The organism is Perlabentimonas gracilis (genome assembly GCF_011174675.1).
GTDB classification, from domain to species: domain Bacteria; phylum Bacteroidota; class Bacteroidia; order Bacteroidales; family Tenuifilaceae; genus Perlabentimonas; species Perlabentimonas gracilis.
Genome location: NZ_JAANIG010000020.1, coordinates 1 through 57,671, shown reverse-complemented (window position 1 = coordinate 57,671; position 57,671 = coordinate 1). Strand labels below are relative to the sequence as shown.

Here is a 57,671-nt window from a genome sequence, read left to right as displayed (position 1 = left end):
GGAATTAGTTGGAACTCGCTTAATGTATCGGGGGTGAACCTTAGTTACTCTCTCGACAACGGCAGCACATGGAGTTCCATAGCTAATGGCATTGCTTCGCAAAATGGTTACAACTACTTTAACTTCGAGGTACCTGTTAGCATTAGTGGACATTTCGAGCAGAGTATGATACGGGTTGAGGATGCCGAGAATAGTTCGGTAGTGTCCTATTCAGAAAAGTTCACCATATCAAGCACTCCTCTAATCTCGTTTATCGAACCCAATGCTCTAAGCCATATTGAAGTGATGGGAGAAATGGACATTACCATCGTCAATCAATACTCTTCCTGGATAGATTTTCACCTAATTGACAATGAAGAATGGTTTATAATTAATCAAAACAATTTTAACCAAGGTCAATCAACCTTCACCTATAATACCTATAATCTTGAGGTGGGTAAAACCTATCGCTTGTATGCATACCACTATAACAATGGTTACGGAGCTTACAGCGAATATTTCACCCTTAGCAAAGCAACCCCAACCATTACCGAATGGCCAACGGCCAGTGGTATAACCTATGGTGAAGCTCTTTCAGCCTCTTCTTTAACCGAAGGCTATGCCGGTCACAATAGCACAGAGGTTGAAGGAACCTTTTCCTTCGATTCGCCAAGCTACGTGCCAGCTGCTGGATCATACCTAGCCAACGTTACCTTTACACCAACCAACAGCGAAACGTATAGCACAGTTAGCGGAACGGTTGAGGTTGGTGTAGCAAAAGCCGATCCGGAAATAAGCGTTTGGCCTGTTGCTAGCGCAATAACTTACGGCGAAGCCATCTCGCAATCCACAATCTCTGGTGGAACTGTAGATGTTGCTGGTACATTCTCTTTCGATAGTCCGGCTACCAAGCCTAATGCTGGCACCTACGCTGCCGATGTTACGTTTACACCTACCGATAATGCAAATTACAACACCGTTATGGGAAGTGTTGATATTACTGTAAACACGGCACCACTTACAATTATTGCAAACAGCTTCTCGAAACAGGCAGGAACAGATTATGTTTTTGCAGGCGATGAGTTTACAACCGATCCTCTTGAATTAATAGGAAGCGATGAAGTAACAAGCGTTACTATATCAAGCGATGGATCAGCATCGACTGCAGCTGAAGGTGATTATCCTACTGTGCCATCTTCTGCTATGGGAAGTGGTCTTGGTAATTATAGTATTACTTATCAGAACGGAACGCTATCTGTGGTTAACAAAACCATCTTAACTATCGAAGGCTTAACCATTGTAGAAAAAGAATATGATGGTACAAGGAACGCTGCTGTTTTAAGTTGGGGTAACCTCACAGGTTTTGAAGAAACCTTTGAAGATGTTCAGCTCGATATTACAAACGCTGTGATCCATTTCGATAACAAGAATGCAGGAAACAACAAAACAGTTATTGTTTCAGGTCTTGCTCTAACAGGAGAGATTGAATGGATGTATTCCATTAACGATCAAATTGTTTCTGGAAATATTCTCCAAAAACCTTTAACCATAACTGCCCCGAATTGCAACAAAACTTATGGTGAAACAGACCCTGAGGTTACCGTTTCATACAATGGTTTTATTGCTGGCGAAAACGAATCGATACTTGAAGGTACTTTGGCCATTACACGTGAACCCGGCGAGGATGTTGATACATATACCATTACTCCTGCAGGCTTAAGTAGCAATAATTATAGCATTACATTCCAAACAGGATTGCTCACAATTAATGCTAAGGAGCTTTTTGTAACTGCTAACGATGCCGAAAAAATCTACGGCTCTAACGATCCCGCTCTTAATGTTTCATATACTGGTTTTGAGTTTACTGACGATGAGACCGTATTTTTTGGAGAACTTGCTATCAGCCGCGAAACAGGAGAAGATGTAAATACTTATTTAATTACCCCTTCGGGTTTATCGGCAAGCAACTACAGCCTAAGTTACGTGAACGGTACGTTTACAATTACCCCTAAAACCTTAACTATTACAGCCGAAAACAAAACCAAGGTTTATGGTAGCGACGATCCTGCATTTAGCATCGAGTATAGCGGCTTTGCTGCAGCAGATGATCTATCGTCCCTAAGTGGTACTCTAGAATTTAGCCGTGATGCTGGCGAGAATGTGGGAACATATGCAATTGTACCTAGCGGATACTCATCAACAAACTACACCATTGGCTATACACCTGGAGCACTATCAATTACTCCTAAACTATTAACCATAAGTGCGAACAATGCAAGTAAAGTGTATGGTACATCCGACCCTGCTTTTACAGTTAGCTATACTGGATTTATTGCCGGAGAAGATAAGACCGTGCTTAATGGTACACTTGGCACAAATCGGGAAAGTGGAGAAACAGTGGCCAATTATGTAATTACACCATCTGGATTATCCTCTACCAATTACACAATAAGTTATGCAACAGGCTTATTAAGTATTACTGCCAAAGAATTAACCGTTGGCGGTTCATTTACCACATCAAACCGCGAATACGACGGTACTAATGCTGCAACAATCAGCGCGAATTCACTTACATTGCAAGGCGTTATTACTTCTGATGAGGTTACGTTAAATCCTGCTGTTGCCTTTGACAATAAGAATACAGGTACATCAAAAGTTGTTAGCCTAGTAAGTGCCACTACTCTAGCTGGAATAGATGCTGGAAACTACGCATTAACATTAACCGGCGCACCAACAGCAACTGCTAATATCACTGCAAAAGAGTTAACGGTAACAGGAGCAATCGCAGCTAGTAAGGTGTACGATGGAACTACCAATGCAATTATTTCGGGAGCAACTCTATCTGGTGTAATTGGCAGCGATGTAGTAAATCTGGGAAATGCTACAACAGGAACATTTGCTCAAAAATTTGTGGGGGCTGATGTTGCTGTTACCACAGCAATAACAATCAGCGGAACCGATGCGGGTAACTACACTGTTAGTCAGCCATCTGACCTGCAAGCCAATATTACTACCAAAGAACTCACTATTGAAGGATCGTTTACTGTCCACGATAAAGAGTACGACGGTAATACAACGGCAACTATCAACGAGAATAACCTCACACTAGCAGGTTCTATCTCTGGTGATGAGATTTCGCTCACAGATATTACGATAGCTTTTGCCAATGCGGATATTGGAGACGACAAGACGGTTAGCATAACTACAGCCACTCTCGGTGGCGCAGAAAAAAATAACTATACACTTTCCCTTGAAGATTCTCCAACAACTACTGCAAGTATTACTGTATCAACTACTACCTATACAGTAACATACAGCGTGGTAGGCGGAAACGGCTCGCTAGCAGCAACCGTAGATGATAGCCCAATTAATTCGGGAGACGAAATTTTGGCAACTAAGGCCGTTGAATTTACTGCAACCCCATTGGAAGGCTACAGGGTTAAACGCTGGACAAACAATGGAACCACCGTTGCTGGAAATACAACGAACAGCTACACCGTTTCGGGCATTCTGCAGAATACCTCTGTAACTGTTGAGTTTGAAGAGATTCCTCCAGTAGTTTATACACTTACCCTAGTGGTTAGCCCCGCAAACGCTGGTACAGTAACTGGAGAGGGAGAATACGAAGCCGCTGAACAAGTAACAATTAAGGCTTCGCCTGCCGAAGGGTTTGTGTTTACTGGTTGGACTGGCAATGTAGCAGAACCTCTGGACGCCACTACCACGTTTACTATGCCTGCCGAGGACGCAACCGTTACGGCTAATTTTGAACCAGAACAACCCGAAACATTTACCGTAACATTCACAGTTAAATCGAATACGCAAGAGCCTATTGAAGATGCCGAAATTAGTGTTGACAGCGAAGTTATTACCACCAACTCCAACGGGGAGGCTAGCACTAGTTTGGCTAACGGTAGTTACACCTATAGCGTTACAGCCACAGGCTATGAGGAGCACAGCGGAAACTTTAGCGTTAGCGGTGCAAATAAGAGTATCGCCATTACGCTGGTTGCTGTTGGCTATAATGTTGAATTGCTCTCAGATGTTGAGATCTATCCAAACCCCTTTGACCAAAAAATTGTGATTAAGGGAATAGAAGGTGTTCAGCGTATTGCAATTACCAATGTTGCGGGGCAGCTCATTAAAAATATCAAAATATCTAACGAAACAGAGATTACAATAGGTGCAGGTAATATTAGCGCAGGCACATACATAGTAACACTATACTTTACCAATGGTGATATACAAAACAGAAAAATTGTTAAGGTAAACTAACCAACATTTGAATGTAGCAAAAAGGGCGAGAGGTTTTCTCGCCCTTTTTGTGTTTCTATACTTACACGCAACTTGCCACCAACAAAGCGAATAACGGTGGTTGAGCCTGTCGAAATCACCAACACACAACTTGCTACCAGCAAAGCGAACAACGGTGGTTGAGCCTGTCGAAACCACCAATAACTTTCACTTAGTGTGGTTAAAAAATACAGACCTAATTCTTACAGGTTAATGCTTCAACGCCCACTCCACGGCCTTCTCGGCATGAATTTGTGTTGTATTAAAGGTGGGGATATTCACATCGGCATCGGAAATCAGTAGAGGAATTTCAGTACAACCCAGTATAACGCCCTGCGCATCCTGCGCTTCGAGCTTGGCAATTATATCTACATACTTTTGTCGCGAATCAGGTTTTATCTGGCCCTGCACCAGCTCGCCATAAATAATATTATGCACCGTGTTTCTATCCTCATCATTGGGAATAAGCACTTTTATACCAAACTTATCGTTCAGGTAACCTTTGTAAAAATCGCGCTCCATAGTAAACTTTGTACCCAGAAGAGCAATGGTATCTATTCCTCTTTTAGCAATTTCCTGACCAGTTGCCTCGGCTATATGAAGGAATGGAATTGAAATACTACTCATTATGGCCTTCTCGCAAAGGTGCATAGTATTGGTGCATAGCACAATAATATCCGCTCCGGCACGCTCTAGCCGAACTGCCGCTTGAGCCATCATCGTATCAAGTTCAGCCCATCTATCCTCATGCTGTAACTTTTGTATGGGGTCGAAATCTACCGTGTACATTATGCTTTGGCACGAGTGAAATCCGCCTAGCATTTGGCGAACCTTACGGTTGGCCAATTCGTAGTACACAACCGACGACTCCCAGCTCATACCGCCAATAAATCCAATGGTTTTCATAGTTCTGCTGATAATATATAGTTGAGATTAAGCATCATAAAAACATCTACCCATGATATGGTTTCTGTTTTTAAATATCCTTTCTGGCTTAAATAAAATCAAAGGTATTAAAAAAGAACGTATGACTAGGCTTTAAATGTTATCACAAATCATGCTATACTGCTGAAAGCACATAGTTAACCCCTAATTAGCATAAACGTTTAATTTCTAATATCTTTGCCAGATGAAGAACCTTTTCCGCATTATACTGGCTGTATATTCAATACTAATCATTGCTGTTTCGGTTTCACCCTCGATGGGAGTTGGAAGTGTAGAAATAAATAGCATAGAGTTCCGCAGCGACTATATACTTCACGCTCTAGCATTTGTAGTGGTACCAATATTTGCTTTTGTCGCTTCGGGCTTTAGCTGTACATCGAAACAATGGTTCTTCTACCTAACCATAGCAACTTTGCTTGCCCTAGGAGCGGAATTTATTCAGATACTAACACCCTCGAGAACATTTAACCCCATCGATATTCTCTCCAACCTGTTTGGCCTATCACTGGGCATACTAATATCCCGTCTTTGGTGCCGTTCTCGCCTGCAACGTGCTAGTCGAAAACACGAAAACTTAACCGACCCCTGGAAATAATTCTAAACAATTTATTTTCACTAAATTTGCGTCTATTTTCAATTCACATAACGGTATGGACAAAAGTTTCATTAAGCTCATTGAGCAAAGCGTAAAGCAAAACTGGGATCACCCTGCCTTTACCGACTTTAAAGGAGTTACGCTCAAGTATAGCGATGTTGCCCGAAAGATTGACAAGATACACACCATATTTGAGAAAACGGGAATTGCAAAAGGCGATAAAATTGCCCTAATTGGGCGTAACTCCTCAAATTGGGCAGTAGCCTTTTTAGCATCGGTTACCTATGGTGCCGTTATTGTTCCAATACTCCCCGATTTTAAGGCCGATAATGTTCACCATATAGTTAACCATTCCGATTCGGTAGTTCTGTTTATAGGTGATCCTATTTGGGAAAACCTTGACGAATCGCAAATGCGACATGTGAAGTGCATTATCTCCCTATCAAAATTCGATGTACTGCACGAAAATACTCCCTTTTCGGTTAAAGAGATAAGGGAGCAGGTTGATCACTTTTTTGAAGAGAAATACCCCGATGGCTTTACCCCCGAAAAAGTTTGCTATTTTCAGGATACCGCGCCTAACGATGTGTGCATAATTAACTACACCAGCGGTACTACAGGCTTTTCAAAAGGGGTAATGCTGCCCTACCGGAGCCTATGGAGCAATATGCTTTTTGCCAGCGAGGTTATCCCTCTTAACGCTGGCGATAATGTGGTGTCAATCCTACCCTTAGCCCACACCTATGGAGCCGCTTTCGAATTCCTATTCGAGGTTACCAGGGGTTGCCATGTCCATTTCTTAACTCGGAACCCCTCGCCAAAAATCATCCTTGAAGCCTTTGATGCCATCAAGCCTAAGGTTGTGCTGGCTGTTCCTTTAATTATTGAAAAAATTTATAAGAAGAATATTCTTGAGGCCCTTAAGCGACCATCTCTTAAGCTACTGCTAAAGGTTCCTGTAATTGACAGGCGTATTAAGCAAATTATCTGTAAGAAAATCTCGTCAATTTTTGGAGGCAACTTCATTGAGGTTATTATAGGGGGGGCTGCCTTTAACCCCGAGGTTGAAGCATTCCTTAAGGATATTGGGTTTAGATTCACCGTAGGTTATGGTATGACCGAGTGTGGGCCTATAATAACCTACGATTCATGGAAAACTACACGTCTATTCTCCTCGGGCAAGGCAGTGGTGAATATGGAGGTTAAAATCGATTCTTCCGATCCGCTAAACGAAGTGGGTGAAATACTGGTAAAGGGTGAAAACGTGATGCTAGGATACTACAAAAACCCAGAGGCAACAGAGCAAACGTTTACCAAGGATGGTTGGCTAAAGACCGGTGATCTAGGTTTGATTGATGAAGATGGGTATCTTTACATCAAAGGAAGAAGCAAAAATATGTTGCTGGGGCCTAGCGGGCAAAATATCTATCCCGAAGAGATTGAAGCAATAATAAATAACCTGCCTTACGTGCAGGAGTCGTTAGTAGTTGAACAAAACGGCAAGCTAACAGCACTTATCTTTCCCGATTTTGACGCGACCGATAAGGATGGTTATGCAAATGTAGATCTAGAAAGAATAATGGAAGATAACAAGACCTTGGCAAACAAGTCGCTACCAGGGTATAGCCAAATAGCTAAGGTACAGCTTTATCCCGAGGAGTTTGAGAAAACTCCCAAGCGTAGCATTAAGCGATTCCTTTATCAATCAGTAAATCAAGCATAGAGATGGGTGCAGAAAACGTGTACTGTGTAATTATGGCAGGAGGTATTGGAAGCAGGTTTTGGCCTCTAAGCCGTTCAAACAAACCGAAGCAGTTCCTCGATATCCTGGGAACAGGAAAGTCCCTAATTCAACAAACCTACCAACGAGTAACATGTTTCTGTAATCCAGAAAATATCGTGGTAGTAACAGGTGCTGAATATCGTAATCTTGTGCTTGAGCATCTTCCGGAGCTAGACTCAAGTCAAGTTTTGGTTGAACCAATGCGCCGTAACACGGCACCTTGCATTGCCTATGCAAATCAGGTAATTTACAGGCGCAATCCAAACGCTGTAGTTATTGTAGCGCCAAGTGACCATCTTATCCTGGAGCAGGATAAGTTTGTGGATACGATTAGAAGTGCTGTCGAATTTGCCTCGCGTGAGAATGCTCTCCTTACCATTGGAATAAAACCAAACCGACCAGAAACGGGCTACGGCTACATTCAAATTTGCAAAAAGGCTGATAAAAGCATACCTAACCTTTTCAAGGTTAAAACCTTTACCGAAAAGCCCAACCTTGAACTTGCAAAAGTTTTTTTAGATAGCGGAGAGTTTTTCTGGAATGCCGGAATTTTTATCTGGTCAATCAAGTCCATTAGCAAGGCCTTTGAGCAACACCTTCCTGAGATTCATAATCTTTTTAGTGAGGTAGGGCTTAAACTCGATACCCCAGATCAAGAGTTAGCCGTACAGAATATATATGCAGAGTGCAAAAACATTTCAATTGACTATGGCGTTCTAGAAAAGGCAGAGAATGTTTATGTAATATGCTCTGAGTTTGGTTGGTCCGATCTCGGCACTTGGGGTTCAATGCATCAGAACTTTAGCAAGGATTCAAATAATAATGCAAAGCATGGGGCAAACATAATGACATACGATGTAACTGGCTCCATTATAAATGTCCCATCAAATAAGCTTGTGGTTGTCCAAGGTTTAAAGGATTACATTATTGCCGAGGCTGATAATGTTTTACTCATTTGCCAAAGGGATCATGAGCAGGAGATTAAACGCTACCAAAACGATGTGCTGCTTGATAAAGGAGATGAATATATTTAACTAATACAAAGAGGGGGGGTGCTATGGCACCCCCCTCTTTATTTGCTATATGTATATTGGGTCTAATACTCCCAAACATCATGCTCCCAGCTAAAAATTTCTTCCTTAATCCTTTCGGATTCCTGCATATTGGGTAGCCCTCCAAAAACATACTCGTTAACTCGCCTGTTGTTATGAACATTTGACTCAGCAACAATATATGAGCTGAAACGTCTTTTGAAAAACAAATCGTCGAATGAATTGCGTTGGGCATCATTTTGGCTATTGAAAGCAGCGGTATTCGCTAGAATAGAACGGGCGTGGGGGTAGTAAACCCAAAACAACCTGGACCGAAGGGTTTCGCCTTGCATTTCAAAATCATCGTCGCTAGCACCCTGAGCAATACGGGTATAAACCCTTATGGGACATATCCCAATAATTCGCACGTGCATAGTGGAGTATTGCCTATCGAAATACCACTCCTCCTTAATTTCAAGCTGCTTGATCTCAGCCCAGTTAATTGAGCCAGGAATAACAATAATAGTATCCCTACCTGTTATTGGGCTAACGTCTGCACGTTCACGGTCTCTTGCATCAAGCTTTGTAAGTATTTGATCATACGATATAAGTGCAGAGAACTCATCGTCAACATCTGCATCATATGCATTAATCTCATTGTACTTAATGGCGTCCATAAGCCTCTGCACAAGGCTGGAACGGTCGTGCATACGGGTGGTGGGGAAGTAAAGTGGGTGGTTCATTCTTTGACGTAAGTCCACTATTCTCCAAACCCTTTTGGTCCACATCATATCTGCCTCACGAAGGTGTGGATAAGGAACAGGGATTCGCTGTTTAATTGTTTCTCTCTCGTATATTCCATCATTCACTAAGGGCTCCTTAATGTCCTGTGCACTTGAACAAATTGCAAGTGAAACCAAGGCTACGCTAAACGCGAGAAAAATTGCTGCTCTTTTCATAATCTAAAAAATTATCGTATTCTGTACACTATGTCGTTCAATTCGCGAACTCTTCCGTCGGGCCCCACTGCCTTTACATCGATGATATTAACAGTTTGTCCGCTGCGAAGACTCTCAAAGATTCGGCGTTGTTCATCGTTAATCAACTGGCTGTTAGATATTGCTGTTCTGGTAAATCCACCAACCGTAGCCATTACTGTAAAACTGGTAATATTAAACGAGAGGTCAAAATCAAATCCCATGGGCATTCGTGCCTCAACAGCAAGTGACGCTGCAAGCTCATTCTTATCAACTATTCTTGCTGTTATGTTACGGACTGCTGCGGTTGGGTCAGGTACATCGCGAACACGAAATTGTCTTGTACCCATATTGCGACGTTGTCCTTCAATTTCGGCAAAAACTGTAACATTACAAACATTTCCCCTCCCAGGAATTACTTCGAACCCATCTCTAATCTTACGAATGGTACCTCCTCCATCAACATTAACAGACAACCTGTCCATTGAAATACCGGGGATACTGATTTCAACAGGGTTTTCTACACCCCTGTAAAACACGTTCATCTTGCTAGGCGACACCACTACGTTGGGCTGTGCAACTTCAAACTCATGGTTAAAAGGTCTCCTAAGTTTCGATCCGTCAGGAGCAGTAACCTCGAGTAAACCAGACCAACGATTAATACCTATCCTATTTGATCGTTGATTAAAGATCCCTCTACCACCAACTATTGGAATCTCCTCGTACGAACCAACCATTCTGTACTCTTCAACTCCTTGTTCGTTTGTATACGATTCGTAATTTCCAATAAAAATACGAGGCACTTGAGTTGTATCGGAGGCTGCAAGGAAGATCTCTGCCTGAAACTCATTACCCTGAAAGATATAACTCGATTTGGGTATAACAACGGCATCCAACTTGTTCACTTTAAAGTCACCTGCATCAACCTGTTGAAGAAGATAACCTACAACTTCAGCTTCAACGTTAAGTATATCTAGTTGAATCTTTGTCAGCTGCGGAAATATGGCAACCAAGGGGATATGATCGAACCGCGTAGATTCCCAGGTATGAGGTGTTCCGTCTGGTGATGGTGGTGGATCGTCGGTATTAAGAATATTGTTAATTGACAGGATAAGTTGCTCAGCTGCCGTCTCATCTACCAATCCTTTCATAAACTCACGGTACTCTGCAATTTTCTTCTTCAGATCGGTTGCTTTTCCACCGCCTTCTGATCCAAGAAATATCCGTCCACTGGTGTTGGTATCGCTTTTCCCACTAATCTTGCCAGCATCTACCTGGTTGTCTTCCAATAATGCGGGAGAGTCCTCTTTTTCTGCTGTTACAACGGTTAATACTTTAAGATCCTGTAGGTAATCAATCATCTCCTTTGTCTTCTCCCTGATCTCGTCTGTAGACAGTTTCCAGGGCTCAACCTTGGTGGGGTTCACCGCATAGGCGCTCTCCATCTGGTTATAGAGACGTTCGTTCTTGATTGTAAAGCTCTTGGTGGTTTGAGACAAACCAGAATCTACTAAGACAAAGGCGTCAAGTACTGTAGCCGATACGTTCAATGCAAGCATCGCCGTAAGCACCAGGTACATCATACCTATCATCTTTTGTCTCGGGGTTTCTTTGCCGCCTGCCATAGTGTTTGGTTAATCTAAGAAATTAGGCGTTATTCGACATAACATTCATAGCAGATAGCATATTGCCATATACCGTATTTAGCGAAGCTATGTTCTGGTTAAGCTTAGCTACAGAATCTGCATATTTTTCGGTCTCTTCAATGGAGCTATTTAACTTCTTCATCATTGACTCCACACCAGCATATACTTGCTGCGAATCCTTAAGTTTTTCTGAAGTGCCCTGCAGATGAAGCTCATGGGCTGCGTTTAGGGCGCCCATATTCTTATTTAGGCGGTCGAGCTGAGTGTGGTACTCCGAACTGCTGCTCGAAATTATTTCGCCGTTAGCCTTCATTGCCTCGGCAAGCTGCGTGTAGATTGTGGTAAGACCATTGGCTGACGCCCCCATTTGGCTTGCCACCTCGCTGCCCGATTGTACTAGGCGGTCATGCACTTCTTTGCCAGCATTGGTTAGCTGACTCTCTAGACTTCCCACGGATCTCTCTACGCCGCCTTTGAAATTCTGTCCGCTTTCGGAAATAGTACCTGCCACCTTTTGGAAACTTTCGGAAAGGATGTTCACTGATTCATTCAGTACCTGCCCACTTCCCTGATAACTCTCAACAAACCCCTCAATGGATTGGCTGGCTCTTTTCAAGTTTTCAGTATAGGATGATGTGGCCGAAGCCGCTTCAGTAATATCAGAGAGTTTGGTTGTGGTGTCGCTAAGCTTATTAAGTCCTTTACTTATCTTTTCGAAAAGTTCGGGGCCAATTTCAGCTTTTTCGAGCATATCATTAAATTTCTCAGAAAACACTAATCCACCTGAGCCTGAGGAAACATAAACTGGTGCACCCTTTGCTTCTGCTCCAGAAGTGATTGGCTGTGCTGCAACACCTCCACCTGTTGCTGCCATAACACTGGTTATAATCTCTTTCAAATCCTCGGCATTAACCCCCTCGAGTCCTGAGCCTTTTCTGTACTTTCGAAGTTCTTCTTCGTCGGACATACCTGCAAGTTCAGGGTAAACCAAAGTCCAATCGGGCTCGTCATGAAGGGGCTCAAATCCTGAAAAGAAGAAGATTACAACCTCCGTAGTCATTCCAATGGTAAGCATCGTACCTGCACCTGGCCAATACATAAGCTTAAACAGGGCTCCAAGTAGAACAAGTGCTGCACCCCATGCGTAAAGGTACTTCATGAAGTTTCTCCATTTTTCCCCTTGAACTATTTCTGATATATTAAATCCCATTGTGATGAAGTTGGTTAATTTTTGCTAGTGCGCAAATTCAATTATGCCTTACCTAGATCCGGTGTATGTCCTTACACATCTAAAACCGACATTGGTCTTAGCGCTATCTTGATATTCATATGTACGAACACCCACTTGGAGAAAGTAACCAATGTCTTTCCAGCTTCCACCTCGTACAACTTTCCGTTTCAGCGCAGGAGGATCATTTGGCTTTGCATTATACTTATAGTCTGGGTTCATATCGTGCATAAAGATGTATGCGCTTTCGTCGTAAGCATTTGCTGTCCATTCGGCAACGTTTCCAGCCATATCGTACAATCCGTAGTCATTGGGCTCGTAACTGCCAACAGGTAATGTGTTAAACCCACCATCATCAACATAATTTCCTCGTAATGGTTTAAAGTTAGCCAAGAAACAACCCTCAGAGTTTCGTGTGTAAGGGCCACCCCAGGGGAACATGCTATGATCGAGTCCACCCCTGGCTGCGTATTCCCACTCAGCCTCATTCGGTAGCCTAAACTCGGGAACTGGAGGTAAACCTCGCCGTGCGTAATGCTTGTTAAGGTACTGAGTACGCCAGATTGTAAATGCGTAGGCCTGTCTCCAACTTACACCTACAACAGGGTAGTTGTCGAACGATGGGTGCCAAAAATAATTAGCTGTGTATGGTTCGTTATATGAGTAGCTAAAATCGCTAATCCAAGCCAAAGTATCGGGGTAAACATTAACCTTATCCCTTATGATAAATGAGGAACGGCTAGTTACCCTAACGGGCACGCCCATTTGATTAATAATCTCTGCGTTCTCTTCGTAAGAACCTGTTTCGAAGTTCCACCTGTTCTTTTTCTGAGCTGCCTGCTGAAGATCTATCCAGAAGAACTCATAATTCAACTTTCTGGTGTCAATCTCTTTGCGGTTGTAGAAACGTTCGTCTTCGGAGTAATACATCTCGTTGAGAATCTCTTGCTGCTCTTCATCCCTAAGGTCGATAGGTATGTCCCAAACCAGAACTGGAGGATTAATAGGGTTGCCAAACTCATCCTCTTCGATAGCAAAATCTTCAATTTGCTGGCTCAAAAGCCTGCGAGCAATAGAGTCGCGAACGTAATACACAAACTGGCGATACTGATTGTTCGTTATTTCTGTCTGATCCATCCAAAATGCATCAATAGAAACGGTTCTTGCTGGTGCATTAACGGCCCAGGTAATATCCTCATCGTCACTTCCCATCCTGAATGATCCCATAGGTACGAAAACCATACCATAGGGTGTTGGGTCTTGGTAACCCCTTCGACCAGATACGCCAGTTAGTTCTCCGTTCTGGCCAGGACCACAGCTGCTAAATAATGCAGCAAGAACAACAATAAATACAAGAAGATTTCTCATAACACTCCGATTATTAATTGCAAATAACGTAAAAATATTTTAAAATTCTTTCTCGTCTATAAAAATCTAATGCTTTTGTACTGTTCAGGAGCACGCTCCTTTTTAAGTGAAAAGCAGTATCCTAACAATAATTCGTGTGAACCGCTATTGAAACCACTTATTTCTGTGGTTGAAAAATCGTAGGCATACCCTATCCTCAATCCGGAGAACAGCTCCAAACCTATCATTCCAGTAACCGATTCGCCTACACGATAAGAAACGCCACCCCAAAACTTTTTATTGTATATAAAGTTCATTCCAGCAGTTAAATGATTAATCACCAAATCCGTACTTATTATAACTGAGGGGTTTATCTTCCAAGCTTGGTTGGGCAGTTGAAGGTAATAGCCTCCGGTTAAGTAGAAATGCCTCCTGTAGTGACTCAGGTACTCCTTGAAAAACTGGGGCTGATTTATGTGGGTGGCTGAAACGCCAAAGAACATCTCGTTGTTATGAAAGTAAATTCCAGCTCCAAAATCAAAATTCATATCGCTTTGTGACCCCACCGGAACTAGATTGTTGTCGGGGCCTTGCGTGTCGGGGAAGTTCCATTCGGGTTCGAGAGTATTATTGACAAACCCTCCATTTACACCGAATGCTAAATTACCCACCCCTTGGATATTAAATCGAACGGCATAGGAAAGATCTACGGCAATATCCTGATTAAATCCAAACTGATCCTGTACAACATTTAATCCTATACCACTTGAAATACCAAAGGGATTAATGGCTGCATCGAGGTTAACCACGCTAGTTATGGGAGTTCCCTCGCCAAAGTTCATCCACTGCTGGCGGTGAATGGCTGTAGCACATATCATCCCGCTACTTCCAGTGTAGGCAGGGTTAATTGACATCTGGTTAAATACATTGTGGCTTAGCAGAGGATCTTGCTGAGCCATCAATTTTAAAGCAGAGAACAACGATAAGGTTATTAAAAGTTTTCTCATCAACTATAGCCTTATTCCAAATTTATTGTTGCTTTGTACCAATAGGTAAAGTAAATAAAAAAAATATTTACTAACAAACTTTATTAACAATTATATGTTGATAAGCTAAAAAAGTGTGCTTTGGGCTTATACTTCGAAATTATTGATAATGTTTCTTTCTTAGTATAATTTTTGTGTAAAAATATTAATGTTGCTCGTTTTCAGAAAGATATACTACCTAATTCTATTCCAAATCCTCATCCACCTATCGGAAACATCTCCTTTACTTGCTTTTTCATAATCGGCCCGCGAACAGGCTACCACAATAGATTTTCCATTTGTTTTTGCCGTTTGTGGTAGTTCAAACCACCAAGCATCGGTTATTGTATTCTGCAAAAAAACAAGCTCGACGTTAGGTATTGGACTTTTAATGTAAAACCGTTTAATACTTGGGGCGCTTGAGGAATACGAGGGGTACTTGTGGCGAGCATTATACCCGTCGATAAAGTGCCAAACAATATGAGCCGCAAGGCTAGAGCTAAGACCATGCGGGTCGCTTAGAGTATTAAGCTCGAACAGGCCAAAAACTTTTGCGTTTGAGCTAACCCCAGAGTATCGCGCTAGCTGACAAATCTCCTCGGAGTAGAAACCATTAGGCGATGGATACACAACTCCAGGAGAGTCGCTTTGCTTAATACAGCCCATATCGAGGCTAATGATATGTGAGTCGCGAAGCAGAGGTTCAACTTCGGACATAGCCCCTCTTACGTAGCCCAATCGCATTAGGTCGAAGTTTCTGGCCGAAAGTGTATCGATATGATGATTATCTACAAGGTAACCTTGGTATCCAAGCACATTGAGCGAAAAAAGTTGGTCTTTACCGTCCGCCAATATCCTATCAATGTAGCAACTCGATGAGAAATCGCCATCGTTGTTGCCCATATCGATTGTGTAATCAATAATTGAAACGTTAGGCTGCTGAACATTTTGTGTCACAGCAAGGTAAAGCGGCCAGGTTATTTCCTGTGTACCACCTATTACAACACAGGTTGCGCCTTTACCCATAAGATACTCTAACACATCGCGTGTAGCCATATAGGTATCTGCTGGACTGCCTGTTTGCTTTAGGTTGCCCAAATCAACAAGTGGTTGTTTTACTGTTGAACCGGATAGTCCGTAAAGGAAACTTCGAACAGCATCGGCGCTTTGTGCTGCACCCGGATTATTTGAGTTGCGAGTTTCGGTTACTCCAAAAATAACTAGGGATGTTTCGTCTATAGTTACTTTACTGCTTATGCCTAAAATCTGAACCCTTCCGTAAACCGAAGCGTTTTTTCCTAGCCCCATGGGGTTGGGGAGTGCTTCTGAAGGATCAAAGTAATCCGATAGGTTCATTATTTCGATTTTTTTCTGGTGCTCGTCTTCCCTTTTTTCCCATTGGTTGCTGGTTGGCTTTCAATAATCTTAATACAATCCTCGTGGGTTAACTCATGGGCATTGGTTCCCTTCGGAATTTTATAGTTATTGCCTTTGTGCTTAATAAAAGGGCCCCAACGACCATTTAGCACTTGGGTATCGGGGTCGTTTTCGAATACTTTTATGTACTTATCGCGCTCCTTCTGCCGGCCTTCCTCTATAAGCTCAACGGCTCTTTCCAGGGTTATGGTTATGGGATCGTCGGTTTTTTTAAGTGAAACAAACTTTGAGTTATGTCTTACGTAAGGGCCAAACCGCCCTACACCAATTACCACCTCTTTCTCTTCATACTCGCCAATAGTTCGGGGTAACTTGAAAAGTTCAAGTGCTTCATCTAGGGTTATCGATTCAATAAGTTGCCCCTTAAGAAGGCTTGCAAACTTGGGTTTCTCACCATCCTTTTCCTCCGACTCGCCTATTTGGGCAATAGGCCCAAAGCGGCCAATACGAACCAGAACCGGTTTGCCCGACTTAGGATCATTTCCCAGAATTCGTTCTCCTTTAGTATAATCCGACTCTTTTAGGGTTTTCTCCACATCTTTATGGAATGGCTTGTAAAACCTATCTATCATCGTTGTCCACTCCATATTGCCAATGGCTATGTCGTCGAACTCTTTTTCAACTAGAGCCGTAAAGTTGAAGTTCACAATTTTTGGGAAATGTTCAACCAAAAAGTCGTTAACAATCATTCCAATATCGCTTGGAAACAGCTTAGCCTTTTCGGTGCCATGAACTTCAACCTTTTGGTTCTCGGTAATTTGCCCCTTCTTAAGGTGAATCACCTGATATTTACGATCAACACCATCGCGGTCGTCTTTAACTACATATCCGCGGGCCAAAATGGTTGATATGGTTGGTGCATAGGTTGATGGCCGTCCGATGCCCAACTCCTCGAGCTTCTTCACCAGGCTAGCCTCGGTGTATCGAGGAGGACGTTGTGTGAACCTTTCCGTTGCGGTAATCTCTATAGCATCCAATTTGTCGCCTGCTTTTAGCGGTGGCAGAAGATCCTTTGCTGTTTCTTCTCCCTCATCGTCGGATGATTCAAAGTATACCCTCAAAAATCCCTCGAAAAGCAGCACCTCTCCCGATGCAATAAACTTACTTTTCGATTTTGATATATCTATGGTAGCCGTTGTTTTCTCCAGCGAGGCATCACTCATTTGCGATGCAACGGTTCGCTTCCAGATAAGCTCGTAAAGCCTTTGCTCTCCTGAATTGCCCGAGATTTTCTGCTTGTTTAGGTAGGTGGGCCTAATGGCCTCGTGGGCTTCCTGTGCTCCCTTGGCCTTGGTTTTATAGGTTCTTGCCTTGTGATACTTCTCGCCAAACTCTTTAGTTATTACCTCCTTGGCCGAGTCTACAGCCGTTGCCGAAAGGTTAACTGAGTCTGTTCTCATGTAGGTTATGTGCCCGGCCTCGTACAAACGCTGAGCAATGGTCATGGTTTGACCCACCGAGAAGCTAAGCTTTCTGCTAGCCTCCTGCTGAAGCGTAGATGTTGTAAAGGGTGGAGCAGGACTCTTTTTGGCTGGTTTCTTGGTTACATCAGCAACCGTAAATTCAGACTCCTTGCACTCCTCAAGTAGTTTTAGTGCCTCTTCACGGTTTCCAATCCGAGAGTTTAGCTCCGCTTTAAGCTTTGCTTCACCCTGAAACAACCCTGCAACCTTATAGAAGTTATCGGACTTAAAGGAAATAATTTCCCTTTCGCGCTCAACAATTAGTCGAACGGCAACGGATTGAACTCTACCTGCCGATAGCGATGGTTTCACCTTTTTCCAAAGGATGGGAGAAACCTCGAAACCCACTAGCCTGTCGAGAACGCGACGAGCCTGTTGTGCATTTACCAGATTGCTGTTAATGCTTCTGGGATTGTTTATGGCTGCCTCAATGGCTGGCTTGGTTATCTCGTGAAAAACAATACGTTTGGTTTTTTTTGCGTCAAGCTTTAATACCTCCGACAGATGCCATGCAATGGCCTCCCCCTCACGGTCTTCATCGGAAGCTAGCCAAATGGTCTCAGCACCTTTCGATAGCTTTTTTAACTCATCAACCACTTTACCCTTATCGCTACTTACCACGTACTCTGGCCTGTAGTTTTTCTCCAGATCAATCCCCAGCTTCTTTTTCGACAGATCCCGAATGTGGCCAAAACTCGATTTTACGGTAAAATCTTTTCCCAAAAATTTCTCAATGGTTTTAGCTTTGGCAGGTGACTCAACTATGACTAGATTCTTTAGCATTTGGCGTGTTTAATGTTGGTATAAAAATTGGCACAAAGTAAAGCATTTAGGAATCGAACTACAAAATTTTTAAAAAAATATGCCTCACTGCCTACACCTTATTATCCTTGCATAGGGCATAATATAAAAGGTGTGCAAGTGATAACGAAAAACTAAAGACAATGTTTTGGTAAGCAAGTTCAACCGTTCAATTTAATTCTTTTTTCCTCATATTGGGGATAAAACATCACAATAAGCTAGTTGCTTTAGTAAAAAGCAGCTTAAAACTAGCAAACAATAAGGTATGATTATTTTCAACTATATACAAAAACGGTGGGCTCTGGCTTATCAATATTTATTAACATTAGGGTATACATTTTTATTTTTAACTTTACACCCACAACAAACACTTGTTAAGCATGGCAGACAATAGCAATTTCGGAAAAAAGTTTCAAATCTGGTTTTGGGGAGTTTTTTCATTTGTTTGGGTACTTGTAATCAGCCTTTTTGTGCTCATTGGGCTTGAGTTTTTTGGCCCACTCCCCTCTTTCGAGGAGCTTGAAAATCCTAAGAGCAATTTGGCTTCGGAGGTATACTCAGAGGATCACGTTGTGCTCGGTTCCTATTACATTCAATTTAGAACGTTTGTTGACTACGACGACCTTTCACCAAACCTAGTTAACGCCTTACTGGCAACGGAAGATATTCGATTCCACAGCCATTCTGGGATTGATGCCCGAAGTATTGCCCGTGTATTCGTTAAAACATTAGTGCTTCAACAATCGCGAAGTGGTGGTGGAAGCACTATTACTCAGCAACTTGCAAAGAATCTTTTCCCACGAGACACAACGATTTACAAATCGTCATTGGCTCGTAAATCAAGCCTGGCCATCACCAAATTTAAGGAATGGATTACCGCCGTTAAGCTTGAACGAAACTACACAAAGGAAGAGATAATTGCTATGTATCTCAATACCGTTGCCTTCGGAAGTAATGCCTATGGAATTCGTGCAGCCTCAAAAACATTCTTCAACACAACCCCAGATTCCCTAAACGTTGAGCAATCGGCCCTGCTAGTTGGTGTTGTTAATGCCCCCACCCGATACAGCCCGGTCCGTAATCCGAACCAGTCGCTATCGCGTCGAAATTTTGTGATTTCACAAATGGCCAAGTATGGCTTTGTAACCGACGCAGAACGCGATTCCATTTCGGCAATTCCAATCGAACTCAACTTTAGGGTGCAAGACCACAACGTTGGTCTGGCCACCTACTTTAGGGGATCATTACAAATTCTGCTAACCCGATCGAAACCCAACCCTCGCGCTTACTTCTCATATGCTCAGTACAAGGAGGACTCAATACAGTGGGAAACAAACCCCCTTTACGGCTGGTGCAACAAAAATCTAAAGCCCGATGGGACTCCATATAACCTATATCGCGATGGCCTTAAAATATACACAACCATCAACAGCCGTATGCAAAAGTATGCTGAACAGGCGGTTGAGGAGCATTTGGGAGGGTATTTGCAAGGTGAATTTGATGCTGAGCAAAAGGCTAGACGTTACAGGTTGTTTCATGACGATCTGTCTGACGAGCAAATTGATGGCATTATTCTGCAGGCAATGCGCCAAACAGAACGTTATAGGGTGATGCGAAACAAAGGTGTTTCAATGGATAGCATAAACGCTAACTTCAACACCAAGGTGCCCATGTCCATATTCACATGGAAGGGGGAGAGGGATACCCTGCTTTCACCAATGGACTCAATCAAACACTACAAGCGCATACTGCGGACTGGCTTTATGGCTATGGATCCTCGGACTGGCCATGTAAAGGCCTGGGTAGGTGGCCCCAACTACAAGCATTTTAAGTACGACCATGTTAGGCAAGGCAAAAGACAAGTGGGCTCTACCATTAAACCCTTCTTGTACACACTCGCTATGCAAGAAGGGTACTCGCCATGCCATATGGTTCCCAATGTTCCTCAAACCTTTCAGATGGCAGACACGGTTTGGACCCCCCGAAACTCTGGTCGTTCTGAATACGATGGTAGAATGGTTACCCTAAAGTGGGGATTGGCCAACTCAGTAAACAATATATCTGGCTGGTTGATGAAGCAATTTAACCCAAGAGCGCTGGTTGAAATTTGCCAACGTATGGGTATTAATAGCAGAATAGATCCTGTTGTTTCAGCATTCCTGGGCACATCGGAGTTAAGCGTATTCGAGATGGTTGGTGCTTATGGTACTTACGCTAACAAAGGTGTTCATGTTGAGCCGCTTATGGTAACCCGTATTGAGGATAAGAATGGAAATATTCTGGCCACCTTCCATCCCCAGCGAAGTGAAGCCATTAGCGAGCAAACTGCCTACCTGATGATAAACCTGCTTGAGGGTGTTGTAAATCAAGGTACTGGAGGACGATTGAGGTTTCGATATAACCTCGGAGGCCCAATTGCTGGTAAAACAGGAACTACCAATAACCACTCCGATGGGTGGTTCATGGGTATGGTGCCAAATCTTGTTGGAGGTGTTTGGGTTGGCGCAGAAGATCGATCAGTTGGCTTTCAAACCATTAGCCTTGGGCAAGGGGCAAATATGGCGTTGCCTATATTTGGGCTTTTCTTGCAGAAGGTGTTTAATGATGGTGGCCTAGGAGTAAACCCAACCGATGAATGGGATAAGCCTCTTAGGCTGATGGACGTTAACCTCGATTGCGAAGAGGTTAACTCACAGAAGAATGTTGAGGTTTTTGAGGATGACTTTTTCTAACCTATAGCTTGGGGACAGAACCAATCAATCGCTTGGTGTAGTCCGACTGAGGTGCATTATAAACCGAATCGGCAGGGCCCAACTCCACGGCTCTGCCGTTTTGCATTACCAGTATTCGATTGCTCATATATTTCACCACGGATAAATCGTGGGAGATAAACAGATATGTTAACCCCAAATCGTACTTTAACCTGTTGAGCAGGTTTAGTATCTGTGCCTGAATTGACACATCTAACGCCGAGACCATCTCGTCGCAAACCAATACCTTGGGGTTAACCGATAGTGCCCTTGCTATGGCAATCCGCTGCCTTTGACCACCCGAAAACTCATGCGGGTAGCGGTAGAAGCTGTTCGAGGAAAGCGAGACGTACTCCAGTAATTCCTTCGCTCTACTTTTAAGCTGACTCCAGCCGATGCTTGAATCGTAAAATGCAATGGGCTCCATTAGTGCCTCTCCTACGGTATGCCTGGGGTTTAGCGACGAATAGGGATCCTGAAAAACGAGCTGAACATCTTGCCTAAAAGCTGCCATCTCGACTTTAGTAAATAGTTTTATGTCTTTGCCATTATAGCAAATGGTTCCGTTTTGATAATGAGCCAACCCAAGGATCGCTCTACCCAGCGTGGTCTTTCCACAACCCGACTCACCAACCAACCCAAGGGTTTCGCCGGGGTAAAGATCTAGTGATAAGCTATCCACCGCCCTAAACGCTTCAACCGGTTTTCCAAAGAGATTACGCTTAAGCACATAATCGACCGATAAGCCTTTTATCTCGAGCAAAGGATCCTTTATGTAAAGGGTTTCGCTTTCGGCCCGAAGATCTCGCTCGCCCTCGTCGACTATCGCACTTTGATCTTCAAGCTGGCCTACAGTTGGTAGCTGCTTGGGTCGCTTATCGATGGGTGGCCGGCAGGCAATTAACCCCTTAGTGTAAGGATGTGTAGGCGAAGATAAAACTTTGGCTGTTGGCCCCTCCTCTACTATACAGCCATCTTTTAGCACCATGAGCCTGCTAGTAATCTGCGATACAACCCCCAGATCATGACTTATGAAGATTAGGCTCATTCTACGCTTGGCGATAATCCCTTTCAGCAAATTTAAAATCTCTTTCTGAACCGTAACGTCAAGAGCTGTAGTGGGCTCATCGGCAATTAATACAGAAGGATTACCTGCAAGCGCAATGGCAATCATAACCCGTTGCTTTTGACCTCCACTAAGCTCATGAGGATAGCTACGATAGGCTTTCTCGGGGCTAGGTAGCTGCATCTCCCTTAAAAGCGAAAGGCACTTGGCTTTCACCTTTTCTGCCGATAGCTCATTGTGTAGCGAAATGGCCTCCTCTACCTGCCGTCCACAGCGCATTGATGGATTGAGCGAGGTCATTGGCTCTTGAAAAATCATTGAAATAAGGCTCCCTCGCACCTCCTCAAACTTTGTGGCGGTTCCTAGTAAATTAATCTTTGAACTTTCATGAGTAAACAAACTGGCTGAACCGCTGGCTACCTCAGCTCCAGGTGGCAAAAGCCCCATAAGGCTTAATGCTGATATGGACTTTCCAGATCCAGACTCGCCCACTAGTCCCAAAGCTTCGCCAGGTGCGAGAGCAAGCGCAAAATTGCTAAGCACCTGGTTTTGCCCAAACCATACGTTTAGCCCCTTAACATCGAGAATGGGATTTGTGTTTTGATTTTCAGCCATCTGGATATTGTTGTGGTGTTGAAAGAGCACCCCTGCATACCTAATGGTTGCCTGTTTGCTCCTGCGCAAAGATACGCTGCGTAATATAACGGACAGGGAAGCGAGCAGCAAAGTAGCCTATGGCAAAAACTACCACAAGTACACCAAGAATATCCAGTGGTTGTATTTCAACAGGATAAGCATCTATGATAAACTCTCCAGTGCCTTCGAGTCGAACCAACTTAAATGTTATTTGCATCCAGCAAATAATCAGCCCTAAAATGGCACCTATTGCTGTTCCAGCAATGGAAATTAGCAATCCTTCGGTAACAAAAATCTTTTGAATTGTGTTGTTGTCGGCACCAAGGCTCTTGAGGGTTTCAACATCCTTTCGCTTATCAATAATAAGCATCGACAGCGTTCCAATAATGTTGAACGAGGCAATAAAAAGGATGAATGAAAGAATTAGTCCTGCTGCCATTTTTTCGGTCTTCAGAGTTCGATACAATGACTCATTCTGTTGATATCGATTCAGAACCTTGAAATCTTGGCCTAGAATATTTTGTAGCTCCTGCTGTGTCCGCTCCAAATTTGCTTTGGGATCCAGCTTAATCTCCACAGCGGTTACCTCATGCGTAAGGTTTAAAAGCCCCCGAACAAACTCAATGGGTGAAAAAATAGTTTGTGTATCAAAATCCTGCTCAATTGCAAATACCCCAGAGGGCATAATGACCTTGGAAGTAAATGCTGTTGCTGTTGATATGGTGGGTAGTCTTCCTTTGCGTGGCATAAACACCTCCAGCGGGTCGAAGTGTGCTAGGTTGGCATTTAGGTATAGTGCTGCCCCATGCCCCATTATGGCCATGGGCTGACTACCGCGCCACAGCATAAACTCTCCATCCACCATCATGGAGTCGATACCAATAAGGTCGGGGTAGTTCCGGCTAACCCCTTTAATCGTTCCAATATGCTGCTTGTTACGATACTTAAAGATTGCATTTTCTTCAAGCACTTCGGAAAAAACTGCCACCGAGGAGTGATTTCGAACCTCATCCAATCGACTTAGCGTATCGGGAAATGTTTTACCCTCCACCAGGGTAATTTTAATATCGGAATCGACAATGGAGTACATACTGCGTAGCAGCGAATCAAAGCCGTTAAAAACCGATAGGATAACCACCAAGGCCATAACCCCAACTGCCATTCCCACCACCGAAATCAGCGAAATGATGTTTATTATGTTATGCGATTTTTTTGCAAACAAATACCGACGGGCTATGTAAAAGGGGAAATTCATAGGTGCTCTTTTAGCAGGGTTTAACGCAAAGATAGATAACCTCATCCATGGGTAGAGCGTATCGTTTTGCCAAATTTTGCGGAATGCTATTCACGTAGTTATCCTCGGTTACTATGAAACCTACACTACGTAAACGCTGGGCGTAATCGCGGCCGTATAACCGCAGGTGGTCGCGCTGCCCGTAATGGAGCTCACGTAAATTGGGTGTATTAATGGTGCTATCCTCCAGGGTTATTTCGAGATTGATATCAAGAGGAACCTGAAAGATACCAAAGCCCCCGGGTTTCATCACCCTATACATCTCCTCCATCGCCTTTATATCGTTTGGCACGTGCTCTAGTACGTGGTTACATAGTATTACATCAAACGTATTGCTTTCCATGGGAATATTCTGCACATCGAGCTTTACCTTTGCCCAGGGGGAATTCAGGTCGGCTGTTGTGTAATCGAGGTTTGGCAGCTTGGCAAATCGTTTTATAAAGCAATACTCTGGTGCTATATGCAACACCTTGCTGTTTGAAGTAAAAAAGTTGGTTCGCTCCTTTAGGTACAGCCAAATTAGCCTGTGCCTTTCCAACGACATAGAATCGGGGGCAAGTGCATTTGGCCGCATCTTAATACGCCCATAGGGTAAAAGCTTTCTATACTTAACTCCCATAATTGGATCCTCAAACCTACTGCCCCTATAAAACAACCCAACTACCTTAAGAACTACGCCAGCAAACCGCTGCAGATGGTGACGAGGAATAAATCTACTGGTGGTTGATATGATATGCTTTAGCATAGTTGCTACTTAAGTAGTCGATCGATATTTTCGATGTAGTCTAACGAATCGTCGATATAAAAAGCCAGCTCTGGAACCACTCGCATTTGATTGCGAATGCGTTGCCCTAAATCGTAGCGAATAGCCTTGGACTGCTGCTTTATCAGTTCTAGTGTCTCCTCCTTATTCTCGGTGGGGAATATGCTTACGTATACTTTTGCTAGTCCTAAATCGGGGCTTACCCTAACAGAAGTAACTGTTACCATCTTGCCCATAAACGATTGTGCCTGACGCTGGAATATCTCACCCAAATCCTTCTGAATTTGCCGCGATACTTTACTTAGTCTTGTGCTTTCCATCTCCTTTCCCTCCTATTGTTAAAAATGTATGCAAATATAAGGATTTGTTACAAATAGTTTTAGAAAGAGCAAAACAAGGCTCTCCTAAAACATACTACAACTATTACTTGCTTGGTTTGCCTACTCGGCATCTATTGCCCTGTTAATAAAAGCAATTAGCGGTTGCATTAGCTTGTACATCGATTCGGCATAGTCTAATATATCGCTCGATAGTAGCTGCTGATTACTTAGGGTATGTAATGGGGTAATGCTTTTGAGCTTAAGGTACTCGGCCACTTTCGACTGGGGTGAAAAACCTGTGGGAACCCTTTTTAACGAATCATCGCCAAGAGAGGGAAACACCTTTACAAACTGTGGCTCGTCGACAATGGCAATAAAATCATCGGCATAAAAATCTATATCTTCCCTTACCTTCTTAATGATGCTGTTGGGTGCATGGTATATTCCTCCCGACAGGAAAGATGCGTTGGGTTCAACATGAAAATAGTAACCAGCATACATACCCTTTCGGCCACCCTTAGCAATGTAGGCACCCATATTGGTTTTGTAAGGGCTCTTGTCGTGCGAGAATCGAACATCGCGAAATATTCGGAAAACACAATCCTTTGCTTCAAGTGTAGCCAGGCTTTGGTCAAAAGAGGACAGCTTGGCAATCAGATGCTCAACAAAGAGGTTGAAACTATCCCTAACCTGCTCATAACGATTACGATTCTCGTTAAACCACTCTCGATTATTGTTATGCCTTAAATCATCGAGGAATGCAAGGGTGTCGGGATGTATGTGCTCCATGGTGCCATTGGTTTACTCCACAGTAACGGACTTGGCCAGATTTCTAGGCTGGTCAACATCGCAACCACGCATTAGGGCAATGTGATAGGCCAGTAGCTGAAGGGGTATTACAGCCAGTAAAGACTCCACAATCTCGCTCGCCTTGGGTATCTCAATTACATGATCCGACATCGACTTGATAATTGTGTCGCCCTCGGTTACAATTGATATAACAACACCCTTGCGAGCCTTAACCTCCTGCACGTTGCTCACCACTTTTTCGTAGCTGCTATCCTGTGGTGCAATCACCACAACCGGCATCTTCTCGTCAATTAGGGCAATGGGGCCGTGCTTCATTTCTGCCGCAGGGTAACCCTCGGCGTGGATGTATGATATCTCCTTAAGCTTAAGAGCACCCTCTAGAGCTACGGGGAAAAAGTACCCGCGACCAAGGTACAGAAAGTTGGTGGAATCTTTAAAAATGGCTGATATCTCTCGAATTATCTCGTTCGACTCCAATATTTTCTCAATCTTATTTGGTACAGCCATCATCTCGCTAATAAGCTTCTCGTATCGGGCTTGGGAAATAATGTCGCGCTTGCGTCCCAATAGCATGGCCATTAGGGTTAGTACAGTTACTTGTGCCGTAAATGCTTTTGTTGATGCCACACCTATTTCGGGGCCAGCGTGGGTATATACTCCTGCATCGGTTTCGCGGGGAATACTTGACCCTACCACATTGCAAATGCCCAACACTATGGCTCCAGCCTCACGAGCCAAACGGATGGCCGCCAATGTATCGGCAGTTTCACCGCTTTGGCTTATGGCGATAACTATATCATCCTTATTGATAATGGGGTTTCTGTACCTAAACTCCGAGGCGTACTCCACCTCAACCGGTATGCGCGCAAACTCCTCGAGCAGGTATTCGCCCACAAGGGCAGCATGCCATGATGTGCCGCATCCAATTAGTACAATCCGCTTGGCTTTAACCAAGCGGGGCAGTACTTGGTATAATCCTCCAAGGTGAATATTCTTATGGTCGGCTGAAATTCTACCACGGAAGGTGTCTGTTATGCTTCGGGGCTGCTCGTAAATCTCCTTGAGCATGAAGTGATCGAACCCATTCTTTTCAATCTCCTCTAGATCTAAATCGAGGGTTTGAATTCGGGGCTCAAGCGCCTCGTTCATTACGGTCTTAAGCGATAGCTCATCCTTTTTAATTATTGCCACATCGTTATCGTTCAAAAAGATAACGCTATTGGTGTACTCAATAATTGGTGTAGCATCGGAAGCCACAAAGTATTCGCCATCACCCACGCCAATTACTAGGGGGCTACCCTTACGCGCAGCAATTAGGGTACCTGGCTCATCGCGGCAAATTACCACTATACCGTAGGCGCCCACCACCTTGGTTAGGGCCAGCCTTACAGCTATCTCAGCACTGATATTACCCTTGAGGTAGATGTACTCTATGAGGTTAACAAGGATCTCTGTATCCGTTTCGGAGTTAAACTTATACCCCCTACGCTCAAGCCTTGTCTTTAGGTGTCCATAGTTCTCTATTATCCCATTGTGAATGATCACAAAATGGCCATTCATTGAGGTGTGTGGGTGAGCATTTTCGTTGTTAGGCTCGCCATGTGTTGCCCAACGCGTATGACCTATTCCTATTGACCCATCGGTGGGGCTTGAGCCGATAAAACTCTCAAGATCCGATACCTTTCCCTTCTGCTTGTATACCTTTACGTCTCCATCGACAAGGCATACACCAGCCGAGTCGTACCCTCTGTACTCGAGTCGTTTTAATCCATTAACAATAACTTCGTAAGCTCTACGGCCTCCATTATATGCTACAATCCCACACATTGGCTTTTAAAATTTGGTATATGTAATAATTAGCTTCATCCTGCTACTGTGCACACCCGACCTTAGCACTGCACCATTGGCTCTAATGGAGCCATTGCGTGGTTCAATGTATATAATTTTACTCTGCTCGGGGTCGTTAAGCAGCGATTGTAAGTGATATGTAATATTAAAGCTGTAACGGTTTTTGCTTTTTCTATATTTCCCGCCAAAGTTCTCCTCATCATAAAGACGATCCAGAAGGTCGGCTGGCTTGCCATCCTTAAGAGTATACAAAAACAGCTGGTTAAGCAGCGTATCAGCAGGCATCCCTTCGTGATTCTCAAGTTCTATCTGCAATTCGGCTCTATTAATTGCCATAGGCATCTGACTGGCCCAATCGTAAATATCATCCAAAACAATCATTCCTCTTGCTGCGCCTAAACCCTTAACGTAAACAACGGTATCCTGCTCTGCTCCCTCTTGTGAGTTGAACTTCACGGCTAGCTCTGGGTCGGCAACCGAGAAATCATGCTGGAAATGGTTAAAGCGAGCACTACCATTTGCACTAAAAACAAGCGAATAGGTTAGGCTAGTAGTAGCATCCTCATCCTGCTCATCGTTTGAGTAGAAAACCGATAAGGTTGAGGCGGTATTAGTGTAATCAAAGTAATACATTCCCTTTGCGTAGGTGGCAAATGTGTTTTTGGGTGCTACATAAATGCCGGGAAAATGCTTCAGAAAATTTTCCTGGCTCGACATTATGGTTGTATCCTCTTGCGCAGCTATAATAAGCTTATTGTTAACCCATACAGGATCTATTGGTATTTTCAGAACCTTCTCCTCACCCGTGTATGGGAGAAGAGTTGCTCCAATTTCTGTTGATCCCACAAAATTATCAACGCTATTGAGTCCATTATAACCTACACCCAACGAGAGGGAGTCGACCAGTTCGTAGACACCAAAGTAGATTGGCTCGTTACCCAACTTATCGCTTAGGCTAAGGTAAAGGAATACCGAGTCGATAACAGGGTTAGTGCCCCATTTGTGGTTTGCGTTGGGAAGCAATATCTGCGAAAGGAATGATGCGCGGCTGCGACCAAAAATTGGGTCGAATGTTTCGCCCACCACGGCAGTACCAAACTGGGCTGTATTAAGCGAGTCGTAATCGCTGGTGTACACCGAAAATTGGAACGAGGTATCGGTCTTTACACGAAAAACATCGCCATCGGGAAGCAAATCACCCCCTAAAAAATCGGGAGGGGAAACACATTGCCAAAAAACTACGCTAAAAAACAAGAAAAAAAAAGGAAGCTTAATACCCTTAAATTTTTGAGAGAGAAAAGCGGAAGGGTTACTTTTTGTCATTGCCTGTACTGTTTAAAACCTTATCGTAAAACAAATTGATCTGATCTACATAATCGTCCATTCCATGGTAGTTGAGAACTGGTTTCTTAAGCGACTTTGCATGCTCATCGAGTTCCGATTCAACCTTCGGACTTCCAAATATTATGCCATCAGAATACTTCAGCGCAAACTTAGTTAAGTTTATGTAATCGGGAGTGTTAAGAAGTTCTAAATCTTTCTTGGTGATGTTCTCGAGCTGAAGCTTGCTTTTGATGTTGGAGTCGAGGGCCGGAGTAAAGGCGTCATCGTACATTGAGTACACCACCTTTGCCTTGGCAAATATTGGATCCTCTCGGTAGGTCTGCTTCACCAGAATAGGAATCATTGATGAGAACCAGCCATGGCAGTGCACAATATCGGGAGCCCAGCGCAACTTTTTTACGGTTTCCATAACACCTCGGGCAAAAAAGATGGCTCGCTCATCGTTATCGGGGTAGTAGTTCCCCTTCTCGTCGGTTAGCGTGGTTTTTCGCTGAAAGTAATCCTCGTTATCAATAAAGTAAACCTGCATCCTGGCGCTTTGTATCGATGCAACCTTTATGATCAGGGGGTGATCGGCATCGCTAATTACCAAGTTCATTCCCGAAAGGCGAATAACCTCATGCAGCTGGTTTCTGCGCTCGTTAATACTGCCCCAACGGGGCATAAACGTGCGTATTTCTCTTCCCTTCTCCTGAATTCCCTGTGGTAAGTTCCTCCCAATTATCGACATATCATTCTCGTCGATATAGGGGGTAATCTCCTGAGAGACGAACAGTACTTTTACGCTTTTCATTTCACTTTATTTTCTCAACCACAATATGTTATAAGATAAAACAGAGGGGTTAGTAGCACTGAAATGCCCCCCAATTTTTCTTGATACAAAAGTATAAAAAAAAATCCACAATTAAGTGGCAAGGTGTTTTTCTATTTGATTTTCAGACGATATAGAAATCTCTTGCGGAGAGTTGAGCATCGTCTTCTGGTTTTAAAAAATGCAATAATACACAACCTAACTGGCTTAAAATCTTTGCAGAAGTATATATTGTGTTCGGGCAACCGCTTGTCGACAATATCGCTACACAATCATTTGCTATGCTGTAGCCTTTTAGGCAATAAAAGTTTTTGTTGATATTGGTTTAAGATTTACCTTTGTGCCCTTCAAATAGATTTACACTACTAATAATGAAAATAGTAAATACCATTGAGGAATTAAGTTCGCACCTTCAAGCAACACGTGATGGTGGGCGCAGCATTGGGTTTGTTCCTACAATGGGGGCATTACATAAAGGGCACACCGAGCTAATGCGCATTGCCCGTGAGCAAAACCAAGTGGTTGTGGCAAGCATATTTGTTAACCCAACCCAGTTTAACAACCCCAACGACCTACGTAACTACCCTCGTACCCTCGATGAAGACCTAAGCAAGTGCGAGCAGATAGGAGTTGATATAGTGTTTGCTCCTACCGTTGAAGAGATATACCCCGAAACGGATACCCGTAAATTCGAATTCGGCAATCTCGATAAGGTTATGGAGGGTAAGCACAGGCCCGGACACTTTAATGGGGTTGCTCAGGTTGTGAGCAAGCTCTTCGACGCCGTTGACCCAACACGCGCATATTTTGGTCAAAAGGACTATCAACAGCTGGCCGTTATTCGTCATCTTGTTGAGATGCTCAAACTAGATGTCGAGATTATTGGCTGCCCTACAATTCGCGAAAACGATGGTCTTGCCATGAGCTCAAGGAATATGCTGCTCACACCCGATCAACGGAAAAGTTCTCCTCTAATCGCAAAAACTCTTTTCGAAGCTCGAAACAAAAAGGAGCAATTCAGCGTTAAAGAACTGATGCGATGGGTTGTTAATCAAATTAATAGCGACCCCCTGCTAAATGTAGAGTACTTTGAGATAGCAAACGCTAAAACGCTTGAACCCATTGGTAATTGGAGCGAGTCTGCCGAAGCAGTAGGCTGTATTGCTGTGCAAGTGGGTGATGTAAGACTTATCGATAACATCTTATTTTAACTAGTTACTAAGTAGGCAAACAATGTATATTGAAGTTGTAAAATCAAAAATTCATCAGGCAAGGGTTACCGAGGCCAACCTATATTACGTAGGCAGTATAACCATCGATGAGGATCTGTTGGATGCAGCAAACCTTATTGAGCATGAAAAGGTACAGGTGGTTAATATCAACAATGGTGAGCGCCTCGAAACATACATTATTAAGGGCAAAAGGGGATCGGGCGAGATTTGCCTCAATGGACCTGCTGCTCGTAAGTGTACTGTTGGCGACACTGTAATTATTATGTCGTACGCCATGATGGACTTCGAAGAGGCCAAAACGTTTCAACCCTCCATTATATTTCCCGATACCGAAACCAATAAGCTGGTGTAGTAGCCAGCCAAGCACCCTTTGCCAGTGAAGCGCTCCGTAAAAGGTACGGTAAAAATCATTCTGCTATTAGTAGTTGCCATTGCATTGCTATATCTTGCCTTCAGGGATATCAATGTTGAGCAGCTGGTGGCTGGATTTAAAAACGCAAACTATTTTTGGGTTGCCTTGGCCGCAGTGGCGGCTATTGCAGCGCACATGGTAAGGGCTCTCCGATGGCGATTGCTTATAGAGCCCCTAGGATACAAGCCGTCCCTTACCAACACCCTTGGTGCGCTTATGGTTGGATATATGGCCAACTTGGTATTCCCTCGCATTGGCGAGATAACACGCTGCGGATCGCTTCGTAAATCCGACAACATTCCTTTCGATTCGCTTATTGGAACTGTGATTGTTGAGCGTGCCTTCGACCTACTGGTGATGTTGGCGCTTACCTTGCTTGTTTTTGTTATCCGTATCGAATTTTTTGGGAGTTTCATATGGAACAGCGCCCTTGTCCCAATTGCCAACAAGGTTCAGGGGCTAGTAACTAATGCTCCTGCTATTCTGGTTGCTTCGCTTGTTATGGGGGTTGCGCTTATTGTTCTAATCCGCAAAAACGTTTTTGGCAAGAAGTTTCATGATAAGGTATCAAAGTTTTTTTGGGGATTAGTAGATGGGGTTAGGGCCGTTTTTACTATGAAGCGCCGAGGAGCGTTCTTTGTGTACACATTCATGCTGTGGTTCTTCTACTGGATTATGACATGGCTTATGGTATTCTCCATTGAGGCAACGAGTAACCTTGGCCCCACCGATGGTTTATTTCTACTTGTTGTTGGCTCCTTTGGAATGGCTGCCCCTGTGCAGGGTGGTTTTGGAGCCTACCATATTATAACTGCAATGGCATTGGGTATATACGGTATTTCAAAAGAGGATGGTTTGATTTACGCCGTAATATCACATGAGTCGCAAACATTACTTTTCATAATTCTTGGGCTTGCGTTTCTTGTTTACTTCTTTTTTAAATTCCGCAAAAAGGGTTCTGCCCCGGTTAATTCAACATCGGCTTCCTAGAGTATTTCTTTGCATGCTTCACCCCTTAATTGTTTTCAACCTCTAATCCCGATGAATTTTCATCACATCCAATCTATTTAGCTAACTTTGTTCATTCCACAACCTAACAGTTATTGATATGGACAAAAAAGATATACTGGACAAGAAGGTACTTGGTAGAGCTGAGCTTGAGCGCCTGCTTGCCTATTGGAACTTCAAGGGGCAAAAAGTATCGCTAGCCTATGGCACCTTCGATGTGCTTAAACCCGGCACCATCGATATGATTATTCAAGCATCGAACAGGGGTGATGTTTTGCTTGTTGCGGTTAAAACCGATGAGCTTGTTGCTAACCACAAAGGCGAAGGAAATCCCACCAACCATCATTGCAACAGGGCCTTTGCGCTAGCTTCGCTACAGCTGGTGTCGGCTGTTCACGTTGTGAACACCGAGGATCCATCCGAACTTATCGATCTGGTTAAGCCCACTGCCGTGGTTTGCTGCAAGCATGCTGTGGATATTGAAACTCGAGCATTCGACAGGGTGCACGATTGGGGCGGAGAAGTTATACAGCTCGACACAGATAGACCTATTAAGTACCACAAGGACAGCTGTTGCTGCGACTAACTTAAGCATAACCAATGGCCAAGGTAAAAACAAGCTATGTTTGCCAGAACTGTGGGGTTGAATCGGCAAAGTGGGTGGGCCGGTGCCCCTCATGCGGCGAATGGAACACCTACGTTGAGGAACGGGTAAGCCAAGGCAAGCAACGACATGGACTGGTTGAGGTATCGCGAAGCGCTACGCCCAAAGCACTCAAGGAAATTGAGTCGAGTAACGAACGCCGATTGAGCACCGGAATTGAGGAGCTCAACCGCATTCTAGGCGGTGGGTTGGTGGCTGGATCGTTAGTGCTTTTGGGGGGCGAACCCGGTATTGGCAAATCGACCCTGGCGCTTCAAATGGCGCTAAAGCTTAACCACCTGAAAGTGCTTTACGTTTCGGGCGAGGAGAGCGCTCGTCAGGTGAAGCTCCGAGCCGATAGGCTAACCAATGGCGAATCTGAGTGCCTAATCCTTAACGAAACGTTACTGGACAACATCCTAACCCAGGCTAAGAACACTGAGCCCGACCTCCTGGTAATCGACTCTATACAAACGCTATACACCGACACCATCGATTCGTCGCCTGGGTCGGTATCGCAGGTTAGGGAGTGCGCCGTTGCGCTATTGCGCTATGCAAAAACCACCGGTATACCCATTATTCTTATAGGCCATATTACCAAGGATGGCAGTATTGCCGGCCCCAAGGTGCTTGAGCATATTGTAGATGTGGTGCTACAGTTCGAGGGCGACAGCAACTACCTGTATCGTATACTCCGATCCATTAAAAACCGTTTTGGGTCAACCGCAGAGCTGGGCATATTCGAGATGCAGTCCGCTGGGCTTATGGAGGTGCCAAACCCGTCGGAGATACTCCTCTCGCATCGCGACGAGGCGCTTAGCGGCGTAGCCATATCAGCATCCATGGATGGCTCCCGACCCTTCCTTATAGAAACCCAAGCCTTGGTTAGCACTGCAGCCTACGGAACACCTCAACGATCCTCAACAGGATACGATACCCGAAGACTAAACATGATACTGGCAGTGCTCGAAAAGCGTGCGGGCTTTAAGCTGGCCACTAAGGATGTTTTCCTGAACCTGGCAGGAGGGCTAAAGGTAACCGACCCCGCTATGGATATGGCCGTGGTGGCTGCCGTACTCTCCTCTAACTTCGATTTAACAATACCCACCTCCATATGCTTTGCGGCAGAGGTTGGGCTCTCGGGCGAAATAAGGCAGGTAAGCCGGGTCGACCAGAGAGTGGCCGAGGCCGCAAAGCTGGGATTCGAAAAGATATTTATATCCAAATACAGCCTGAAAGACGAGGGTAAATTTGTGAAGAATATAGAGCTGGTTAGGGTTTCGAAGATTGAGGAGCTGGTTAGGGCGCTTTTTAAATGACGAATGATAATCAATGTCGTTTAGTTAAGGTAGTAGTTCTCTTCAAATGACTACTTATGTTATCCTCCCTTTGTGGACCCTTAACTTCGTTGAGATCACCGCCAACTGGCGGTTCGGTTGTGCATTCTTCGTGGATCACTTCGGTAAACGCAGTGCATCGCTTTGTGTAACCAATTGAAATGCAGTACAAAACCACACCCGTCAACTGACAGGCAAGAAGAAGGCTCAAAACCAGTTTGCCGAACAGGCAGGAACACAAAGACCGATATTAACTAGTTGGCGTTCATTGCAAGACCGAAGATCACGAACCGATATCCTGAATAGATTTCTTTTCCTTATATTTGAAATTCAATAATATATATGAATTTATGCCTGAAAATCAAAATGTTGAGTGGAAAGAATCTTGGAAAGATGAATACCTGAAATGGATTTGTGGTTTCGCAAATGCCACAGGAGGCAAGTTGATTATTGGAATAAACGATGAAGGAAAAGTTATTGGTGTTGAAAACTCTAAAAAACTGCTCCAAGATATTCCGAACAAAATTCAAACCCAATTAGGAATAATCTGTAATGTTAATCTTATAGAAGAAAACGCATTAGAAATAATTGAGATTGATGTAAAGCCTTATGATATTGCTATATCCTTTCAAGGGAAATACCATTATAGAAGCGGTAGCACTAAACAGGAGCTGAAAGGGAAGGCTTTAAATGAGTTCCTTTTAAAAAAGTCGGGAAGAACTTGGGATGACGTTATTGAAAATAGAGCAACCCTAGATGATATTAACCCAAAGGCAATTGATGCATTTATCAAAGCGGCTGTGAGTAGTAAAAGAATGTCTTTCATTGAAAATGAAACAAATGCAGAGATAATCCTAGACAATTTATTATTGAGGGAAAATGGAGGCATAAAGCGTTCTGCAATAGTTTTATTCGGGAAGAATCCTTGCAAATTTTACATAAATGCCTTTGTAAAAATTGGACGTTTCGGGAAAACTGATGACGACCTGTTATTTCAGGAAGTAGTTGAAGGGAATGCGTTTCAAATTGCCGATAAAACACTTGAAATGCTAGATAAAAAATCACTACTGACCGACTAATAAATATAGATTTCTCGCTTCGCTCGAAATGACAGTACTTTCAAGAGGTCTCAGGGGCGAGGGGGTGAAGGCGGCTACGCCGCCTTCACCCCCTCGCCCCTGACAGCATAACAGCCTGTCATTTCGAGCGAAGCGAGAAATCTATCACATTATTATCATTTTACAAAATACTTAGTCGGACACTAATGATAAAAAATTCCTAATTTCTCCTATTTCCTATGAAGGACTTTATCGAGTTGAAAAATGGGAATACCCCTATAAGGCAGTAAGAGAAGCAATTATTAACGCAATAGTTCATCGTGATTATTCAGGAGCCCCAGTTCAGATTAGCGTTTATGACGACAAGATTATGATATGGAATGAAGGCAAACTACCTGAAGGCATATCAATTGAAGACTTAAAACAAAAACATTCATCAAGACCATACAATCCAACAATTGCAAGCGTTTTCTTTAAGGGAGGTCTAATTGAGGCTTGGGGCAGAGGAACGATTAACATAATCAGCGAATGTGTAAAAGTAGGACTTCCAGAACCTATTTTTGAATCAGTTTTTGGAGGAATTTCCGTAAAACTCTTTAAATCGTACACAGAAAAACAGTTGATTGAAAAGGGTTTGAATGAAAGACAAATTAAAGCAGTTTTTTATTGTAGAGAGAACGAGTTTATTAACAATAGCACATACCAATTAATTTGCGAAACCTCGGAAAGAACTGCAACACGTGATTTGGAATTTTTAGTTGAGGTTGGGGTTTTTGAAAAATTGGGTGAGAAGAAAGGTACAAAATATAAACTTATTCGTGCCTGATAAATGGCGGTTATTTGGCGGATAAAACATAAGTTTGGCGGAAATATGGCGGAAATAAACAACGAAACGCCAACAAGGGGTGTAGTCTCGTCTCGTCATTTTCTGACGAGACGAGATGGGTTGACATTGGAACTTCGGAGCGGCTTCGCCCGCTCCGGCCCTGCTTGCCAAAACGTCAGTACAGCCAGGGTTTTCGTCGGGGGATCCGCCGGCTGGCGGATAACACGCTCTCCTCTCGTCAATACCTTGACGAAACCACACCCCCAGCCTTAGATAAAAGCATTGACTAAACGACATTGAATGATAATCAAATATATGCGGTATGGGGCTGTCTCCCCTCACAAAAACCATAAATCTTTTTTACTAGCTAACCACTTGTATATACAAAAACATTATCTTGCATATACAAAACCTTAAAAACTTAAGTGGTATGAAAAGATTTTTTTGCTTGACTTTTTTGCTGTTTTTAGCAACAGCTTTATGTGCACAGAATGCCAACAAGGTGCTTGGCGTATGGTTAACGCAGGATGGCGACAGCAAGGTAACTATAAGTCAGGATGCCTCTGGTAAATTTAATGGCGAAATTACTTGGCTTAAAGATCCGCTAAACGACCAGGGCAAGCCAAAGGTTGACGATAAAAACCCAGATAAAAAGAAGCATAACAACCCCATACTCGGGCTCAACCTGCTTAAGGGATTTGAATACGACAAGTCGAAGGATCAGTGGGTTAACGGAACGATATACGATCCCAATAATGGCAAAACCTATAAATGCCTTATGTGGTTTGATAAGGATCCAAACAAACTTTCAGTGAAGGGTTACATAGGATTCGCTGTAATTGGACGCGAGGTGGTGTGGACCCGCGATAAGTAGTGTTCTTCCGAAAATTCCTTGCTGGATTTATTCAACTCTTCTACCCTCGCACCTGTGCCGTTTGCCACAGCGATTTGATGGTAGGCGAGGAGGTTATGTGCCTTACGTGCCTTTATGCTTTACCACTTACCCGCTTCTGGAACCAAAAGGATAATCCTGTGGCTAAGGTTTTCTGGGGAAGGGTACCTGTTGAGAATGCCTGTGCATACTTTCTCTTTGCCAAGGGGAGTAAATATCGCCCCCTTTTGCATATGCTAAAGTATAAGGGCAGGCGCGATATAGGCGTTGAGCTGGGTAGGCAGTTTGGTTTGGTGCTAAAAAGCTCTGAACTATACCATGGGGTTGATTATGTAATTCCTGTTCCTCTTCATAAGCGCAAGCTAAAAATCAGAGGATACAACCAAGCCCAAGCCATTGCCGAAGGCATTTGTCAGACCTTGGGTGCTGAGCTATCGATAAATCATTTAATTCGAACAGAATTTACCGAAACCCAAACGCGTAAAACACGAGCCGAAAGGGTGCAGAATGTAGCTCAGGCATTTTCCGTGGTGAATAGCGACGATTTTACAGGCAAGCACCTGCTTATTGTAGATGACGTGGTTACCACCGGAGCAACCCTTGAGGCCTGTGCGGCCAAACTTATTGAGGCGGCAAATTGCAAGGTTAGCGTAGGGGCATTGGCCTATGCATCAAGCTAGGCTAAAAAGTCAACAACCTCCTTTATGCTTTGAATGTATTGCTGCTGACGCTGGAGAAGCTGATTGGTACACTCTTTTTCATCGGGCTGATTATCACTGGGCTCAAAACTTGTGCTTTGAGCCCAATCGGGAGTTTCGCCAACAAACATACTCCCCTCGCCCTCGCAGAGCCAAAGTGGGTTAACCCTATACTTGCGGATTAGGTTCTTGAGAAGTAATGCACTTATACCAGCCTTCCCCCTTTCAACATCCGAATAGGATCCCTGCTTGATCTCTAGGGATTCGCTAAATGTTTTTTGGGTAAGATTGAGCTTGGTGCGTATTATTCTTAACCTTTCATTCTCAGTCATAACCTATTTGCTCTCAAATGTTTTCAATAGCTACACAAACGTACAAAAATAGCACAAAACTTTAAATAATAAGTACAACTTTTAACATCTTACAATTTTTAAGCTAACTTCGCCCTGTTGAACAGCAAACCCAAACCATTTATGGCCTGCAAAAGCAATAGCATTGAGAGCAATGGAAAATCGATGGGCTTAGTGCACAACAACCTAGCACTTTTGCAAGACCTTTTGCAAAAAATAATCGACTCGTCCGAAAAGAAGCTGTTGGTTATTTCAAGCAACGAGATTGTCCACATAAATCCTTCGGCCCTGTCGGAGTTGGGCTACTCGAAGAAAGACTTTGTAAATTCAAAGATCGACAAATTCATCGTCTCGTCTCAAGGTGGTGGTCATGTGGGCAAATACCTTGGCGTAGGTGTAAACCTTAAGCGCAAGGATACCGAACTCGACCCCATTAAGGTTAAACGTTTCGATGGTAAGGTGATTCAGTACAAACCCTTCATACATCGTTGCTTTTGGAATGGTAAATCGTCTGTGCTGGTAATGCTTCAGGATATAAGCACCGACACTATCTCCACCACTGTAACTACCGATTTAACATCCTCTAAAATGTTAGCCCTCTCGTGCGTAAGCACATTCTTTTGGGACTACAACCTAAACTCAAAATCGCTAACCATTGACTCCAGATTTTTCGATAGATTAAAAATACCACTGCTGGCTTCGGAAACATTGCTTGAAAGCTGGCTAAAATCACAAACAACCGAATCGAAAAAACAGTTCGATGCCATAATCTCGAGCGTAAAAGCAAAAAAGGATAACCACCTTCAGTGGGATTACAGGGTGATTGACTCTGAGGGGACAAACCATAGCCTGTTGGCTAATGTCGATGTGGTAGAGTGGGACAGCCTTGGAAATCCGCTCCGAATTGCAGGGGTACACATTCAGGTTGAGAGCAAATCGGCAAATACTAACGGGTACCGCGAGGCAATGACTCCACTAAAGGAGTTTGTAAACAACTCGCTGGATGGTCTCATCCTTATTGATATGGAGGGTAGAGTGCAGGAGTGGAATCCTGCACAGGAACGTTTAACCCAGATAAGCCGAGAACAAGCCGTTGGAAAGCACATCTGGCTGATACAACACTCCCTGTCGCCGGAGCAAAAACCGGTTACCAGTTTTATTGATGACCTGAAAACTCTATTCGAGGGAATTTCACAAAACGGAGTAAACGCATGGCTTGGTAAGGTGTTCGAATCAACAATAGCCGTAGGGCAGAGAACTACCAAAACGCTGCAACACACTGTTTTTACTATAGAAACCCGACAGGGCCAAATGGTGGCCGTAACCAATAGGGATATTACCGAAAGCAAGCAAAACCTCGAAAGGATTGAGAAAAGCGAGGAGCGCCTTAAGCTAGCATTATCGGCAAGCAAGCAGGGCATTTGGGACGAAGATCATATTACGGGTGAACGATACTACTCGCCCATGATGTATGCAATCCTCGGTTACCGCCCACTTGAGGTACAGCCCTCCGAAGAGGTTTGGGCAAAACATATTCATCCGGAGGATTACGACCTTGTAACCAAGCGGAACAAGGCGTTACAAGCATCGGGCACTAGCTTGGAGTCGGAGTTTAGAATTATCCGCAAGGATGGTGAAATAATTTGGGTGCAGTCTAAAACCCAGGTAATTCGCGATGAACGGAATAAGATAATCCGCATAACCGGAACAGTTAGCGATATCACGCGTCAAAAGAATGTTGAGAGCGAGCTGCGAAAAAGTGAGGAGATACTAAAGCGAAACATCCTGCAGCATCAGGTGGTTGCCAATATCTCGTTTGCCTTAAATACCAATAACCCTATATCGGAAAAGGTTGATACCGTACTTAGCTTCCTGGGCGAATTTACTCAGGCTAGCAGGGTATACGTGTTCGAAAATCGCGACGATAAAAAGGTTACCTCCAACACCTACGAGTGGTGTAACCAGGGCATAGCCCCCCAAAAAGAGGCATTACAAGATGTTCCCCTTGATTTGATTTACCAATGGATGGGGGACGATAGCTATAAGATGTCGCGAAACCTTAGCCAGGAGCTGCCTCGTGAGCTGGCAGTCACTATGATCGATCAGGATATCGAATCGTTTATTGTTTTTCGCCTATACGTGGGTGGTCGGGAGTTTGGTTTCATTGGGTTCGACGAATGCGGTTACCGACGCATTTGGACCCAACCCGAAATTGAGCTGCTCAAAACCATATCGAACCTTCTGTCGTTTACCTTTGAGCGCGAAGCCATCATCCGAAATAAAGTCTAGGGTATCGGGTGTGCCATTTTTTTTCCTTGGTTTTAGTATCTTTGCCACCTTTACATTCACCTATGGCTAAGCTACTACTTTCTCTGTTTACAATAATAATCCCCCTCCAGCTGCTGTCGAGTAGCTACAACGCCTCCCAGCTCGACTCCATTCCGCAACACACCCCGGGAACTGGCCGAAACTCTACCATACTGGTTCCCGTAGCCTTTTATCAAGAGGAAACCTCGGTTGGATTTGGACTAATGGGCGGTGTTTACTTCACAAAAAACAGGCTGTACCGATCATCGAACCTACAGGGCTTTGTTATATACACTCTTAAGAACCAGGTTAAGCTGGCTTTGCTCCCAAAGTTCTACAGCCAAAATCAGCGCAACTACTTTAGCGGTCACCTTAGGGCAACCCATTACCCCGATAAGTATTTTGGTGTTGGCCCCTCAACCAGCAGCCTGCAGGAGGAGAGTTTTACTTCGCGTGAGGTATCGATACTAGCCGAAGGGCAATACCTAATTAACCACCACCTAATGCTTGGGCCCGCCTTAAGCTACAGCACTGGCTTTGCCTACAACCTTGTGCCCGAAGGGGAGCTGGCTATGGCCAGGCCTCCCGGAACAGATCCTTACCATATGCCCGCTGTGGGAGTGGTTACCAGCTGGGACACCCGCGATAATATCCTTTACGCCTCGCAGGGGGAGCTGGTGAAGCTCTCGGTACTAACTAGCCAAAGGCTTTTTGGTAGTACTCTACCAAACATCAGGGCAAAGGTCGATGTGAGAAAATTTATTGAGATTGCTCCAAACCACATCATTGCCACGCGCCTTTTTGCCGATATGGTGTGGGGCGACTCACCCTTCCAAGATTTACCCTCGCTGGGGGGCAATGAGGTGCTCCGCGGCTACTACCATGGTCGTTATCGCGACACCAAGATGATATCACTTACCAGCGAATACCGATTTCCCATTGTATGGCGCATAACGGGTGGCGCGTTTGCCAGCGCTGCTGATGTACAACCTTCCCTTTCGGCATTCAACCTTAAATCGATAAAGTACTCCTTTGGTGGAGGGCTACGCTTTAGGGTTAACCAGGCCAAGATGCATATCCGGTTTGATGTGGGCGTGACCCTCGACGGACGACCCGCCGTGTACATTACTGCCAACGAGTCGTTTTAATGTTTTGATTGAGTGGCGGGTTGCGAGTTACGAGTTACGAGTAACTACGGTAAACCATTGCCAACCGCTTTTTGCCAACTGCCAACTTCAAGACGGTAAGCGGTGAGCGGTGAGCGGTGAGCGGTAGACGGGTTACGAGTTGCTTGTCTCAGCTTGTCTCGGAAACGTAAGTTGACGAGGGGAGCCGACGCTTTTTGGAGGCTAACGAGACGGGTGCGGGTAACGGGTTAGCTATTTTGCGACTTTGTGCCTTTGTGCCTTTGCGTTTAAAACAGGTTCTGACAATAAACCATTGCCAACTGCTTTTTGCCAACTGCCAACTTGAAGACTGAGAGAAGTCGAAAGTCTAAAGTCAAAAGTCAAAAGTGACAAGGTGTGAGTGACGGGTTGCGAGTTGCTTGTCTCAGCTTGTCTCGGAAACGTAAGTTGACGAGGGGAGCCGACGCTTTTTGGAGGCTAACGAGACGGGTTGCGGGTTTTCAACAGGCAACTATTTTGCGACTTTGTGCCTTTGCGTTTAAAACAGGTTACGACAATAAACCATTGCCAACTGCTTTTTGCCAACTACCAACTTGAAGACTGACGGAAGACAGAAGTTGGAAGACAGAAGACGGAAGTGACGAGTTACGGGTTACGGGTTACGAGGGCAAACCATTGCCAACTGCTTTTTGCCAACTGCCAATTTGAAGACTGACGGAAGACAGAAGTTGGAAGACAGAAGACGGAAGTGACGAGTTACGGGTTACGGGTTACGACGGCAAATCATTGCCAACTGCTTTTTGCCAACTGCCAACTTGAAAATTGAGAGAAGTCTAAAGTCTAAAGTCAAAAGTGACAAGGTGTGAGTGACGGGTTGCGGGTTGCGAGTTACAGGTTGCGGGTAACGTGTTATCAGCAGGAAGCTATTTTGCGACTTTGTGCCTTTGCGTTTAAAACAGGTTACGACAATAAACCATTGCCAACCGCATTTTGCCAATTGCCAACTTGAAGACGGAAGACGCCTGCCTCGTGAGACTGCCGCACTTTGGCAGGATAACGAGGGAAGACGGTGAGCGGTAGGCAGTGAGCGGTATTCAGTAATCAGTGGGCGGTGAGGTGACGGGTTACGACGGCAAATCATTGCCAACTGCTTTTTGCCAATTGCCAACTTGAAGATTGACGGAAGACAGAAGTTGGAAGACAGAAGACGGAAGTGACGAGTTACGGGTTACGGGTTACGAGGGCAAACCATTGCTAACCGCTTTTTGCCAACTGCCAACTTGAAGACTGAGAGAAGTCTAAAGTCTAAAGTCAAAAGTGACAAGGTGTGAGTGACGGGTTGCGAGTTGCTTGTCTCAGCTTGTCTCGGAAACGTAAGTTGACGAGGGGGGCCGACGCTTTTTGGAGGCTAACGAGACGGGTGCGGGTAACGTGTTATCAGCATGAAGCTATTTTGCGACTTTGTGCCTTTGCGTTTAAAACAGGTTCCGACAATAAACCATTGCCAACTGCTTTTTGCCAATTGCCATTTTTAAGATTGAGGGAGGTCAGAAGACCAAAGACAGTAATCGGTAATCAGCCTGTCTCGTAAGAGTGGCGTTTTTTGCCACGATGACGAGATAATCAGTAGACGGTGAGTCACAGGTTACTGAACCTTCCAAAGACAGGCAGGGATCACCGACCACCGCTTACCGCTTACCCCTGCCTGACTGACGTCAAGGCAGGCAGGGATCACCGACCACCGATCACTGACCACCGATCACTGATCACTGACCACCGATCACTGACCACTGACCACCGACCACCGACCACCGATTACTGACCACCGATCACCGACCACCGACCACCGATCACTGACCACCGACCACCGATCACCGATCACTGAACACTATCTACCTCAACAAAAACTCGCCCTGACCAATGGCGTGGCCATCCATGAAAAGGAACACCTCGTAGCGACCGGCAATTAGCTCACCGTTGTTATCGTAATAGATACACATCTCCACATCCTTGTTCTGATAGTCAACCTCACGGCGGGCCGAAAATACTATCTTCTCGCCCTCGAAGTCGAACAAGTCGGTGTTGGATTTTGCCAGGATAAACCCATCGGGGCCCAAAATACGAATATGCACATACCTTGACCCGGCCTTGGCAATGGAATTCTCGCTTAGGGTAAAGCAGGTCTGAATCTTATCGACATTGCGAGCCCGTGTTATCTCTCTTCCACGCTGATTGATGGTAACCACATTGATATTCCGTGCCCGTACCACCGATCCGCGTTCCACCGCACTGCTTAGCTCCTCGGTGCGCTGCTCTAGCGACTCCACCGTTTTTTGCGAAATGGTGTACTCCTGCCGCACCTTTATGTTTTCGGCAATAAGCTGCTGGTTTAGGGTGTTCAACGAGTCAATCTCTTTCACCATGTCGCGCATGATGGATCTAAGCGTTCCCAGCTCGCGCTGATACTCCTTAATCTTAGCATAGCTTACCTGCCGTACTTGCTTTAGCTCGTCGTACAACTTTGTGGCGCGCTCCTGCTCCTCCTCCAACTTGGCCTGCAGCGCCTCGTTATCGGTCTCCAGCACATCGTACTCATACATTATCTCCTGAAGATTCTGGGCAATAGAGTCTTTCTCGGCATTAAGCTGTTGCTGAATCTCTACCGACTCCTGATGCTGGGCATAGAACATATATCCCACCACAGCCAGCACTATGGTTAACACTACAATAAGGGCAGTAAGCAGCATCACTGCTTTTCCCTTGGCATTGCTACTGGTACTGTTTACACTTGTTTCCATTTTGTATGAACTATTAATTGTTTATCATCATTTTGCTACGCTATGCAAGGTCAGCATCAACTCTCAAACCTTTACTGCGCTTGTAAAACGCATACCACCGGCATATATTTTACAAATTCCAACAAAAGTAGCTACAATTCATGGCTTTGACAAGAGGGGGGGGCGGTGAGCGGTGAGCGGTAAGCGGTGAGCGGTGAGCGGTGAGCGGTGGGCGGTGAGCAGTGAGCGGTAGGCAGTGAGCGGTATTCAGTAATCAGTGGGCGGTGAGGTGACGGGTTGCGACGGCAAGCCATTGCCAACTGCTTTTTGCCAACTACCAACTTGAAGATTGACGGAAGACAGAAGACGGAAGTGACGGGTTACGGGTTACGGGTTACGGGTTACGACGGCAAACCATTGCCAACCGCATTTTGCCAACTGCCAACTTTTTGACCTGACAGCGTGCGAAGCTCCTGTCAGCGTATAAAAAAGATTGGTTGATTGAGTTGCAGGTTGCGAGTGAAGAGTGACGGGTGACGGGTGACGGGTGACGTCGGTAAACCATTGCCAACCGCATTTTGCCAACTGCCAACTTGAAGACGGTGAGCGGTGAGCGGTAAGCAGTAAAAGACGAGTGACGGGTTACGATGGTAAACCATTACCAACTGCTTTTTGCCAACTGCCAACTTGAAGACTGACGGAAGACGGTAAGCGGTGAGCGGTGAGCGGTAATCAGTAAGTGGTAAGAGGTGAGAGACAGGTGACGGGTTACGATGGTAAACCATTGCCAACTGATTTTTTGCCAACTGCCAACTTTTAGGCTGACGGGTTACGAGTTACGCTAAACCTTCCAAAGACAGGCATGGATCACTGTTCACCGACCACCGGCCACCCCTGCCTGACTGCCTGCCCGACTATTGCGGTCAGGCGGGCCGTCAAGGCAGGCAGGGACTACTGATTACCGATCACTGATCACTGACCACCAACTTCATCATTCGGTACTCGATATTCCACATTCCTCCCCTCCTCCACCCTGCCCGAAATCGTACCTCCAACATATCGACACGCAGTATATGTTTTTGTATTCCTGCACATTAAATACATTGGCACGTCCATTGCAATAATAGTAGTCAATAAAAAGTTTGCCCGAAAGTGGACTTAAAGCGTTCTTTGAAGCAGGATTAGATTGAGGGAAGACAGTAGGTGGTGAGCGGTAAGCGGTGAGTTACGACGGCAAACCATTGCCAACTGCCAACTTGAAGACGGAAGACGGTGAGCGGTGAGCGGTAATCGGTGGTCGGTAATCAGTAAGTGGTAAGAGGTGAGAGACGAGTGACGGGTTACGACGGTAAACCATTGCCAACCGCTTTTTGCTAACTGCCAACTTTTTGACCTGACAGCGTCGGAACGACCCTGCCAGTGGGCAGGCAAGCTGTCAGCGTCTAGGAAAGATTGACTGATTGAGTTGCGAGTGACGAGTTACGATTGATCACTGATTATCTCGTCATCGTGGCAAAAAACGCCACTCTTATCTCGTCAACCAAAAGGTTTACGAGACAAGCAGAGACAGGCCGATCACTAATTACTGATTACCGATCACCGATTACTGATCACCGATTACCGACCACCGACCACCGACCACCGACCACCGCTCAACCCAAAAAAACAACCGTTCATCAAACCAAAAAGCACAATCATCTAATTAGCTGTAAACAAATTAACACTTTTACGTAACACCTGTTGATAACTTGCTTTTTTATGCCTAAAATTGCATCCGATTTTAAAACGGTAAAAAGCTGAACGCCTGACCAGATAAAAATTTTTCAACACAGCGAAAACAGGCAACAAATAAGGCGATGAGGCGATGATGAGAGATGAGCGATGAGAGATGAGTTAAAGGTTGTGATTAATTACTGAACACCGAACACCGAATACCGAAAACCAAATACTAATTACAAATAATTACTAACCACTAAAACACTGAACTTTAAACATTAAACCTACGATAGGCAGGCAGGCACTAAACCTGCCAGAGGCAGGTAAACATTGAACACTAATTTTTTGAAAATAACAATTTTACTAACTAAAACAATTCAAGCTATGAGAACAAAAAATCTACTTAAACTGGCCTTCACCATGCTGGCCATGATCGTAATGACTGGCGCAATGGCGCAGCAAATTCCTTCGCAATATACTGCAGACGAAACCCAAGAACTTGTGCAAACCGAGGGGATTTCTTTCAGGTTATATGTGCAACCCGATCCTTTATACAACCCAGACTACAGGGCTGATGCTACTCCTACCGCCTGGCTATTAAGCACATCTGCGCGCTGGACATTTACCATTCCTACTGGCCTATCACCAGAAGGAACAACAGAGGAAACTGTAAACTGGGTTGAAATCACAAATCCTGTTGCACCTGCATCGCCAGAAACTACCCCTTATTCAGTAAAAGCAGTAGAGTCAAACACATCTTTGGCAGCTTCTTGTGTGGGTAGTGGTACCACTCAAAACAACATTTATATTATTCCAGCACCAACAGCAGTTATTTCAGATCTAGGAGACCTCACTGGAAGTGGCTGGACGGGTAGTGCATTTAATTATTCACGTTGTGCTGAAGCCACAGATGCGATTAATGTTCCTGCGTTTAATATTGCTTTTACTGAAAATACAAAAAAAGTAGCAAATGCATATGATTATATCCTTACAGTAACAAAAACTGGATATGATATCAATGATACAGAAGTAGTTCCTCCTGCTGATGTAACTACAGATTTTGGTAAGGCTGATATGCAAGCAATTGCTGACTATGACGCTAGCCCAATTGCACATACAACTACAAATACATTGACTATTCTTGATGATGGTAGTGGTAATCTTGTAAGAACAAAGTATGTGTTCACACTAGCCAACATTAGTTCTAAAACATCATATTTATCGTACTTTAGGGCTAATACTGGTTTTACCCCTGATATTGCTACAAATTACTATGCAGTTGCTGATCAAACTGTAACGCTTTGGTTGAACCCAGCACCTGTTACTGGACCTATCTACCACATTCCAAACAACTATGCTTTCTAGCATAAGTAACCACCTAGCCTAACGGCTACATGCATACCACACCCCGCTGGTTCGCGCTGGCGGGGTGTACAAAAGAGGGATAAATCCTGACAGGTTTTGAAAACCTGTCAGGATTAGAAAACCCCAAAAAACGTTCTTTTAACATATTGGTTTGGGAAGGGAGGAAGACAGGAGTCAGAAGACAGAAGTAACTACGGTAAATCATTGCCAACTGTTTTTTGCCAACTGCCAACTTGAAGACGGAAGACGGTGAGCGGTGAGCAGTAATCGGTGGTCGGTGGTCGGTAATCAGTAAGTGGTAAGAGGTGAGTGACGGGTAACGGGTAACGGGTTAGCTATTTTGCGACTTTGTGCCTTTGCGTTTAAAACAGGTTACGACGGCAAACCATTGCCAACCGCTTTTTGCCAACTGCCAACTTGAAGACGGTGAGCGGTGAGCAGTAGACGGTGAGTGACGGGTTGCGAGTTGCGAGTTGCTTGTCTCAGCTTGTCTCGGAAACGTAAGTTGACGAGGGGAGCCGACGCTTTTTGGAGGCTAACGAGACGAGTGACGAGTTACGATTGATCACTGATTACCGATTACTAATTACTGACAACCGATCACTGATTACCGATCACTGATTACCGATTACCGATCACTGATTACCGATCACCGATTACCGATCACCGATTACCGATCACCGACAACCGATCACCAAACCAAAAATTGCACTACTAATAAACAAACAGTTTGAATAGAACTTTACACATACTACTACTTATAGCAACAGTATATCTGTTTGCGCACAGGGTTCAGGCACAGAGCGACGTGGTGTTGCCTTGGGCCTGTGCTGGCTCGCAGGAGACATACTGGGTAAAAGGGTTCAACGGCTCGTCGGACTTTGAGTGGAATGTGTACTTCAACGATGGTTCGGGTACGCCTCAGCGGGTTACCGAGCAGGTTCTTACCTACAATAGCCTGAATGGCGACACGGTGCTAATTAGCTGGCCCAACGACCCCGACAAGGGGGGGCTTTACACCTTCGAGGTGGTGGAGACCACAGCCTACGGCTGCATTGGCACGGTGTACACCGAGAATATCGTTGTAAACTCACCTGCCATAACGCTCTCGTTCGACGATGTGCCCGGCTCGTTCTTTGTTTGCGAGAACCAAACCGCCGTGCTTGACCCGGGTGCCGATTTTATCAACTACCTATGGCAAGATGGCACCACCGACGAGCAGTACCTCACCACCGAGGCGGGAACCTATCAGGTTAGGCTTATCGATAGCGAGTTCAGCTGTGCATTCCATAATATAGAGGCCGGATTCCATCCCCTACCCGATATCGACCTAGGTCGCGATACCACCCTGTTTGGCTCGCAAACCCTGCTGCTCGATGCCGATGGTTCGGGCATAATGAGCTGGCAGTGGTATACCTACAACTACAATATCAACGAGTGGGGCAGCCAGCCCATAGCCAACACGCCAACCTACCTGGTTGAGGGTACCTCAGGTAACCAGTGGATATCGGTTTGGGTACAAGACAACAACGGCTGTGTAAACTCCGACTCCATTAGAATAGCAGGCACCGACTATAGCAACTTCCGTATCCCCAAGGCCTTTGTACCGGGTAGTCCCATTGCCGAGAACCGCGTGTGGAACTTCCCAGCACCGCCCGAGGACGGAGGTCAGCCGCTCTACACCTTCCTTACCGATGTTGATGTTCGCGTATTTAACCGTTGGGGTAAGCAGGTGTGGGAATCGAAGGGAGCATATCAGCCTTGGGATGGCCGCGACAACAACGGCCGCCCATTACCAATGGATTCGTACCACTACATCATCCGCATAAGGGTTGATGGAAAGGTATTCTTATATAAAGGTTCTGTAACGATTATTAGGTAGAGGGAAGACGGTAATCAGTAGGCGGTGAGCGGTGAGCGGTGAGCGGTAGACGGGTTGCGAGTTACGAGTTACGAGTTGCTTGTCTCAGCTTGTCTCGGAAACGTAAGTTGACGAGGGGGGCCGACGCTTTTTGGAGGCTAACGAGACGGGTTACGAGTTGCGGGTAACGGGTTAGCTATTTTGCGACTTTGTGCCTTTGCGTTTAAAACAGGTTACGACGGCAAACCATTGCCAACTGCTTTTTGCCAACTGCCAACTTGAAGGCGGTAAGCGGTGAGCGGTGAGCGGTAAGCGGTGAGCGGTAAAAGACGAGTGACGAGTTACGTCGGCAAACCATTGCCAACTGATTTATTGCCAACTGCCACCTTGAAGATTGATGGAAGACGGTGAGCGGTGAGCGGTAATCAGAAGACGGTGAGTGACGGGTTGCGAGTTGCGAGTTTTCAGCAAACAACTACTTCGCGCTTTGGCGCCTTAGCGTTTAAAAAGGGTAACAAGTTACTAAACGAGAAAAAACTGGAGTTAAAATATAAAAAGGGGAAATGAGGTTACGAATAACAATACTACTGGGGATCATGCTACTGGCAGGAAGAGTTTCTGCACAGCAGCAGCCGGTGTATAGTCAGTATATGATGAACCCCTTCCTGATAAACCCTGCTATTGCAGGTTACCAGGGCTACACCGATTTTAATCTAATTGGCCGTGAACAGTGGTTGGGCTATAGCGAAGGCCCAAGCACCTATGCGCTGAGCGGACAAACCCGCATACTACGTACCAGCTATCGTAATCGTAGCCGAGTAATTAGGAGCCGTTCGCGCCGTCGTAGGCCAAGCGGTCGCGTGGGCATTGGTGGCTTTATCTATAACGATCAGAACGGCGCCATGAGCCGTACGGGATTCCAAGGAACCTATGCGTACCATATCTACGTTCGCGATATCCAATACAGCGCAGGCGTTTCGCTTTCGGCATTTCAGTTTAGGACCAATGTCACTGGAGGCGACCTATACGATGGACGCGACCCCTCGCTCGATGGTATTCGTCCGGGCTACTCCCCCGATGCCAATGTTGGGTTCTTGGTTAGCGGCGACTATTTCTACGCAGGATTATCGGGTACAAACCTATTCCAAAGCGCTATTCAATTTGGGGGCGGATCGGCCGAAACGGCATATCGCCTGCTTAGGCATTACAATGTTATTGCAGGATATAAGTACCAGGAGCGACGCTCCGACTACGGGTTTGAACCCTCCATAATGTTAGCCTTTACCGAACGCCTATCGTGGACCCTCGACATAAACTTTAAGGCCTACTACAAGGAGGATTACTGGGCTGGCATATCGTACCGCACCGCCGGGGCGGTGGTTACCATGTTTGGCATGAACTACCAAAACTTTTACTTTGGCTACGCCTTCGACTACGGCTTTGGCGATATCCCCAATATTGCCCAGCTAGGCTCGCATGAAATTATGATAGGCATGCGCCTAGGCGACAGCGCCCGCAGATACCGCTGGTTGAACCGATTCTAAAAAAAACATTTGATATTACTCTCAGAGGGTGATCGTTTGCTAAAAATGGTTGCCCTTTGACGGGTTGCGGGTTGCGGGTTGCGGGTTACGAGTAACGACGGCTAACCATTGCCTTCCGCTTTTTGCCAACTGCCAACTTCAAGACGGTAAGCGGTGAGCGGTAGACGGTAGACGAGTTACGAGTTACGACGGTAAACCATTGCCAACTGTTTTTTGCCAACTGCCAACTTGAAGACGGTGAGCGGTGAGCGGTGAGCAGTAAGTGGTAAGAGGTGAGAGACGGGTAACGAGTTACGACGGCAAACCATTGCCAACTGATTTTTTGCCAACTGCCAACTTGAAGACGGTGAGCGGTGAGCGGTGAGCAGTAAAAGACGAGTGACGGGTTACGACGGCAAACCATTGCCAACCGCATTTTGCCAACTGCCAACTTTTTGACCTGACAGCCCTGCCTGTCGGCAGACAGCGTGCGAAGCTCCTGTCAGCGTCTAAAAAAGATTGATTGATTGAGTTGCGAGTGACGGGTGACGGGTTTTCAACAGGCAGCTATTTAGCGACTTTGGGATTTAGCGTTTAAAACGCGATTGATCACTGATTACCGATTACTGATTACCGATCACTGATTACCGATCACTAATTACTGATTACCGATTACTAATTACTGACAATCGATCACTGATTACCGATTACCGACAACCGATCACCGACCACTGATTACCGATTACCGATTACCGCCAACTAACCACAAAACACTACACCCTGTATTTGTGTTATTTACCCATTTGCTGTCGACTACAAACGAATGCTAAACGACTCTACCCGTTTATTAACCGAATCGGCTTTGGGGAAGAGCTTTACTTTGCATCAACAAACCAATTGTTCAACTCAAAATTTTTAGCCATGGAAACAACAATTAACAAGGTAGAGATCCAAGGGTTTCTTGGACGCGATGCAGAGGAGCGTACATTCGATAGCGGACGCTCGCTAATTACCCTAAACGTAGCCACCAACGAGAGCTACAAAAACGCCAAAGGTGAATGGATCACCAACACCACCTGGCACACTGTAACCCACTGGCGCACCAAAAAGGACGAAGCGCTAATGGAAAGCCTAAAGAAAGGCGCACTGGTTTCAGTTGTGGGCAAGCTGAACACCCGCAAGTACACCGATAAACAGGGGCAGGATCGCTATATCACCGAGGTGGTTGCCCAAAAAGTGGAGCTGGCTCAGGTTGAAGCATAACTATCCGCTACCTAACTTTTTGTGGGGCTGTCGCAAAGGCATATAGGAATTCTCTGTATGCTCTTGAGGCAGCCCCACTAATGTTTAACGTATGCCCTGTTGATTTACCATAAAAATAAAAGTACATTTGATGTTTTGATAATCGTACTTATATAAAAAAATGACAACAATCAGCAACCCCGAGAGCTCCTGGCCACAAATAGTAATGAGGTATAGTAAGCCCAGCAATTGGGCTAGCTGGTGGCAGGTTATTAATACCGTTATACCCTACATTGCGCTTTGGGTACTAATGTACTATAGCCTTTCGGTATCGTATTGGTTAACGCTACTACTATCGATCTTTGCTGCTGGCTTTATGGTTAGGGCTTTTATCATTTTCCATGATTGTGGCCATGGATCATTTTTTAAATCCGAAAGGATGAACCGCTGGGTTGGAATTCCGCTGGGGCTGCTGGCCTTTACCCCATACCACAGGTGGCACAAGGATCATAAGGAGCACCATGCTACCGTGGGTAACCTCGACAAACGAGGCGTTGGCGATGTGCAAACCCTAACGGTTGCAGAGTATAAAAAGCTCTCGCGATGGGGTAAATTCAGCTATCGATTTTACAGGCATCCCATATTCCTGCTGGGCATTGCTCCGCTTCTGCTTTTTGTAATCCAATTTAGGCTACCCAAGTCGAATATGACCAAACGTGAACACCTCTATCTCCACCTTTCGAACTTAGCGTTAGTCGGAGGAGCAGGGTTATTAATTTGGCTAATTGGATGGAAAGCCTATATGCTAATTCAGCTACCCATTATATATATTGCCTCAATACACGGGGTATGGCTGTTCTATGTGCAGCATCAGTATAAAGACGTTAAATGGGTACGCTCGGGAGAATGGGACTATAAAACCATTGCGCTGGAGGGCAGCTCGTTTTTCAAGCTACCACGGATTCTGCAGTGGTTTACGGGTAATATTGGCTTTCACCATATTCATCACCTTGGTCCTCGTATACCAAACTATAAGCTGATGAAATGCTACAAGGAAAATCAAATCTTTCAGGAAACTAAGCCCATAACCTTCTTCTCGAGCCTGCACTCGCTTAAACTTAGGCTGTGGGATGAGGAGAAGCAGCGATTAGTTGGATTCGGGGAGGTGTAACGATTGAGCACAAAAAAACGGGTTACTAAACCCGTTTTACGTTTATGGCGTTCAGACCCTTGGGGCCTTTTTCTGTTTCGAACGTTACGTTGTCGCCCTCCTGTATCTCCTCAGTAAGACCATTCACGTGCACAAATATGCTCTCCTGAGTATCCTTGTCGCGAATAAAGCCATATCCTTTGGATGAATTGAAAAAGGCTACTTTTCCTTTTCTAATAAGATCTTCGGGGTTGGGCGGGGCTTGGCGAGGCACAGCAATCTCAATGTCTTCCTTTTTAACTTTCTCTTTGGCCTTGGGATCCGGCGGAGTGTCGGTAATATTGCCAAACTCATCTACATAGGCAATCATATCGTCAAAGTCCTTGCTCTTGTCGGTGCTTGCCTTGCGTTCCTCTTTCTTTTGAAGCTTGTCCTTCTTTTTCTTTAATCGTTTCTTCTCGTTTTCTCTTTTGTTAAATGATTCTTGTGATCTACCCATTGTCGATAATTAATTTTTTGTAAAGATACGGAATTTTATTCGTTATGCAACATTGAACTACAAGGGATTATAGAAGGCTTAACTCACTTGTCCTAGGATTACTACGTAGTTCTTCCCGTATTTCTTAGCACACTTGGGGCAGGTGGTATACCACATAAACCATTTCATTACCTTCATTCCCTTACCATCAACTTCTTTTTCAAAATCTTTGCACCATTTCCCAGTATCCTTAAAGGGGCCTTCGTACACCTTGCTATAATATTTTCCGCTAAGGTTTACATTGTTTGCATTGGGTATCTCCTTATCCACGGCAAGGTATAGATCCATATTCCAACTCGAAGTGTGATCGGAAAGACAAAGCCAATCGGGTATGTTAGCACCCGCAGCATTTACCTTTTCGTTTAGGCGTTTCATTACGTTCCCAAAGCCAATGGGCATAAACATAAAGGTGAAAACCTTATCCTTAATAAAAGGCTTGTTCTGCCACTCCAGCATTTTATCATCCCATAGCGATACCTCAAAGGGTGGGCAGCAAATGTCATCGTTGATTGAATTGTTGTTCATGGTTTTGGTTTGAAATGTTTTTTTAGAGAGCCGTATACAAATATACTGCAAATTAGGGCCTAAGATCAAATGCCCACTCCCTAATTTTTCCCCAATCCCGAAAATCTCCTTCCGGGGCTTTCACCATCCGCTTTGCGACAAACTTGTCGAATCCCTTTAGCTTTGAATAATCCATTTTCCCTGCAAAATATCCTTCGGCAAAGGGAGTAACCATTTCGCGCAAAGGGATCAAGTAATCCTTAACCTTCGCTCGATTTTCTGGAGTATCCTCATGAAGGGTTAGACAGGCGATGAAATAGGCCGTTGGCTTAGTTTGTAAAATTTCTTTGTTGATTTTCACAAATCGTTTAACCTCGGGAGTCACATTACCCATTCGTATGGCGCTGCCAATTACTATGGCAGAATAATCGATAAGATTATCAATGGAGTTTATGTGTACAAGATCAACGCAATAGCCCTGCTGCGAAATGCCAAAGGCTATGGAATCGGCAATATCAATGGTTGATCCAGCGCGGGTTGCATAAGCAACAAGAACTCTACCATTGCCTGTTGCTTCAGCGCCATAGGTTTTGGTTGGCATTGGAATATGCCTTGAACCGCAAGCATAAAGGGAAATTGACATTATAAAAATGGCGGTGATTGCTTTCATATTTAGGCTTTTTTGGTTTTCACTTCTTCATTCTTCTTAAAAAAATTCTTTTCTATTGAAACCTGATCTCTTTAACCGTTCCTTTCCAGTACTCATAATCGCCGTCGGTTAGGTTCCAGATCGCTGCAACCTCCTTGGCTATTCTTATTTCTCCCTGTTGTTGATAGCTTCGTATCTGGATGGTGTATGGCTTCAATTCGTATTCACCATTGGGTAATGAGTAGGGACGCTCATTGGTGGTAAAGCGGATATACTCGCCCTGCTGGTTGAAGTGGAACGTGCCTCCAACATCAACTCCCTTATGCACAAACCGGGCTTGTGCTGTGAACTCATCAATCGGCTCCCACTGGATATAGGGTTGGATGGCATACAGCGGAAGCAGCAGGCTCTCGGCCAAAAGTACAATGGCTGCGCCCTGAGCAATTTCAAAATCTTTCTGGTCAAAAATTTTAATAACCCTACCCAGTGTGCCAAACATATGCCCCTGCCCGTTGCAATACTTATCCCGGCCTTCGAACGGGACAATTCCCATAATATTTGCTCGCATATAGGCCAAACGCGACGGCTCGTTCACAAAATTATGCTGATAGGTCTTTAACCTCATCATCTTTTGGTTGGGCCTCATCCTGATTTGGCTATCGGCCCAAACAATCTCTGCCCAATCGGATTTGGGTTGCCCAATTAATCCACAGAGGTTAAAATATTTTTGAACTGGCGTTGGCAAATGGGCAATATCTTCCTTTAAAAACTTTCCTTCGGGATTCTTCGAATTATCTTTAAAGAGGCTAACCTCTTCGTTATATATTTTTTGGGGCGCTTGGCAAGAGAATAGCATAGCAACAAGTATTAGTAGATTACTCCGTTTCTTATTCATACAAAATGTTTATTAAAACTTAAACCCCACTACAACCTGGGGGATGAATATTATAGACTCCCTAAAAAGATCCCATTGGGTTTTTTCGCCCATACCGGGCCATCTCTTTTGCATCCAGAGGGCCTGTCCTATTCCGGGCTGTATTGCAAGGTAAAGGTTTGGGTCGTTCAATAGGTTGATTTTATACCCAACCTTATACTCCGCCCAAAGTTCTAAGCCACTGTAGGTTTTCCCATCCACATACGATTCAAACCTATTATATGCCGGCCAAAGCTCTATCTCGGTATGAAAGTTTCTCCAAAAATAGAATCGGTACGATAGCAGCAGTGTATATGCGTTGGCTTGACCGAGAGGCTCCTCCTCCATGTTTTTCCAATTCTGAAAGGCGGGGCCAATTCCCACTTCGCTTCTCTCGGTAATTTGGTACGATACCTTAAGCATATATATACTCACCATAGGAAAGGTTAGGCTGGTCTCAACCGACCATTTACCCCCGGAGTCTTGCCCTTGAGCCTGCACCACAATTGCTAATGCCAAAAGAATTCCAACAAAAAATTTAAATTTCATCTCTAATCTGTTTAAAACTTTAATCCAACAAATATAAGCGGGGGAAAGTAAAAGAACCGATTATCCTTTTCGAGCTCCTTAAAGCTTTGAGGTTTATTGCTGGCGTATAGCCCAAACCCCAGTGGCCACTGGATATTTACAAATGCTGGCACATTACCTACCTTGAAATCGAAAAGGTACCCTAGGCGGAACTCATTCCAAAGATCGAAGCCTGGGTAGTGCTTTTGCTCATTCGATTCCCAGAAGTTATCGTAGGCCGGCCAAATCTCGTACTCAAAATGTAGATTTTTCCATAGATATCGCCTATAACCCAGAATTAATGCAGGAGAGTTGGTCTCGCCAATCCCATCGAACTTAATATTCATATAGGAAAAACCTGTGATTAGCTCATCCTTGGGGGTTAGCCTGTAGGTATAATGAACGGCCCAAATGCCAAAAAGAGGGGATATAGGACAAACGTCGATGGTATGGCGATACTTAATCTCCGCTTGTTCGTTGTTACTTTGTGCTTGAGCGTTTGGTATAATTAAACCAAAAAACGCTAACAGAACGATTGTTTTTACTTTTGCTATCATTTGTGTTGATTTGTTGAACGCACATAATGCGGATAAATGTTTACTATCAGATTTCTCCAATCAGCATTCGTCTGAAAAACTGTGTTATGGTGCTTTCTGTTCTGGGTTACATCCTACTTTGGGCAGTTCCCAGTCATGTTCGGAAGATTAACAGATTGAAATTGAGAAATATAAGGTCAGGATTGTAGTTGAAATTAAAGAATAGGTGCTTTATTAACAAAAAAGCG

The 57,671-nt window shown here is 44.6% G+C and carries 45 protein-coding genes (1 of these 45 running past the window's edge); 21 read left to right on the top strand and 24 right to left on the bottom strand.

Annotation, left to right across the window (positions count from 1 at the left end; genetic code table 11):
* Positions 1-4,254 carry the 3' portion of an MBG domain-containing protein gene (locus G8O23_RS10130; RefSeq protein ID WP_166364400.1) on the top strand. Its footprint begins 5,982 nt before the window's first position, so only the last 4,254 of its 10,236 coding nucleotides appear in the window; its start codon lies off the left edge, out of view; its stop codon occupies positions 4,252-4,254.
* Positions 4,255-4,482: 228 nt separating this feature from the next.
* Here G8O23_RS10130 and G8O23_RS10125 read toward each other — a convergent pair whose 3' ends face one another.
* Positions 4,483-5,178: an aspartate/glutamate racemase family protein gene (locus G8O23_RS10125; protein WP_166364398.1), complete on the bottom strand. Its 696-nt coding sequence runs from the start codon at positions 5,176-5,178 to the stop codon at positions 4,483-4,485.
* A 223-nt stretch (positions 5,179-5,401) separates the two neighbouring features.
* On the opposite strand from G8O23_RS10125, the gene G8O23_RS10120 reads away from it, so the two are divergent.
* Genes G8O23_RS10120 through G8O23_RS10110 form a run of 3 tightly spaced genes read left to right on the top strand, consistent with a single transcriptional unit; the run spans position 5,402 to position 8,629 of the window.
* Positions 5,402-5,812 carry a VanZ family protein gene (locus G8O23_RS10120; protein ID WP_166364396.1) on the top strand — a complete coding sequence of 137 codons (411 nt, stop codon included), beginning with the start codon at positions 5,402-5,404 and terminating at the stop codon, positions 5,810-5,812.
* 55 nt (positions 5,813-5,867) lie between these two features.
* The gene (locus tag G8O23_RS10115) at positions 5,868-7,535 is read left to right on the top strand and encodes an AMP-binding protein (RefSeq protein ID WP_166364394.1); all 1,668 of its coding nucleotides are present in this window, start codon (positions 5,868-5,870) and stop codon (positions 7,533-7,535) included.
* 2 nt (positions 7,536-7,537) lie between these two features.
* On the top strand, positions 7,538-8,629 hold the full coding sequence (locus tag G8O23_RS10110) for a mannose-1-phosphate guanylyltransferase (RefSeq protein WP_166364392.1): 1,092 nt from the start codon (positions 7,538-7,540) through the stop codon (positions 8,627-8,629).
* Between the two features lie 62 nt (positions 8,630-8,691).
* Here the strand turns inward: G8O23_RS10110 and porN are convergent, their stop codons facing one another.
* The 7 genes from porN to topA all read right to left on the bottom strand — a co-directional run bounded on the left by porN (position 8,692) and on the right by topA (position 18,532).
* Positions 8,692-9,585 carry a type IX secretion system ring subunit PorN/GldN gene (gene porN, locus G8O23_RS10105; protein WP_166364390.1) on the bottom strand — a complete coding sequence of 298 codons (894 nt, stop codon included), beginning with the start codon at positions 9,583-9,585 and terminating at the stop codon, positions 8,692-8,694.
* An 11-nt stretch (positions 9,586-9,596) separates the two neighbouring features.
* On the bottom strand, positions 9,597-11,228 hold the full coding sequence (gene porM, locus G8O23_RS10100) for a type IX secretion system motor protein PorM/GldM (RefSeq protein WP_166364388.1): 1,632 nt from the start codon (positions 11,226-11,228) through the stop codon (positions 9,597-9,599).
* A gap of 22 nt (positions 11,229-11,250) precedes the next feature.
* On the bottom strand, positions 11,251-12,459 hold the full coding sequence (porL, locus tag G8O23_RS10095) for a type IX secretion system motor protein PorL/GldL (protein ID WP_166364386.1): 1,209 nt from the start codon (positions 12,457-12,459) through the stop codon (positions 11,251-11,253).
* Between the two features lie 48 nt (positions 12,460-12,507).
* Positions 12,508-13,845 carry a T9SS ring complex lipoprotein PorK/GldK gene (gene porK, locus G8O23_RS10090; protein ID WP_166364384.1) on the bottom strand — a complete coding sequence of 446 codons (1,338 nt, stop codon included), beginning with the start codon at positions 13,843-13,845 and terminating at the stop codon, positions 12,508-12,510.
* Between the two features lie 56 nt (positions 13,846-13,901).
* Positions 13,902-14,831, bottom strand: a complete 930-nt coding sequence (locus G8O23_RS10085) for a PorP/SprF family type IX secretion system membrane protein (RefSeq protein WP_166364382.1) — start codon at positions 14,829-14,831, stop codon at positions 13,902-13,904.
* 213 nt (positions 14,832-15,044) lie between these two features.
* Entirely contained in the window at positions 15,045-16,205 is a 1,161-nt protein-coding gene (locus tag G8O23_RS10080; RefSeq protein WP_166364380.1) for a formimidoylglutamase, read from the bottom strand.
* Positions 16,205-18,532 (bottom strand): type I DNA topoisomerase, encoded by a 2,328-nt coding sequence (gene topA / locus G8O23_RS10075; protein ID WP_166364378.1) that lies wholly within the window; start codon positions 18,530-18,532, stop codon positions 16,205-16,207. The genes G8O23_RS10080 and topA overlap by 1 nt, the downstream gene beginning before the upstream one ends.
* Before the next feature lie 398 nt (positions 18,533-18,930).
* Here topA and G8O23_RS10070 point away from each other — a divergent pair, with 398 nt between their 5' ends.
* Complete coding sequence (locus tag G8O23_RS10070; protein WP_166364376.1) at positions 18,931-21,282, top strand: penicillin-binding protein 1A; 2,352 nt, start codon at positions 18,931-18,933, stop codon at positions 21,280-21,282.
* Between the two features lies 1 nt (position 21,283).
* On the opposite strand, the gene G8O23_RS10065 is transcribed toward G8O23_RS10070, so the two are convergent.
* The 8 genes from G8O23_RS10065 to G8O23_RS10030 form a co-directional block, all read right to left on the bottom strand.
* Entirely contained in the window at positions 21,284-22,981 is a 1,698-nt protein-coding gene (locus tag G8O23_RS10065) for an ABC transporter ATP-binding protein (RefSeq protein ID WP_166364374.1), read from the bottom strand.
* Between the two features lie 40 nt (positions 22,982-23,021).
* Positions 23,022-24,257 (bottom strand): FtsX-like permease family protein, encoded by a 1,236-nt coding sequence (locus G8O23_RS10060; protein WP_166364372.1) that lies wholly within the window; start codon positions 24,255-24,257, stop codon positions 23,022-23,024.
* A gap of 10 nt (positions 24,258-24,267) precedes the next feature.
* Positions 24,268-25,041: a class I SAM-dependent methyltransferase gene (locus G8O23_RS10055; protein WP_166364370.1), complete on the bottom strand. Its 774-nt coding sequence runs from the start codon at positions 25,039-25,041 to the stop codon at positions 24,268-24,270.
* Positions 25,042-25,046: 5 nt separating this feature from the next.
* The gene (gene rbfA, locus G8O23_RS10050; protein ID WP_166364368.1) at positions 25,047-25,379 is read right to left on the bottom strand and encodes a 30S ribosome-binding factor RbfA; all 333 of its coding nucleotides are present in this window, start codon (positions 25,377-25,379) and stop codon (positions 25,047-25,049) included.
* A gap of 120 nt (positions 25,380-25,499) precedes the next feature.
* Complete coding sequence (locus tag G8O23_RS10045) at positions 25,500-26,168, bottom strand: DUF2461 domain-containing protein (protein WP_166364366.1); 669 nt, start codon at positions 26,166-26,168, stop codon at positions 25,500-25,502.
* 12 nt (positions 26,169-26,180) lie between these two features.
* Positions 26,181-28,016, bottom strand: coding sequence for a glutamine--fructose-6-phosphate transaminase (isomerizing) (gene glmS / locus G8O23_RS10040; protein ID WP_166364364.1), 1,836 nt, complete (start codon positions 28,014-28,016; stop codon positions 26,181-26,183).
* Positions 28,017-28,022: 6 nt separating this feature from the next.
* Positions 28,023-29,360: a DUF4270 family protein gene (locus G8O23_RS10035; protein ID WP_166364362.1), complete on the bottom strand. Its 1,338-nt coding sequence runs from the start codon at positions 29,358-29,360 to the stop codon at positions 28,023-28,025.
* Positions 29,347-30,174, bottom strand: a complete 828-nt coding sequence (locus G8O23_RS10030) for a glycogen/starch synthase (protein WP_166364360.1) — start codon at positions 30,172-30,174, stop codon at positions 29,347-29,349. Before G8O23_RS10030 ends, G8O23_RS10035 begins: the two co-directional genes overlap by 14 nt.
* Positions 30,175-30,563: 389 nt before the next feature.
* Here G8O23_RS10030 and panC point away from each other — a divergent pair, with 389 nt between their 5' ends.
* The 9 genes from panC (at position 30,564) to G8O23_RS17630 (ending at position 38,280) form a co-directional block, all read left to right on the top strand.
* Positions 30,564-31,403 (top strand): pantoate--beta-alanine ligase, encoded by an 840-nt coding sequence (gene panC, locus G8O23_RS10025; protein ID WP_166364358.1) that lies wholly within the window; start codon positions 30,564-30,566, stop codon positions 31,401-31,403.
* A gap of 22 nt (positions 31,404-31,425) precedes the next feature.
* Positions 31,426-31,776, top strand: coding sequence for an aspartate 1-decarboxylase (gene panD, locus G8O23_RS10020; protein WP_166364356.1), 351 nt, complete (start codon positions 31,426-31,428; stop codon positions 31,774-31,776).
* A 24-nt stretch (positions 31,777-31,800) separates the two neighbouring features.
* Positions 31,801-32,826, top strand: coding sequence for a lysylphosphatidylglycerol synthase transmembrane domain-containing protein (locus G8O23_RS10015; protein ID WP_166364354.1), 1,026 nt, complete (start codon positions 31,801-31,803; stop codon positions 32,824-32,826).
* 118 nt (positions 32,827-32,944) lie between these two features.
* Complete coding sequence (locus G8O23_RS10010; RefSeq protein ID WP_166364352.1) at positions 32,945-33,430, top strand: nucleotidyl transferase family protein; 486 nt, start codon at positions 32,945-32,947, stop codon at positions 33,428-33,430.
* Between the two features lie 14 nt (positions 33,431-33,444).
* Positions 33,445-34,806, top strand: coding sequence for a DNA repair protein RadA (gene radA, locus G8O23_RS10005; protein ID WP_166364350.1), 1,362 nt, complete (start codon positions 33,445-33,447; stop codon positions 34,804-34,806).
* Positions 34,807-35,174: 368 nt separating this feature from the next.
* The gene (locus G8O23_RS10000; RefSeq protein WP_166364348.1) at positions 35,175-35,903 is read left to right on the top strand and encodes an AlbA family DNA-binding domain-containing protein; all 729 of its coding nucleotides are present in this window, start codon (positions 35,175-35,177) and stop codon (positions 35,901-35,903) included.
* Positions 35,904-36,105: 202 nt separating this feature from the next.
* Complete coding sequence (locus tag G8O23_RS09995) at positions 36,106-36,708, top strand: ATP-binding protein (RefSeq protein WP_166364426.1); 603 nt, start codon at positions 36,106-36,108, stop codon at positions 36,706-36,708.
* Positions 36,709-37,138: 430 nt separating this feature from the next.
* Positions 37,139-37,582 (top strand): DUF2147 domain-containing protein, encoded by a 444-nt coding sequence (locus G8O23_RS09990; RefSeq protein ID WP_166364346.1) that lies wholly within the window; start codon positions 37,139-37,141, stop codon positions 37,580-37,582.
* Positions 37,582-38,280: a ComF family protein gene (locus tag G8O23_RS17630; protein WP_166364344.1), complete on the top strand. Its 699-nt coding sequence runs from the start codon at positions 37,582-37,584 to the stop codon at positions 38,278-38,280. Before G8O23_RS09990 ends, G8O23_RS17630 begins: the two co-directional genes overlap by 1 nt.
* Here the strand turns inward: G8O23_RS17630 and G8O23_RS09980 are convergent.
* Positions 38,277-38,630, bottom strand: coding sequence for a helix-turn-helix domain-containing protein (locus tag G8O23_RS09980; protein WP_166364342.1), 354 nt, complete (start codon positions 38,628-38,630; stop codon positions 38,277-38,279). The genes G8O23_RS17630 and G8O23_RS09980 overlap by 4 nt on opposite strands.
* Positions 38,631-38,771: 141 nt before the next feature.
* Between G8O23_RS09980 and G8O23_RS09975 the strand changes: the two genes are divergently transcribed.
* Together G8O23_RS09975 and G8O23_RS09970 are read left to right on the top strand one after the other, a co-directional pair.
* Entirely contained in the window at positions 38,772-40,937 is a 2,166-nt protein-coding gene (locus G8O23_RS09975; protein ID WP_166364340.1) for a PAS domain S-box protein, read from the top strand.
* Positions 40,938-40,999: 62 nt separating this feature from the next.
* A complete protein-coding gene (locus G8O23_RS09970; RefSeq protein WP_166364338.1) occupies positions 41,000-42,103 on the top strand; it encodes a BamA/TamA family outer membrane protein in 1,104 nt (367 codons plus the stop codon).
* A gap of 1,871 nt (positions 42,104-43,974) precedes the next feature.
* Here G8O23_RS09970 and G8O23_RS09965 read toward each other — a convergent pair.
* Positions 43,975-44,880, bottom strand: a complete 906-nt coding sequence (locus tag G8O23_RS09965; RefSeq protein WP_166364336.1) for a hypothetical protein — start codon at positions 44,878-44,880, stop codon at positions 43,975-43,977.
* A gap of 2,079 nt (positions 44,881-46,959) precedes the next feature.
* Here G8O23_RS09965 and G8O23_RS09960 point away from each other — a divergent pair.
* The 5 genes from G8O23_RS09960 (at position 46,960) to G8O23_RS09940 (ending at position 53,737) form a co-directional block, all read left to right on the top strand.
* Positions 46,960-47,940 (top strand): hypothetical protein, encoded by a 981-nt coding sequence (locus tag G8O23_RS09960; RefSeq protein WP_166364334.1) that lies wholly within the window; start codon positions 46,960-46,962, stop codon positions 47,938-47,940.
* A 730-nt stretch (positions 47,941-48,670) separates the two neighbouring features.
* Positions 48,671-49,822, top strand: coding sequence for a T9SS type B sorting domain-containing protein (locus G8O23_RS09955; protein WP_166364332.1), 1,152 nt, complete (start codon positions 48,671-48,673; stop codon positions 49,820-49,822).
* Between the two features lie 542 nt (positions 49,823-50,364).
* Positions 50,365-51,345, top strand: a complete 981-nt coding sequence (locus tag G8O23_RS09950; protein ID WP_166364330.1) for a PorP/SprF family type IX secretion system membrane protein — start codon at positions 50,365-50,367, stop codon at positions 51,343-51,345.
* Positions 51,346-52,245: 900 nt separating this feature from the next.
* Positions 52,246-52,587, top strand: coding sequence for a single-stranded DNA-binding protein (locus G8O23_RS09945; protein WP_166364328.1), 342 nt, complete (start codon positions 52,246-52,248; stop codon positions 52,585-52,587).
* A 160-nt stretch (positions 52,588-52,747) separates the two neighbouring features.
* Positions 52,748-53,737, top strand: coding sequence for a fatty acid desaturase (locus tag G8O23_RS09940; RefSeq protein WP_166364326.1), 990 nt, complete (start codon positions 52,748-52,750; stop codon positions 53,735-53,737).
* A 25-nt stretch (positions 53,738-53,762) separates the two neighbouring features.
* Here G8O23_RS09940 and G8O23_RS09935 read toward each other — a convergent pair whose 3' ends face one another.
* The 6 genes from G8O23_RS09935 to G8O23_RS09910 all read right to left on the bottom strand — a co-directional run bounded on the left by G8O23_RS09935 (position 53,763) and on the right by G8O23_RS09910 (position 57,444).
* Positions 53,763-54,215 carry a cold-shock protein gene (locus G8O23_RS09935; RefSeq protein WP_166364324.1) on the bottom strand — a complete coding sequence of 151 codons (453 nt, stop codon included), beginning with the start codon at positions 54,213-54,215 and terminating at the stop codon, positions 53,763-53,765.
* A gap of 78 nt (positions 54,216-54,293) precedes the next feature.
* Positions 54,294-54,779 (bottom strand): hydrolase, encoded by a 486-nt coding sequence (locus G8O23_RS09930; RefSeq protein ID WP_166364322.1) that lies wholly within the window; start codon positions 54,777-54,779, stop codon positions 54,294-54,296.
* A 52-nt stretch (positions 54,780-54,831) separates the two neighbouring features.
* The gene (locus tag G8O23_RS09925; protein WP_166364320.1) at positions 54,832-55,428 is read right to left on the bottom strand and encodes a flavodoxin domain-containing protein; all 597 of its coding nucleotides are present in this window, start codon (positions 55,426-55,428) and stop codon (positions 54,832-54,834) included.
* A 52-nt stretch (positions 55,429-55,480) separates the two neighbouring features.
* Entirely contained in the window at positions 55,481-56,302 is an 822-nt protein-coding gene (locus tag G8O23_RS09920) for a DUF6544 family protein (protein WP_166364318.1), read from the bottom strand.
* Between the two features lie 12 nt (positions 56,303-56,314).
* A complete protein-coding gene (locus tag G8O23_RS09915; RefSeq protein ID WP_166364316.1) occupies positions 56,315-56,869 on the bottom strand; it encodes a hypothetical protein in 555 nt (184 codons plus the stop codon).
* Between the two features lie 11 nt (positions 56,870-56,880).
* Positions 56,881-57,444 carry a hypothetical protein gene (locus G8O23_RS09910; protein ID WP_166364314.1) on the bottom strand — a complete coding sequence of 188 codons (564 nt, stop codon included), beginning with the start codon at positions 57,442-57,444 and terminating at the stop codon, positions 56,881-56,883.
* Between the last annotated feature and the right edge of the window lie 227 nt (positions 57,445-57,671).

What these genes read in the sequence shown, in the direction of transcription:
- G8O23_RS10125 (WP_166364398.1), bottom strand. Translation starts at nt 5,178, where the DNA reads ATGAAAACCATTGGATTTATTGGCGGTATGAGCTGGGAGTCGTCGGTT.
- G8O23_RS10120 (WP_166364396.1), top strand. Translation starts at nt 5,402, where the DNA reads ATGAAGAACCTTTTCCGCATTATACTGGCTGTATATTCAATACTAATC.
- G8O23_RS10115 (WP_166364394.1), top strand. Translation starts at nt 5,868, where the DNA reads ATGGACAAAAGTTTCATTAAGCTCATTGAGCAAAGCGTAAAGCAAAAC.
- G8O23_RS10110 (WP_166364392.1), top strand. Translation starts at nt 7,538, where the DNA reads ATGGGTGCAGAAAACGTGTACTGTGTAATTATGGCAGGAGGTATTGGA.
- porN (WP_166364390.1), bottom strand. Translation starts at nt 9,585, where the DNA reads ATGAAAAGAGCAGCAATTTTTCTCGCGTTTAGCGTAGCCTTGGTTTCA.
- porM (WP_166364388.1), bottom strand. Translation starts at nt 11,228, where the DNA reads ATGGCAGGCGGCAAAGAAACCCCGAGACAAAAGATGATAGGTATGATG.
- porL (WP_166364386.1), bottom strand. Translation starts at nt 12,459, where the DNA reads ATGGGATTTAATATATCAGAAATAGTTCAAGGGGAAAAATGGAGAAAC.
- porK (WP_166364384.1), bottom strand. Translation starts at nt 13,845, where the DNA reads ATGAGAAATCTTCTTGTATTTATTGTTGTTCTTGCTGCATTATTTAGC.
- G8O23_RS10085 (WP_166364382.1), bottom strand. Translation starts at nt 14,831, where the DNA reads ATGAGAAAACTTTTAATAACCTTATCGTTGTTCTCTGCTTTAAAATTG.
- G8O23_RS10080 (WP_166364380.1), bottom strand. Translation starts at nt 16,205, where the DNA reads ATGAACCTATCGGATTACTTTGATCCTTCAGAAGCACTCCCCAACCCC.
- topA (WP_166364378.1), bottom strand. Translation starts at nt 18,532, where the DNA reads ATGCTAAAGAATCTAGTCATAGTTGAGTCACCTGCCAAAGCTAAAACC.
- G8O23_RS10070 (WP_166364376.1), top strand. Translation starts at nt 18,931, where the DNA reads ATGGCAGACAATAGCAATTTCGGAAAAAAGTTTCAAATCTGGTTTTGG.
- G8O23_RS10065 (WP_166364374.1), bottom strand. Translation starts at nt 22,981, where the DNA reads ATGGCTGAAAATCAAAACACAAATCCCATTCTCGATGTTAAGGGGCTA.
- G8O23_RS10060 (WP_166364372.1), bottom strand. Translation starts at nt 24,257, where the DNA reads ATGAATTTCCCCTTTTACATAGCCCGTCGGTATTTGTTTGCAAAAAAA.
- G8O23_RS10055 (WP_166364370.1), bottom strand. Translation starts at nt 25,041, where the DNA reads ATGCTAAAGCATATCATATCAACCACCAGTAGATTTATTCCTCGTCAC.
- rbfA (WP_166364368.1), bottom strand. Translation starts at nt 25,379, where the DNA reads ATGGAAAGCACAAGACTAAGTAAAGTATCGCGGCAAATTCAGAAGGAT.
- G8O23_RS10045 (WP_166364366.1), bottom strand. Translation starts at nt 26,168, where the DNA reads ATGGAGCACATACATCCCGACACCCTTGCATTCCTCGATGATTTAAGG.
- glmS (WP_166364364.1), bottom strand. Translation starts at nt 28,016, where the DNA reads ATGTGTGGGATTGTAGCATATAATGGAGGCCGTAGAGCTTACGAAGTT.
- G8O23_RS10035 (WP_166364362.1), bottom strand. Translation starts at nt 29,360, where the DNA reads ATGACAAAAAGTAACCCTTCCGCTTTTCTCTCTCAAAAATTTAAGGGT.
- G8O23_RS10030 (WP_166364360.1), bottom strand. Translation starts at nt 30,174, where the DNA reads ATGAAAAGCGTAAAAGTACTGTTCGTCTCTCAGGAGATTACCCCCTAT.
- panC (WP_166364358.1), top strand. Translation starts at nt 30,564, where the DNA reads ATGAAAATAGTAAATACCATTGAGGAATTAAGTTCGCACCTTCAAGCA.
- panD (WP_166364356.1), top strand. Translation starts at nt 31,426, where the DNA reads ATGTATATTGAAGTTGTAAAATCAAAAATTCATCAGGCAAGGGTTACC.
- G8O23_RS10010 (WP_166364352.1), top strand. Translation starts at nt 32,945, where the DNA reads ATGGACAAAAAAGATATACTGGACAAGAAGGTACTTGGTAGAGCTGAG.
- radA (WP_166364350.1), top strand. Translation starts at nt 33,445, where the DNA reads ATGGCCAAGGTAAAAACAAGCTATGTTTGCCAGAACTGTGGGGTTGAA.
- G8O23_RS10000 (WP_166364348.1), top strand. Translation starts at nt 35,175, where the DNA reads ATGCCTGAAAATCAAAATGTTGAGTGGAAAGAATCTTGGAAAGATGAA.
- G8O23_RS09990 (WP_166364346.1), top strand. Translation starts at nt 37,139, where the DNA reads ATGAAAAGATTTTTTTGCTTGACTTTTTTGCTGTTTTTAGCAACAGCT.
- G8O23_RS09980 (WP_166364342.1), bottom strand. Translation starts at nt 38,630, where the DNA reads ATGACTGAGAATGAAAGGTTAAGAATAATACGCACCAAGCTCAATCTT.
- G8O23_RS09975 (WP_166364340.1), top strand. Translation starts at nt 38,772, where the DNA reads ATGGCCTGCAAAAGCAATAGCATTGAGAGCAATGGAAAATCGATGGGC.
- G8O23_RS09970 (WP_166364338.1), top strand. Translation starts at nt 41,000, where the DNA reads ATGGCTAAGCTACTACTTTCTCTGTTTACAATAATAATCCCCCTCCAG.
- G8O23_RS09965 (WP_166364336.1), bottom strand. Translation starts at nt 44,880, where the DNA reads ATGGAAACAAGTGTAAACAGTACCAGTAGCAATGCCAAGGGAAAAGCA.
- G8O23_RS09960 (WP_166364334.1), top strand. Translation starts at nt 46,960, where the DNA reads ATGAGAACAAAAAATCTACTTAAACTGGCCTTCACCATGCTGGCCATG.
- G8O23_RS09950 (WP_166364330.1), top strand. Translation starts at nt 50,365, where the DNA reads ATGAGGTTACGAATAACAATACTACTGGGGATCATGCTACTGGCAGGA.
- G8O23_RS09945 (WP_166364328.1), top strand. Translation starts at nt 52,246, where the DNA reads ATGGAAACAACAATTAACAAGGTAGAGATCCAAGGGTTTCTTGGACGC.
- G8O23_RS09940 (WP_166364326.1), top strand. Translation starts at nt 52,748, where the DNA reads ATGACAACAATCAGCAACCCCGAGAGCTCCTGGCCACAAATAGTAATG.
- G8O23_RS09935 (WP_166364324.1), bottom strand. Translation starts at nt 54,215, where the DNA reads ATGGGTAGATCACAAGAATCATTTAACAAAAGAGAAAACGAGAAGAAA.
- G8O23_RS09930 (WP_166364322.1), bottom strand. Translation starts at nt 54,779, where the DNA reads ATGAACAACAATTCAATCAACGATGACATTTGCTGCCCACCCTTTGAG.
- G8O23_RS09925 (WP_166364320.1), bottom strand. Translation starts at nt 55,428, where the DNA reads ATGAAAGCAATCACCGCCATTTTTATAATGTCAATTTCCCTTTATGCT.
- G8O23_RS09920 (WP_166364318.1), bottom strand. Translation starts at nt 56,302, where the DNA reads ATGAATAAGAAACGGAGTAATCTACTAATACTTGTTGCTATGCTATTC.
- G8O23_RS09915 (WP_166364316.1), bottom strand. Translation starts at nt 56,869, where the DNA reads ATGAAATTTAAATTTTTTGTTGGAATTCTTTTGGCATTAGCAATTGTG.
- G8O23_RS09910 (WP_166364314.1), bottom strand. Translation starts at nt 57,444, where the DNA reads ATGATAGCAAAAGTAAAAACAATCGTTCTGTTAGCGTTTTTTGGTTTA.